Origin of the sequence: Vibrio sp. 10N.222.55.A1 (genome assembly GCF_041473835.1) — a bacterium.
In the GTDB taxonomy this organism is placed as follows: Bacteria; Pseudomonadota; Gammaproteobacteria; order Enterobacterales; family Vibrionaceae; genus Vibrio; species Vibrio crassostreae_C.
This window is the reverse complement of the sequence record NZ_JBFRSX010000034.1, coordinates 1-49107: the sequence shown is the minus strand read 5'-3', so window position 1 is coordinate 49107 and position 49107 is coordinate 1. Positions and strand designations below refer to the sequence as shown.

The 49107-nt window shown below is 45.6% G+C and carries 44 protein-coding genes, 5 tRNA genes and 1 other RNA gene; 11 read left to right on the top strand and 39 right to left on the bottom strand.

The annotated features are described in order from the left end of the window. Nucleotides 1-91: 91 nt before the first annotated feature. From AB4493_RS10820 to pncC, 10 genes are all read right to left on the bottom strand, one after another. Nucleotides 92-168: transfer RNA gene (locus AB4493_RS10820), tRNA-Arg, on the bottom strand. Nucleotides 169-235: 67 nt separating this feature from the next. After that, a tRNA-Arg gene (locus tag AB4493_RS10815) sits at nt 236-312 on the bottom strand. Nucleotides 313-401: 89 nt separating this feature from the next. Further along, nucleotides 402-494 (bottom strand) — tRNA-Ser (locus tag AB4493_RS10810). 44 nt (nt 495-538) lie between these two features. Further along, nucleotides 539-615 (bottom strand) — tRNA-Arg (locus AB4493_RS10805). Between the two features lie 43 nt (nt 616-658). After that, nucleotides 659-751 (bottom strand) — tRNA-Ser (locus tag AB4493_RS10800). Between the two features lie 474 nt (nt 752-1225). Beyond that, nucleotides 1226-1423, bottom strand: a complete 198-nt coding sequence (csrA, locus tag AB4493_RS10795; RefSeq protein ID WP_004415691.1) for a carbon storage regulator CsrA — start codon at nt 1421-1423, stop codon at nt 1226-1228. 92 nt (nt 1424-1515) lie between these two features. Next, on the bottom strand, nt 1516-2697 hold the full coding sequence (locus tag AB4493_RS10790) for an aspartate kinase (RefSeq protein ID WP_136973792.1): 1182 nt from the start codon (nt 2695-2697) through the stop codon (nt 1516-1518). 220 nt (nt 2698-2917) lie between these two features. Beyond that, a complete protein-coding gene (alaS, locus tag AB4493_RS10785) occupies nt 2918-5500 on the bottom strand; it encodes an alanine--tRNA ligase (protein ID WP_017063223.1) in 2583 nt (860 codons plus the stop codon). 332 nt (nt 5501-5832) lie between these two features. Further along, nucleotides 5833-6873: a recombinase RecA gene (recA, locus tag AB4493_RS10780; RefSeq protein ID WP_017056586.1), complete on the bottom strand. Its 1041-nt coding sequence runs from the start codon at nt 6871-6873 to the stop codon at nt 5833-5835. A 139-nt stretch (nt 6874-7012) separates the two neighbouring features. After that, nucleotides 7013-7507: a nicotinamide-nucleotide amidase gene (gene pncC / locus AB4493_RS10775; RefSeq protein ID WP_029235458.1), complete on the bottom strand. Its 495-nt coding sequence runs from the start codon at nt 7505-7507 to the stop codon at nt 7013-7015. A gap of 124 nt (nt 7508-7631) precedes the next feature. Here pncC and mutS point away from each other — a divergent pair, with 124 nt between their 5' ends. Continuing rightward, nucleotides 7632-10193 carry a DNA mismatch repair protein MutS gene (gene mutS / locus AB4493_RS10770; RefSeq protein ID WP_372154967.1) on the top strand — a complete coding sequence of 854 codons (2562 nt, stop codon included), beginning with the start codon at nt 7632-7634 and terminating at the stop codon, nt 10191-10193. Nucleotides 10194-10333: 140 nt separating this feature from the next. Here mutS and rpoS read toward each other — a convergent pair whose 3' ends face one another. The 13 genes from rpoS to rlmD all read right to left on the bottom strand — a co-directional run bounded on the left by rpoS (nt 10334) and on the right by rlmD (nt 24601). Continuing rightward, complete coding sequence (gene rpoS / locus AB4493_RS10765) at nt 10334-11314, bottom strand: RNA polymerase sigma factor RpoS (protein WP_017059027.1); 981 nt, start codon at nt 11312-11314, stop codon at nt 10334-10336. A gap of 98 nt (nt 11315-11412) precedes the next feature. Further along, nucleotides 11413-12327 carry a murein hydrolase activator NlpD gene (gene nlpD, locus AB4493_RS10760; protein ID WP_229648155.1) on the bottom strand — a complete coding sequence of 305 codons (915 nt, stop codon included), beginning with the start codon at nt 12325-12327 and terminating at the stop codon, nt 11413-11415. Between the two features lie 34 nt (nt 12328-12361). Continuing rightward, nucleotides 12362-12988 carry a protein-L-isoaspartate(D-aspartate) O-methyltransferase gene (locus tag AB4493_RS10755; protein ID WP_017059029.1) on the bottom strand — a complete coding sequence of 209 codons (627 nt, stop codon included), beginning with the start codon at nt 12986-12988 and terminating at the stop codon, nt 12362-12364. After that, entirely contained in the window at nt 12989-13732 is a 744-nt protein-coding gene (surE, locus tag AB4493_RS10750; RefSeq protein ID WP_372154965.1) for a 5'/3'-nucleotidase SurE, read from the bottom strand. 81 nt (nt 13733-13813) lie between these two features. After that, entirely contained in the window at nt 13814-14860 is a 1047-nt protein-coding gene (gene truD / locus AB4493_RS10745; RefSeq protein ID WP_372128440.1) for a tRNA pseudouridine(13) synthase TruD, read from the bottom strand. Nucleotides 14861-14882: 22 nt separating this feature from the next. Next, entirely contained in the window at nt 14883-15362 is a 480-nt protein-coding gene (gene ispF, locus AB4493_RS10740; protein ID WP_017067356.1) for a 2-C-methyl-D-erythritol 2,4-cyclodiphosphate synthase, read from the bottom strand. Between the two features lie 2 nt (nt 15363-15364). Further along, on the bottom strand, nt 15365-16066 hold the full coding sequence (gene ispD / locus AB4493_RS10735; protein ID WP_372128439.1) for a 2-C-methyl-D-erythritol 4-phosphate cytidylyltransferase: 702 nt from the start codon (nt 16064-16066) through the stop codon (nt 15365-15367). Beyond that, the gene (ftsB, locus tag AB4493_RS10730) at nt 16066-16347 is read right to left on the bottom strand and encodes a cell division protein FtsB (RefSeq protein ID WP_010435786.1); all 282 of its coding nucleotides are present in this window, start codon (nt 16345-16347) and stop codon (nt 16066-16068) included. Before ftsB ends, ispD begins: the two co-directional genes overlap by 1 nt. A 401-nt stretch (nt 16348-16748) precedes the next feature. Then, complete coding sequence (gene eno / locus AB4493_RS10725) at nt 16749-18047, bottom strand: phosphopyruvate hydratase (RefSeq protein WP_017059033.1); 1299 nt, start codon at nt 18045-18047, stop codon at nt 16749-16751. Nucleotides 18048-18128: 81 nt separating this feature from the next. Continuing rightward, entirely contained in the window at nt 18129-19769 is a 1641-nt protein-coding gene (locus AB4493_RS10720) for a CTP synthase (RefSeq protein WP_017063214.1), read from the bottom strand. A 150-nt stretch (nt 19770-19919) separates the two neighbouring features. Then, on the bottom strand, nt 19920-20717 hold the full coding sequence (gene mazG / locus AB4493_RS10715) for a nucleoside triphosphate pyrophosphohydrolase (protein ID WP_017063213.1): 798 nt from the start codon (nt 20715-20717) through the stop codon (nt 19920-19922). Between the two features lie 207 nt (nt 20718-20924). Then, nucleotides 20925-23147 carry a GTP diphosphokinase gene (relA, locus tag AB4493_RS10710; protein ID WP_017059036.1) on the bottom strand — a complete coding sequence of 741 codons (2223 nt, stop codon included), beginning with the start codon at nt 23145-23147 and terminating at the stop codon, nt 20925-20927. 134 nt (nt 23148-23281) lie between these two features. Continuing rightward, nucleotides 23282-24601, bottom strand: coding sequence for a 23S rRNA (uracil(1939)-C(5))-methyltransferase RlmD (rlmD, locus tag AB4493_RS10705; RefSeq protein WP_136978438.1), 1320 nt, complete (start codon nt 24599-24601; stop codon nt 23282-23284). A 165-nt stretch (nt 24602-24766) separates the two neighbouring features. On the opposite strand from rlmD, the gene barA reads away from it, so the two are divergent. After that, on the top strand, nt 24767-27580 hold the full coding sequence (gene barA, locus AB4493_RS10700) for a two-component sensor histidine kinase BarA (protein ID WP_017059038.1): 2814 nt from the start codon (nt 24767-24769) through the stop codon (nt 27578-27580). Between the two features lie 125 nt (nt 27581-27705). Here the strand turns inward: barA and acpS are convergent, their stop codons facing one another. From acpS to rpoE, 11 genes are all read right to left on the bottom strand, one after another. Further along, nucleotides 27706-28086, bottom strand: a complete 381-nt coding sequence (gene acpS / locus AB4493_RS10695; RefSeq protein ID WP_017059039.1) for a holo-ACP synthase — start codon at nt 28084-28086, stop codon at nt 27706-27708. Between the two features lie 69 nt (nt 28087-28155). Continuing rightward, nucleotides 28156-28893, bottom strand: coding sequence for a pyridoxine 5'-phosphate synthase (pdxJ, locus tag AB4493_RS10690; protein WP_017059040.1), 738 nt, complete (start codon nt 28891-28893; stop codon nt 28156-28158). Beyond that, nucleotides 28890-29618, bottom strand: coding sequence for a DNA repair protein RecO (recO, locus tag AB4493_RS10685; RefSeq protein ID WP_019826299.1), 729 nt, complete (start codon nt 29616-29618; stop codon nt 28890-28892). Before recO ends, pdxJ begins: the two co-directional genes overlap by 4 nt. Nucleotides 29619-29720: 102 nt before the next feature. Further along, nucleotides 29721-30692 carry a GTPase Era gene (gene era, locus AB4493_RS10680; RefSeq protein WP_017059042.1) on the bottom strand — a complete coding sequence of 324 codons (972 nt, stop codon included), beginning with the start codon at nt 30690-30692 and terminating at the stop codon, nt 29721-29723. Further along, complete coding sequence (gene rnc / locus AB4493_RS10675) at nt 30685-31362, bottom strand: ribonuclease III (RefSeq protein WP_017066012.1); 678 nt, start codon at nt 31360-31362, stop codon at nt 30685-30687. The genes era and rnc overlap by 8 nt, the downstream gene beginning before the upstream one ends. 26 nt (nt 31363-31388) lie before the next feature. Continuing rightward, on the bottom strand, nt 31389-32285 hold the full coding sequence (gene lepB, locus AB4493_RS10670) for a signal peptidase I (protein ID WP_017066013.1): 897 nt from the start codon (nt 32283-32285) through the stop codon (nt 31389-31391). Nucleotides 32286-32530: 245 nt separating this feature from the next. Continuing rightward, nucleotides 32531-34324: a translation elongation factor 4 gene (gene lepA, locus AB4493_RS10665; RefSeq protein WP_017059045.1), complete on the bottom strand. Its 1794-nt coding sequence runs from the start codon at nt 34322-34324 to the stop codon at nt 32531-32533. Nucleotides 34325-34461: 137 nt separating this feature from the next. Beyond that, nucleotides 34462-34932: a SoxR reducing system RseC family protein gene (locus tag AB4493_RS10660; protein WP_017059046.1), complete on the bottom strand. Its 471-nt coding sequence runs from the start codon at nt 34930-34932 to the stop codon at nt 34462-34464. Then, nucleotides 34929-35891: a sigma-E factor regulatory protein RseB gene (gene rseB / locus AB4493_RS10655; protein ID WP_017059047.1), complete on the bottom strand. Its 963-nt coding sequence runs from the start codon at nt 35889-35891 to the stop codon at nt 34929-34931. The genes AB4493_RS10660 and rseB overlap by 4 nt, the downstream gene beginning before the upstream one ends. Continuing rightward, a complete protein-coding gene (locus tag AB4493_RS10650; RefSeq protein ID WP_017063205.1) occupies nt 35888-36511 on the bottom strand; it encodes a sigma-E factor negative regulatory protein in 624 nt (207 codons plus the stop codon). Before AB4493_RS10650 ends, rseB begins: the two co-directional genes overlap by 4 nt. A 26-nt stretch (nt 36512-36537) precedes the next feature. Then, nucleotides 36538-37116 (bottom strand): RNA polymerase sigma factor RpoE, encoded by a 579-nt coding sequence (gene rpoE / locus AB4493_RS10645; RefSeq protein WP_008223963.1) that lies wholly within the window; start codon nt 37114-37116, stop codon nt 36538-36540. A 389-nt stretch (nt 37117-37505) separates the two neighbouring features. Between rpoE and nadB the strand changes: the two genes are divergently transcribed. Further along, nucleotides 37506-39122, top strand: a complete 1617-nt coding sequence (gene nadB, locus AB4493_RS10640; protein WP_017059049.1) for an L-aspartate oxidase — start codon at nt 37506-37508, stop codon at nt 39120-39122. 135 nt (nt 39123-39257) lie between these two features. Here nadB and AB4493_RS10635 read toward each other — a convergent pair whose 3' ends face one another. Both AB4493_RS10635 and AB4493_RS10630 read right to left on the bottom strand, forming a co-directional pair. Then, nucleotides 39258-39677 (bottom strand): protein YgfX, encoded by a 420-nt coding sequence (locus AB4493_RS10635; RefSeq protein ID WP_324295273.1) that lies wholly within the window; start codon nt 39675-39677, stop codon nt 39258-39260. Continuing rightward, nucleotides 39625-39885, bottom strand: a complete 261-nt coding sequence (locus AB4493_RS10630; RefSeq protein WP_004735374.1) for a succinate dehydrogenase assembly factor 2 — start codon at nt 39883-39885, stop codon at nt 39625-39627. Before AB4493_RS10630 ends, AB4493_RS10635 begins: the two co-directional genes overlap by 53 nt. 167 nt (nt 39886-40052) lie before the next feature. Between AB4493_RS10630 and ygfZ the strand changes: the two genes are divergently transcribed. The 3 genes from ygfZ (at nt 40053) to AB4493_RS10615 (ending at nt 42259) form a co-directional block, all read left to right on the top strand. Beyond that, on the top strand, nt 40053-41024 hold the full coding sequence (ygfZ, locus tag AB4493_RS10625; RefSeq protein WP_102398276.1) for a tRNA-modifying protein YgfZ: 972 nt from the start codon (nt 40053-40055) through the stop codon (nt 41022-41024). 4 nt (nt 41025-41028) lie between these two features. Next, complete coding sequence (locus AB4493_RS10620) at nt 41029-41490, top strand: aminoacyl-tRNA deacylase (protein ID WP_029235114.1); 462 nt, start codon at nt 41029-41031, stop codon at nt 41488-41490. 562 nt (nt 41491-42052) lie between these two features. After that, a complete protein-coding gene (locus AB4493_RS10615) occupies nt 42053-42259 on the top strand; it encodes a DUF1107 domain-containing protein (RefSeq protein ID WP_009847660.1) in 207 nt (68 codons plus the stop codon). A gap of 111 nt (nt 42260-42370) precedes the next feature. On the opposite strand, the gene AB4493_RS10610 is transcribed toward AB4493_RS10615, so the two are convergent. From AB4493_RS10610 to AB4493_RS10600, 3 genes are read right to left on the bottom strand one after another with little or no spacing between them, the layout of a single operon-like run. Beyond that, complete coding sequence (locus AB4493_RS10610) at nt 42371-43594, bottom strand: FAD-dependent 2-octaprenylphenol hydroxylase (protein ID WP_372154963.1); 1224 nt, start codon at nt 43592-43594, stop codon at nt 42371-42373. Between the two features lie 11 nt (nt 43595-43605). Next, a complete protein-coding gene (gene ubiH, locus AB4493_RS10605) occupies nt 43606-44784 on the bottom strand; it encodes a 2-octaprenyl-6-methoxyphenyl hydroxylase (RefSeq protein ID WP_372154987.1) in 1179 nt (392 codons plus the stop codon). A 24-nt stretch (nt 44785-44808) separates the two neighbouring features. Further along, on the bottom strand, nt 44809-45384 hold the full coding sequence (locus AB4493_RS10600) for a YecA family protein (protein WP_136973763.1): 576 nt from the start codon (nt 45382-45384) through the stop codon (nt 44809-44811). A 308-nt stretch (nt 45385-45692) separates the two neighbouring features. On the opposite strand from AB4493_RS10600, the gene zapA reads away from it, so the two are divergent. From zapA to serA, 5 genes are all read left to right on the top strand, one after another. Beyond that, on the top strand, nt 45693-46001 hold the full coding sequence (zapA, locus tag AB4493_RS10595) for a cell division protein ZapA (protein WP_004735366.1): 309 nt from the start codon (nt 45693-45695) through the stop codon (nt 45999-46001). 11 nt (nt 46002-46012) lie between these two features. Next, nucleotides 46013-46196: non-coding RNA, 6S RNA (gene ssrS / locus AB4493_RS10590), on the top strand. Between the two features lie 6 nt (nt 46197-46202). Further along, nucleotides 46203-46802, top strand: coding sequence for a 5-formyltetrahydrofolate cyclo-ligase (locus AB4493_RS10585; RefSeq protein ID WP_372051300.1), 600 nt, complete (start codon nt 46203-46205; stop codon nt 46800-46802). 124 nt (nt 46803-46926) lie between these two features. Beyond that, entirely contained in the window at nt 46927-47583 is a 657-nt protein-coding gene (rpiA, locus tag AB4493_RS10580; RefSeq protein ID WP_017059057.1) for a ribose-5-phosphate isomerase RpiA, read from the top strand. Between the two features lie 261 nt (nt 47584-47844). Further along, entirely contained in the window at nt 47845-49074 is a 1230-nt protein-coding gene (serA, locus tag AB4493_RS10575; protein ID WP_017059058.1) for a phosphoglycerate dehydrogenase, read from the top strand. The last annotated feature ends 33 nt before the right edge of the window (nt 49075-49107 follow it).

Sequence of the window (49107 nt, the reverse complement as noted above, 5' to 3'; positions counted from 1 at the left end):
GCTAAGGACGCACGGTTTTTGATATTAATTCTCGACGAACGATTTATCAATATCAGGATTCACATTCTTATAAGAACTAAACCCTAAATAGTGGCGCGCTCTGGAGGATTCGAACCTCCGACCGCCTGGTTCGTAGCCAGGTACTCTATCCAGCTGAGCTAAGAGCGCACGGTTTTAGTATCAACTTAGTCAATACAAGGACTTTCATTCTTAAAAGAAATAAACCCTTAAATAGTGGCGCGTCCTGGAGGATTCGAACCTCCGACCGCCTGGTTCGTAGCCAGGTACTCTATCCAGCTGAGCTAAGGACGCACGGTGTTCATTCATTAAGAATGAAGTTGTGAAATATATCACATTCTTCTTGCTGCGAAGAAAAAAAAAGGCCATCGGCCTGTAATGAATGGCGGTGAGGGAGGGATTCGAACCCTCGATGCAGCTACAAACCACATACTCCCTTAGCAGGGGAGCGCCTTCGGCCACTCGGCCACCTCACCTAATTCATTATTCTCAAATCACTTACAAGTAAGAGAAGAGAGAATGGCGCGTCCTGGAGGATTCGAACCTCCGACCGCCTGGTTCGTAGCCAGGTACTCTATCCAGCTGAGCTAAGGACGCACATTTACATTGTCTAAATTGCTAATTTTAGACTCGCAAGAAATGGCGGTGAGGGAGGGATTCGAACCCTCGATGCAGCTACAAACCACATACTCCCTTAGCAGGGGAGCGCCTTCGGCCTCTCGGCCACCTCACCGTCTTGCGGAGGCACATATTACGTTTTACCGAAAATATGTCAAACACTTTATTGAAAAAAATTGGACAAAAACACTCAACCGTTTGCTATTTAATCAAAGCGCTTGCAAATTGAACTTATAAGATTCAAATCGCGCTTTTTCCCTTAAAAATTAAGGTGAAAGATTGGCAATAATAAACAGCCGAAAACAATTATCTAATTTCTCCAGCAGCAAGTGCTACCGCTGATGGCACAATACTACGGGATGCGTATTTTCGCCATAGGGGAAGCGAATAAATCTTGAGTTTTGCCAAACAAAATACAGAGCAACAGTTCTGTTCAACCTTGTCTGTATCTCGCAGCATCACAAAGCATTCACTTCACCACTTTGAGACCGATCCGTTATCCAACCCATCTATGTCCCAATCAGTGTTTCGGTTCCCCAAGATCAAAAAAGGCTAGCAACAATGCTAGCCTCTTCTCTACGCAAAAGTATTAGTAGTTGCCAGATGCAACGTTACCATTACCTTTTTCAGCTTGAATGCGCATGTAGATCTCTTCACGGTGAACAGATACTTCTTTAGGTGCGTTAACACCAATACGTACTTGGTTACCTTTAACGCCTAGTACAGTAACTGTTACTTCATCACCAATCATCAGTGTTTCGCCAACACGGCGAGTCAAAATTAGCATTCTTTGCTCCTTGAGTAATCTCTAAATTTATCTAGCTACGAGAGCATTATCCAACAAAAGTTATATTTTCGTAAACTATCGATTGAGTTTATTTAACCAAAATGCACTTCTTTTTTAGGATAACCCTGTGTTTCACACGCTACGATGTATGCATTGTGTAATATGTTAGCAGCCATATCGACTTGCGTTGGTGATATCACCAAAGTTAAAGACTGCTGCTGCAATAAGTGATGCTGTACATCAATTTCGCCTTCAGACAACAATCCATGTGAACTGACCACAATTTCTTGTGTTCGGCTTCCTACCACAGTTAACAAACTAACCTGTTCACTATTACGGATTTTCTCAGCAAAAACTAGTTTTAATTTGGCACTTATGTCTTGTTTAATAATGAGTGCTGCCCGTTCTGTTTCCTCGATCACACTACAGACTTCGATCCCCAACAGTTGGCAATGTGAAATGAAAGACGGTAAATCTTCATTCAAACACTCGATACGCACCATATCTCTTTGGATGGCGATGCCAGCAATATCATTCAAACACTGATTACCCGCGATCAATGTGCCCTCGCCTTGTTCAAAGCTTGAAAGCACTCGCAATGACACGTTGTGCTGCCATGCATACTGAACACAAGGAAGGTGCAATACCTTAGCGCCTCGGCGAGCCATCTCTTCCATAGAAGGAAAGTCTAAAGTATCTAATTTCTGAGATTGTTTTACGACTCTAGGGTCACAAGAGTAAACACCATCTACATCAGTATAGATCTGGCATTCTTTCGCCTGCAAGGCACCTGCAAGCGCGACCGCTGTAGTATCTGAACCACCGCGGCCTAATGTCGTGATATCACCTTTCGCATTGAATCCTTGAAAGCCTGCAACAATAACAATCTGGTTGTCATCTAGCAGAGCTTGAATCGGAGCAGTATCAATACGCTCAATCGCCGCATTATTATGATTAGAATCCGTGTGTATCTTGGCTTGATAGCCAGTCATCGATGTCGCTTCATAACCTAACTTGTGTAACGTCATTGCTAACAAGGCCATGGAAACTTGCTCGCCAGCCGTTAACAACACATCCAGTTCTCTAGCGTTTGGTACGCTATCAACTTGCGTGGCTAAATTAACTAACCGATTTGTTTCACCAGACATAGCAGAAACGACAACCACGATCTGGTTCCCTTCATTTTTCGCTTCAATGATTTTTTCTGCTACATGATGGATTCGTTCAATTGAACCCACCGACGTTCCACCAAATTTCTGCACGATAAGAGGCATTTTCACCCGTCCTCACCTTCCCAAGACCAATGTCTATATATGACAAAAAAACACATACTCCGCGTCAGGGCGAAGCAATAAAAAATTAACCAAGGAGTCTAACGCCACCATTAGACTTCTTGGTTAATCTCAATCAAACCTTGTTTAAACACACTTCCAATAGGCAAAATAAAAGATGCCCAATCAACTGATTGGGCATCTTTGTATCAATTACTTAAGCTTAAAGACGCTCTTCTAGCCAAGTACGCACAGATTTAAGCGCTTCTGGCAGTGCTGCAACGTCTGTACCGCCCGCTTGAGCCATATCTGGACGACCGCCGCCTTTACCGCCAACTTGCTCAGCAACCATCTTGACGAGATCACCCGCTTTTACTTTGCCGATTAGGTCTTTGGTTACACCAGCAATCAAGCCAACTTTACCGTCTGCTACGTTCGCGATCAGGATGATGCCGCTACCTACTTGGTTTTTAGCGTTATCAACCATAGTACGTAGGTTCTTGTTGTCTGCGCCTTCAATTGCAGCAACCAAAACTTTAGTACCAGAGATGTCTTCTACTTTGCCCATGATGTTTGCGCTTTCTGCAGCAGCCATCTTTTCTTTAAGCAGTTGGATTTCTTTCTCTAGCGATTTCGCTTTCTTAGCTGACTCAGCCAGTTTCTCTTCGTAAGCGTTAGCTTGAGCTTCTACTGCATCTAGTGCAGCTTCACCTGTTACCGCTTCAATACGACGAATACCCGCAGCAATACCACCTTCAGAAGTGATCTTGAATAGGCCGATATCACCTGTGTTTGAAGCGTGGATACCACCACAAAGTTCAGTAGAGAAGTCGCCCATAGATAGAACGCGAACTTCATCATCGTACTTCTCGCCAAACAGTGCCATTGCACCTTTTTCTTTCGCTGACTCGATGTCCATGATGTTCGTTTCAATCACATGGTTCTTACGAACTTGTGCGTTAACTAGACGCTCTACTTCTTTAATCTGTGCTGGTGTTACCGCTTCAAGGTTAGAGAAGTCAAAACGTAGGTTGTCTGGCTTAACTAAAGAACCTTTCTGAGCAACGTGCTCACCTAGCACTTCGCGCAATGCAGAGTGAAGTAAGTGAGTGGCAGAGTGGTTTAGTGAGATAGCAGCTCGACGCTCAGCGTCAACCGTTGCTTCTACTTTATCGCCCTTAGCAAATACACCTTCAACTAGCTCACCGTGGTGCGCAAATGCGTTACCTAGCTTCTGAGTGTCTTGTACTTTGAAAAGACCCGACGCTGTTTTTAGTGTACCAGCATCACCACATTGACCGCCTGACTCAGCGTAGAATGGTGTCTCTTCAAGGATGATGATTGCTTTGTCGCCAGCCGATAGTGAAGCAACCTCTTCGCCGTCAACGAATAGCGCAGAGATTTCACCAGCACCTTCAGTTGCTGTGTAACCACAGAACTCAGTGTTGGTGTCTACTTTGATTGTCGCGTTGTAATCCGTGCCGAATTGGCCTGCTTCACGTGCACGCTTACGCTGTGCTTCCATCGCCTTCTCAAAGCCTTCTTCATCGATAGTAAAATCGCGTTCGCGAGCTACATCGTTAGTAAGGTCAGCTGGGAAGCCGTATGTATCGTAAAGTTTGAAAACTGTTTCGCCGTCAAGCTCTTTGCCTTCAAGTGCATCTAGTGCGTCATTAAGAATAACCATGCCGCGCTCTAGCGTACGACCAAAGTTCTCTTCCTCAATGCGAAGTACTTTTTCAACCAGCTCTTGCTGTTTCTTAAGTTCATCTGCCGCAGAGCCCATCACTTCAGCCAGTACGCCCACAAGTTTGTGGAAGAACACGCCTTGTGCGCCAAGCTTGTTACCGTGACGAACTGCACGACGGATGATACGACGTAGAACGTAGCCACGACCTTCGTTTGAAGGCATAACACCGTCAGCAATTAGGAATGAACAAGAACGGATGTGGTCAGCAATAACGCGTAGCGATTGGTTAGATAGATCGTCATGACCAACAACTTCCGCAGTCGCTTTGATTAGCTTTTGGAATACATCAATTTCGTAGTTAGAGTGAACGCCCTGCATGATTGCAGAAATACGCTCAATACCCATACCTGTATCTACAGCAGGCTTAGGTAGCGGTTCCATTGTGCCGTCAGCGTGACGGTTGAACTGCATGAATACGTTGTTCCAGATCTCGATGAAACGGTCACCATCTTCTTCAGGTGTACCAGGACGGCCGCCCCAGATGTGCTCACCGTGATCGTAGAAGATTTCAGTACATGGACCACAAGGACCTGTGTCACCCATCGTCCAGAAGTTATCAGACTCGAACTGTTTACCGCCTTCTTTGTCGCCAATGCGAACGATACGGTCAGCAGGAACACCTACTTTCTTGTTCCAGATATCGAATGCTTCATCATCTGTCTCGTATACCGTTACCAGTAGACGATCTTTTGGCAGTTGAAGAGTTTCAGTCAGGAATTCCCAAGCAAATCCAATCGCTTCTTCTTTGAAGTAGTCGCCAAAGCTGAAGTTGCCTAGCATTTCGAAGAACGTGTGGTGACGAGCCGTGAAACCTACGTTTTCAAGGTCATTGTGTTTACCACCCGCACGTACACAACGCTGAGCCGTAGTTGCTCGAGTGTAGGCACGCTTTTCGGCGCCTAAGAAGCAATCTTTGAATTGGTTCATACCTGCGTTAGTGAATAGCAGGGTTGGATCGTTATGTGGAACTAACGATGAACTGTCTACGATTTGGTGTTCTTTGCTCTCAAAGAACTTAAGGAACGCGTTGCGAACCTCATCAGTGCTCATGTACATGCAGCTCTTCCTGAAAATAGTCGAGTTAGAATTTTGCCGTATTGTAGATCATGGTTAAGGCTTCGACTAGTTTTCTTGTAGAAAAGACACCCTTGGGCAGGATTTTAGTGGGAATTCGATAAAATGAAGAATATTCCACTATATCTTGCCGTGGAAAAGCAGAACTAAATTGACGACCTAGTACCGAATAAACTCAGTCAACGAGAGAGATTTGACCAAAGACATGCTCGACGGAGCAGATCCAATAAAAAAGCCCCGCATAAAATATGCGAGGCTTTAAATTCTTTCAAAGCGGATGCTTCTTTCAAACATCCACTCTATAAAACGTGAGCTTATAGCTCTTCGTTTTCTTCTTCTTTCTCTACGTCTTTCTCTTCAAGAACAGCAGGAGTCAGTAGTAACTCACGAAGTTTAGTATCGATCTCTAGAGCAACTTCTGGGTTTTCACGTAGGTATTTACCAGCGTTAGCTTTACCTTGGCCGATCTTATCGCCTTTGTAGCTGTACCAAGCGCCTGCTTTTTCTACTAGCTTATTCTTAACACCTAAGTCGATAAGCTCACCTTCGCGGTTGAAGCCTTTACCGTAAAGGATTTGAGTCTCAGCTTGTTTGAATGGTGCAGCAATCTTGTTCTTAACGACCTTGATACGAGTTTCGTTACCAACAACTTCATCACCATCTTTAATCGCACCAGTACGGCGAATATCAAGACGAACAGATGCGTAGAACTTAAGTGCGTTACCACCTGTTGTTGTTTCTGGGTTACCGAACATCACACCAATTTTCATACGAATTTGGTTAATGAAGATAGCCATACAGTTAGACTGCTTAAGGTTACCCGTCAGCTTACGCATTGCTTGAGAAAGCATACGAGCCTGAAGACCCATGTGGCTGTCGCCCATTTCGCCTTCGATTTCTGCTTTTGGTGTTAGGGCTGCTACTGAGTCAATAACAAGAACGTCGATTGCACCTGAACGAGCCAGTGCATCACAGATTTCCAGCGCTTGCTCACCAGTATCTGGTTGAGAAACAAGAAGTGCATCGATATCAACACCAAGCTTTTGAGCGTAGATAGGGTCTAGTGCGTGCTCCGCATCAACGAATGCACACGTCTTTCCCACTTTCTGTGCTGCAGCAATAAGCTCAAGCGTTAGCGTTGTTTTACCTGATGATTCTGGACCGTAAACTTCTACGATACGTCCCATCGGTAGGCCACCAGCACCTAGTGCGATATCTAGAGATAGAGAACCTGTAGAAATAGTTTCTACGTCCATTGTGCGGTTATCACCAAGACGCATGATAGAACCTTTACCAAATTGCTTTTCAATCTGACCAAGGGCTGCGGCTAACGCTTTTTGTTTATTCTCGTCCATTTCTATCTCCACATAATCGGTTGTCTCAACAAGCGATCTAGAATCTATTTCTAACCCACATAGGGGTGACTAATTGGCTTTCATTATACTGTTGATTCATACAGTGTCTATACCTGTATGAAAATAATTTGTACAAATGTTACTTACCTTCCATTGATAGGTAATCATAAATAACTTGCAGGGCATGGTGCGTGGCTTGTTGGCGTACTTGTGATCTGTCGCCTGTAAATACATGCGTTTCTACTTTATCCCAGCCATTTAGCGCTTTCCACGCGAAGCATACTGTACCAACAGGCTTATCTTCGGTCGCGCCACCTGGGCCAGCGATGCCACTGATTGATACAGAGATCGTCCCGTTTGAATGTTGCAATGCCCCGCTAGCCATTTCTATTACGACAGGCTCACTCACGGCGCCGAACTCCATTAAGGTTTTAAGCTGTACACCGATCATCTCTTGTTTGGCTTCATTGCTGTACGTAACAAAAGCGCGATCAAACCATCCAGAGCTGCCCGCAATATCGGTGACTGCACTCGCGACACCTCCGCCAGTGCAAGATTCAGCCGTCACTAACACGTGTTTGTGTTTAGCGAGTAAATGTCCAAGCTGCTCACTAAGGTCTTGAGTCATCTGCATCATCTGCTTCCCTTTATTTACTGTCATATCATTTGGATTCGCATCTTTTCGCATCAGCCGCTTTTCGCACGAAACGCTTTCACGTATCCTAAGCCGCAATAGAAATAAACGAAAGAAGTTAACTGTGAAAGCCGATCAAAAACATACTCCCATGATGCAGCAGTATCTAAAACTGAAAGCAGAAAACCCAGAAATTCTGCTGTTCTACCGCATGGGCGATTTCTACGAGCTTTTCTACGATGACGCTAAAAAAGCCTCTCAACTCCTCGATATTTCACTGACTAAGCGTGGCTCATCAAATGGTGAACCGATTCCGATGGCAGGTGTTCCATACCATGCGGTTGAAGGATACCTTGCAAAGTTAGTGCAACTTGGTGAGTCCGTAGCAATTTGTGAACAGATTGGTAATCCAGCACTTTCAAAAGGCCCTGTTGAGCGCGCAGTAGTGCGTATCGTGACACCGGGTACCGTAACCGACGAAGCCTTGCTTTCTGAACGCGTTGATAACCTAATTGCAGCCATTTATCACCACAACGGTAAATTCGGTTATGCGACACTTGATATTACCTCTGGCCGATTCCAACTTTGCGAGCCAGAAACAGAAGAAGCGATGGCCGCTGAGCTACAAAGAACCTCTCCGCGTGAGCTGCTGTTCCCTGAAGATTTCGAACCCGTCGATTTAATGGCAAGCCGTAATGGCAACCGCCGCCGCCCTGTATGGGAATTTGAATTAGACACCGCTAAGCAGCAATTGAATAAGCAGTTTGGTACTCGCGATCTGGTTGGCTTTGGCGTAGAAAGCGCGAAACTGGGTCTATGTGCGGCTGGTTGTTTGATCCAATACGTGAAAGATACCCAACGTACTGCCCTCCCTCATATCCGTTCACTCACGATGGATAAACAAGATCACTCGGTGATCCTTGATGCTGCAACTCGTCGTAATTTGGAAATCACGCAAAATCTTGGGGGTGGTACTGATAACACCCTTGCCGAAGTACTTGATCACACTGCGACAGCAATGGGTAGCCGTATGCTTAAGCGTTGGTTACATCAACCAATGCGCAATATATCTGCACTCGATCAGCGCTTAGATGCAATTGGTGAAATGAAAGATTTGGCTCTATTCACAGAACTACAGCCAACCTTAAAACAGATTGGTGATATCGAACGTATTCTCGCTCGATTAGCACTTCGCTCTGCTCGCCCTCGCGATATGGCGCGTCTTCGCCAAGCAATGGAATATTTGCCAGAGCTTGCTGAAACACTGACGCAACTGAAGCACCCATACCTAACTCAACTTGCTCAATATGCTTCTCCTGTGGATGAGGTTTCTGAGCTGCTTGAACGTGCAATCAAAGAGAACCCACCGGTGGTTATCCGTGACGGTGGTGTGATTGCAGAAGGCTACAATGCCGAGTTAGACGAATGGCGCGACCTTGCAGCAGGCGCAACTGAATTTCTTGATAAGCTTGAGCAAGAAGAGCGTGAACGTCATGGCATCGACACGCTAAAAGTTGGCTACAACAACGTACATGGTTTCTTCATTCAAGTAAGCCGTGGGCAAAGCCATCTTGTGCCGCCACACTATGTTCGTCGTCAAACGCTGAAAAATGCTGAGCGTTACATCATTCCTGAGCTAAAAGAGCACGAAGACAAAGTACTTAACTCTAAGTCGAAAGCACTCGCTATCGAGAAACAGCTGTGGGAAGAGTTGTTTGACTTACTACTGCCGTATCTAGAGCGCCTACAAAATATCGCCTCTTCAGTATCTCAGCTTGATGTTCTACAGAACTTGGCTGAGCGTGCAGATACCCTTGATTACTGTCGTCCAACCATGACAGAGTCTGCTGGCGTACAAATTCAGGCCGGTCGTCACCCTGTTGTTGAACAAGTGATGGACGAACCTTTCATTGCTAACCCTATCGACCTGAATGATCAACGTAAGATGCTGATCATCACGGGTCCCAACATGGGTGGTAAATCGACCTACATGCGCCAAACGGCACTCATCGCATTGATGGCTCATATCGGTTGTTATGTTCCTGCAGAAAGAGCAACCATCGGCTCTATCGACCGTATCTTTACGCGTATTGGCGCATCCGATGATTTGGCTTCTGGCCGTTCAACCTTCATGGTTGAGATGACAGAAACCGCAAATATCCTGCACAATGCAACACCAAACAGCCTTGTGCTAATGGATGAAATCGGTCGTGGTACCAGTACTTACGATGGCCTGTCTCTGGCTTGGGCAAGTGCAGAGTGGCTAGCCAATCAAATCAATGCGATGACACTGTTTGCAACGCACTACTTTGAGCTAACTGAACTACCTAACCAACTTCCAACTTTAGCAAACGTACACTTAGATGCGGTTGAACATGGTGATAGCATTGCCTTTATGCACGCAGTTCAAGAAGGTGCTGCAAGTAAATCTTATGGTCTAGCGGTTGCAGGTTTAGCTGGCGTACCGAAAGCAGTGATCAAGAATGCTCGTGCGAAGCTGACTCAGTTAGAAGCGTTAAGTATGGAGTCGCCAACATCGAAGCCAAGCGGTGTCGATATCGCAAACCAGCTGAGCCTGATCCCAGAACCAAGTGAAGTGGAGCAAGCGCTAGCGAATGTTGATCCTGATGATCTAACTCCTCGCCAAGCATTAGAAGAACTTTACCGCTTGAAGAAGCTGCTTTAGTTTCTTACCAAGTAGCTTGTTATGGCCGTACTGCTATTTTGATTAGACGGCATGAAATACCAAAGCCACAAACAAAAAAACGCTGACTTAAAGTCAGCGTTTTTATTTGTCTTCTATTTAGAGAAGCATCATCCGTTCAATTAGTCGTTTTCTACGTTGAACAGGTTTTCCATATTCAGACCTTGCTTGATAAGAATCTCACGTAGACGGCGAAGACCTTCAACTTGGATTTGACGAACACGTTCACGAGTCAGGCTGATTTCGCGGCCCACTTCTTCTAATGTTGACGGTTCATAACCCAGTAGTCCAAAGCGACGCGCAAGCACCTCTTTCTGCTTAGGATTCAGCTCATCAAGCCAGAAAATCAACGAGTTCTTGATATCGCTATCTTGAGTTGAAACCTCAGGATCTGAATTATTGATGTCTGGAATAATATCCAACAGCGCTTTCTCACCGTCACCACCAATTGGCGTATCAACAGAGCTCACTCTTTCGTTTAGACGAAGCATCTTGCTCACATCACCAACCGGCTTATCTAACTTAGAAGCAATTTCTTCTGCCGTTGGTTCATGGTCAAGCTTTTGTGATAGCTCTCTTGCAGTACGTAGGTAGATGTTCAGCTCTTTCACAACATGGATTGGCAAACGGATAGTGCGAGTCTGATTCATTAACGCACGTTCAATGGTTTGACGAATCCACCATGTCGCGTAAGTTGAGAAGCGGAAGCCACGCTCTGGATCAAACTTCTCTACGGCGCGAATCAAACCTAGGTTGCCTTCTTCGATTAGATCGAGAAGTGCAAGGCCGCGGTTGCTATAACGACGTGAAATTTTTACCACTAAACGCAGGTTACTTTCGATCATGCGTTTACGTGCTGCTTCATCACCGCGTAGAGCTCGACGTGCATATAGCACTTCTTCTTCAGCGGTTAGTAGTGGTGAGAAACCAATTTCGCCTAAGTAGAGTTGAGTGGCATCTAAACTTTTAGACGTAACTTCAACTTCTTCTTTCGCTTCGGTTTTCTTAGTGACTGTTCGTTTTGCTTTTCCAAGAGCTTCCGGTTCCGTGGTTGCTTGGTCAAGATCGAACTCTTCTTTGGTTACTGCATTGCTTATACTCATAACGCCTCCCCCTGGCGAAATTAGCATGACATTACAACTTCATATGTCGCTAAATGACTATGTCACTCCATACAATACGTAATTTTTGCATATTGTATTTAAGGTAAATATCGTTTTGGATTAACGGACTTACCTTGGTAACGAATCTCAAAGTGCAGCCTAACACTGCTGGCTCCAGAGCTTCCCATTGTTGCAATCTTCTGCCCTGGTTTCACACTTTGCCCTTCAGATACTAATAGTCGGTCGTTGTGCGCGTATGCACTTAAGTAATTATCATTGTGCTTCACAATCACTAGATTGCCGTAGCCTCGTAGTGCATTACCCGAATAAACAACCGTTCCCCCTGCAGTAGATACTATTGGCTGACCTCGCTGTCCTGCTATGTCTATGCCTTTATTTCCTTGTTCGCCTACAGAGAAACTCTTGATTACTCTCCCTTTAGTTGGCCATAACCATTTGGATACTTTATCACTTGTTGGTTTGGTGGGCGGTGTAACATTCTGTTTACCTTTAGAACCAACATACTCCTTTGATTTGGATTGTTCAACCTTCTTTGGTGGATCTTTTTTCACCACTTTGGTGGTAGTTTGAGCTGGAGCCGGTTTAGAGTTTTTGCTCGGTTGCGATGTGGTTTTAGGTTTACTTGCCGCAGATGACGTTGTCGATGCCGCGACAGGCGCAGCAACTGCTGCTGCCGCTACCGTTGATTTACCATACGCTGGCGCATTGTAGCTAGGACGCCACAACTTAAGCTTCTGCCCGGGGTGGATAGTATAAGGCGCAGACAATTTGTTGTAGCTGACGAGGTCATTGACGTCTTTATTGGTCACATAAGCGATGAAATAAAGCGTATCGCCTTTTTTCACTTCATAGTAACTGCCGCGATAACTACCACGATCAATCGATGAGTATTTCTTGTTAAGGCTTGAAACCGGCGCAGGCGAATTCGCTGCACACCCAACAAGGGCACAGCTAAGCAGTAAAGTACTTCCTTTAAACAACTTCGAACGCATCGACTCTCTATCCACCTACACCATTAGTCTTTTATTAAGCTAGCTCACCAGGAACAAGAGGTACAAATCTCACCATCTCGATAACACTCGATAAAAACTCATCGCCGTGTCGAACGATCTTCAATAGTTGCTGTTCGTCATCACCGACAGGAATCAGTAAACGACCGCCATCTTTCAGCTGTTGCAGAAGCGCTTGAGGAATCGACTCTGCAGCGGCGGTGACAATAATCGCATCAAAAGGGGCTTTTGAAGACCAACCTTGCCAACCATCACCGTGCTTAGTTGAGATATTGTAGAAATCGAGTTGCTTCAACCTACGCTTGGCATCCCATTGTAGCGACTTTATTCTTTCAACCGAATACACATGATCAACAAGTTGAGCCAATACCGCAGTTTGGTAACCAGAACCCGTTCCGATCTCCAAGACACGGCTATCTTGTTGTAATTCAAGTAGCTCTGTCATTTTAGCAACAATGTATGGCTGTGAGATTGTCTGACCCTGACCGATAGGCAGCGCATTATTATCATAGGCTTGGTGATACATCGCCTGTGATAAAAAGCTCTCTCTCGGCAGTTGGTAAATCGCATCAAGAACCTTTTGATCCTGAATACCATTTTCAATCAGGAAAGTAATTAAACGCTCAGCTTGCGGATTACTCACTTACTTCTCCCCTAACCATGTTGCCATCGCACCCAACGACTCATGCGCCGTCAGATCAACCTGCAACGGTGTTACCGACACAAAGCCATGCTCAATCGCGTAAAAATCGGTACCTTCACCGGCATCTTGCTCTTGACCCGGAGGGCCAAGCCAATAGATATCGTGACCACGCGGGTCTTTTTGCTTGATCATATCTTCAGCGTGATGACGAGCACCTAAGCGCGTCACCTGAGTACCAGACAATTGTTCTAAGGCTAAATCAGGAACGTTTACGTTCAACAAGCGGTTGGTCGGGATTGGGTTTGCTAAATGTTGTTCGACAATACGACGAGCAATCGCTGCCGCTGTCTTAAAATGTTTTTTTCCCACCAGAGAAAACGCTACCGATTGAACGCCTAGAAAATGCCCTTCCATTGCTGCAGCCACCGTGCCGGAATAAAGCACGTCATCACCCAGGTTAGCACCGTGATTAATGCCCGTTAATACCAGATCAGGCATGTCATTCTTTAGCAGTTCGTTTAACGCAAAATGCACACAGTCGGTCGGTGTTCCTTGTACCGAATAGGTATTTTCAGTAATCTCTTGAACACGCAGAGGCTGTTCTAAAGTTAATGAATTTGACGCACCCGAGCGATTACGGTCAGGGGCAACAATGATAACGTCAGCAAGATCACGTAGCTCATTTGCCAGCTCATGAATACCTTGAGCGTGCACACCATCATCATTGCTGAGTAAAATCTTCATCTTGTATCCTTTCTTTTGTTCCCATGCTAAGCCAAGTCACTTAAATTCCAATATCAAGTGACTCAGCTCCAAGCAGAATCGTTATTGCTCGTAGGTTCTCTCTACGTGTACTTCTTCAACCAATTCGCGAACGATCGCTGTTGCGAAACAACCCGCATCAAGAGAGAACTTAAGCGTGACATTATCTTCGTTCACTTCCCAAGTTAAGTCTGTTGGTTTCAGTGACGCTTCACGGCGATCATGACGCATACGGTTACCACGAATCAGAGCCATTAGATCCGGTTCAGCATCAAGGTGTTTCTGTTCTAGAGCTTGAGACTCATCAATCGTTGGTAAGGCATTATCGCCAGCCAAAGCAACAGTTATCAAAGCAGAACCGTTCGCAATGTCTTGGTTTACAGCTTCAATGTTGTCTGCTGTTACTGCCAGTTGAGCACCGTCTTTCACCACGATATCGCCAACCAATGCTGATACAAACGCATCTTGCTCAATACGGTCTGAAAGGATCAGGTTGTAAATCCACGAACGAGCAGCAGAAAGGTACAAGCTGCGCTTATTCTGGTTACGAGTACGAACGTTATCGCGGCCCCAACGACGAGCTTCAGATAGGTTGTTACCTTCATTGCCAAAACGCTGAGCACCAAAGTAATTTGGCACACCGACTTGAGCGACTTTTTCCAAACGTTTTACGACATCATCACAGTCTGTTACTTCAGACAAAGTCAGCTCGAATTGGTTGCCAACTAAATCACCCGGACGTAACTTTTTGTTGTGTCGTGCTGTCGCCAAGATCTCAATGCTTGGGTACTGTGCTAAGAACCCTGAAAAGTCAGGCTCACCTTTCGGTAGGTGAACGCTCAACCACTGCTCTGTCACAGCGTGGCGGTCTTTCAAACCCGCCCAGCTCACGTCTTTCGACTTAACACCGCAAGCTTTAGCCAGCTCATTGGCTACGAAGCTCGTGTTTTCACCAGTTTTACGAATACGAACCATTAGGTGCTCGCCTTCACCAGCAAACTCAAAACCCAAGTCTTCATTAACGACAAAGTGTTCGGCTTTTGCTTTTAGTTTTGCTTTCGCAGTTGGTTTACCGTTTAGATAAGCCAATGAAGATAAAATATCTGACATGCTGTTCTTTTCGTGTTGGTGCTTACGCACTTTTAGTAATTAGGACCACCGCTTCACATGCGATGCCCTCTTTGCGACCTGTAAAACCTAAACGCTCAGTGGTCGTCGCTTTTACATTCACATTGCTAATGCTGGTTTCTAGGTCTTGAGCAATAGCTTGGCACATAGAGTCTATATGAGGCGCCATCTTTGGAGCTTGCGCCATGATAGTAATATCGGCATTACCAATCACGTAACCTTGTTCTTTTACTCGACGGTAAACATCTTTCAGTAGCTCACGGCTATCCGCACCTTTCCATTCGTCATCGGTATCAGGGAAATGACGACCAATATCACCCGCAGCAATCGCACCCAATAGAGCGTCACACAACGCATGAAGGGCAACATCACCGTCTGAGTGTGCAATAAGACCTTGTTCATAAGGGACGCTCACGCCACCAATAATTACCGGGCCTTCACCACCAAACTTATGTACATCAAAGCCATGGCCAATACGAATCATCATTATTCCTTATTCTGACTTAAATAGAACTCAGCGAGCGCTAAATCTTCTGGCTGAGTAATCTTAAAATTATCTGAACGCCCAGCGATTAATGCGGGCGATAAACCTTTCCACTCAAAGGCTGAGGCTTCATCAGTAATTGAAGCGCCTTGTTGCAACGCCTCACTTAATGCCTTCCACAGAGGCTTTGCTCTGAACATTTGCGGCGTAAGTGCATGCCATAAATCGGCACGCTCAACGGTATGCTCGATCTGCCCTTGGGCACCGCGCTTCATCGTGTCACGAACTGGAGCCGCTAAAATAGCGCCCACATCATGGCTCATCGCGCCGGAAATTAGCTTGTCGATATCACTTAGCTGAACACACGGCCTTGCCGCATCGTGAACCATTACCCAATCACTAAGCTGCTGCTCAGCGATATAGTTTAGCGCAGAGAGTACAGAGTCCGCTCGCTCGCTTCCGCCTGACACTCTGATCACTTGCGGGTTCAGGTTGAGTGCTAGATCAGGGTAGTATGGGTCATCATCGCTGATCGCAACGACAATTTGAGCGACTTGTGGGTGAGACAGTAATTTCTCAATGGTGTGCTCTAAAATTGTTTTGTCGTGAATCTTGAGATATTGCTTAGGGCGGTCTGCCTTCATTCGGCTACCGACGCCCGCCGCAGGTACAACGGCAATCACGCTTTGAAGTTGAGTCGACATTAATGGGATTCCTCACCAATGATGCGATAAAACGTTTCACCTTCTTTGACCATTCCAAGTTCATGACGTGCGCGTTCTTCTATCGCGTCTAAGCCTTGGCGTAGATCGTCAATTTCAGCAAACATTTCTGCATTTCGAATATGCAGCTTTTCATTTACTTGCTGTTGAACTTGGATTTCGTTGTTCACACCGTAGTAATCAGAGATACCATTTTTACCGAGCCACAGTGTGTGTTGTAGCCAGCCAAACACTATGAGCAGTACTAAAGCAAAAATTCGCATAACACCTTTCGCCGGTTGAAAAAGAAGGAACTAGAATAAGGCACATATATACCATAATGAGCTTATTGGTGCGAGATATGTGGTGTCAGGGAATCAATAAGTCGGGGAGTCATTGTCAGGAAAACAATGAGATTCCCTACTCCTTCCTTCGTCAGTCTAGGGAATGACGAACTTTATATGTGACAAGGAGGAGCTTTAGAGCCTAGAGCTTCTTTCATTCAGTTTTCTACAGACAAAAAAATGCCCCGCATAAGCGAGGCATTCAAAAGTATTAGTGCATAATTCTAACTAGTTGGTGCTGTAGCAAGGCAACAAAGAAGATTCAGCTATGGAGCATAGTTTCCTATGTGACTTAGTGAATCTTCTGCAGTTAACGCAGCTACAGTGCCAAATAGGACGAATTATTGACCTTTAACTTCTTTAAGACCGTTGTAAGGAGCTTTAGAACCTAGAGCTTCTTCGATACGGATAAGTTGGTTGTACTTAGCAACACGGTCAGAACGGCTCATAGAACCAGTTTTGATTTGACCTGCAGCTGTACCTACCGCTAGATCAGCGATAGTTGCATCTTCAGTTTCGCCAGAACGGTGAGAGATTACTGCAGTGTAGCCAGCGTCTTTAGCCATCTTGATAGCAGCTAGAGTCTCTGTTAGAGAACCGATTTGGTTGAACTTGATAAGGATAGAGTTAGCTACGCCTTTCTCGATACCTTCAGCAAGAATCTTAGTGTTTGTAACGAACAGATCGTCACCAACGATTTGAAGCTTGTCGCCTAGAAGTTCAGTTTGGTGCTTGAAGCCATCCCAATCTGACTCGTCAAGACCGTCTTCGATAGAAACGATTGGGAAGTTGTTCGCTAGCTCAGCTAGGTAGTGGTTGAACTCTTCAGAAGTGAAAGTTTTACCTTCGCCCTTCATGTTGTAGATACCAGCTTCTTTGTCGAAGAACTCAGATGCTGCACAGTCCATAGCAAGAGTAACGTCTTTACCTAGTTCGTAACCAGCAGCTGCAACAGCTTCTGCGATAACTTCTAGAGCTTCAGCGTTAGACTTAAGGTTAGGAGCGAAACCACCTTCATCACCAACTGCAGTGCTGTAGCCTTTAGACTTAAGAACTTTAGCTAGGTTGTGGAATACTTCAGCGCCGATACGTAGACCTTCTTTAAGAGTTTTAGCGCCAACTGGTTGGATCATGAACTCTTGGATGTCAACGTTGTTATCTGCGTGCTCACCACCGTTGATGATGTTCATCATTGGTAGAGGCATAGAGAACTGACCAGCAGTACCGTTTAGCTCAGCGATGTGCTCGTATAGAGGCATGCCTTTCGCAGCAGCAGCAGCTTTTGCGTTAGCTAGAGATACAGCTAGGATAGCGTTCGCGCCGAACTTAGACTTGTTATCAGTACCGTCTAGGTCAAGCATGATTTGGTCAACGTCAGCTTGTGCTTTAGCGTCAGTACCAACTAGAGCTTCAGCGATTGGGCCGTTTACAGCTTCAATAGCTTTAAGAACACCTTTACCTAGGAAACGTGATTTGTCGCCGTCACGTAGCTCAAGAGCTTCGCGAGAACCAGTAGATGCGCCAGATGGAGCAGCAGCCATACCTACGAAACCGCCTTCTAGGTGTACTTCAGCTTCTACAGTTGGGTTACCACGTGAATCGATGATTTCACGACCTAGAACTTTAACGATCTTAGACATTGAATGTTTCCTTCTCGTTGAATATATAAATGTCAAATTTAAAGGTAGCAGCACAACTTACGCAGCTACCTGTATTCCTTTTTACTTCTCTAACTCGCCGCGCTGGAACTCACCAGCCGCTTTAACGAAACCTGCAAACAATGGGTGACCATCGCGAGGTGTTGAAGTGAACTCTGGGTGGAATTGAGCAGCAACGAACCATGGGTGGTTCGGGTTCTCAATAACTTCAACCAGTTTCTTGTCCGCAGATAGACCCGATACTTTTAGGCCCGCTTTTTCGATTTGTGGACGAAGATTGTTGTTCACTTCGTAACGGTGACGGTGACGTTCATGGATCGTCGCGCTACCGTATAATTCGTAAGCTTTCGTCCCTTTCGCTAGGTGACAAAGCTGTGAACCAAGACGCATTGTGCCGCCAAGGTCAGATGTTTCTGTACGCTCTTCAACTTTACCTTCGCCATCAGTCCACTCAGTGATAAGACCAACAACTGGGTACTTAGTTTCAGTACAGAATTCAGAAGAGTGTGCCCCTTCCATTTTCGCAACGTTACGAGCGTACTCGATAAGTGCTACTTGCATACCTAGACAGATACCTAAGTACGGTACTTTGTTTTCACGAGCGTATTGAGCAGCAAGAATCTTACCTTCAACACCACGGTCACCAAAGCCACCAGGAACTAGGATTGCATCTAGGCCTTCTAAAACTTCTACGCCACGAGACTCAACGTCTTGTGAATCTACATATTTAATATTAACGCTTAGGCGATTTTTCAAGCCCGCGTGTTTTAGCGCTTCATTTACTGATTTGTATGCGTCTGGTAGTTCAATGTACTTACCAACCATACCAATCGTCACTTCACCCGTTGGGTTAGCTTCTTCGTAAATTACTTGTTCCCATTCAGACAGGTCTGCTTCTGGAGCTGTGATGCCGAAACGCTTACATACAAGTTCATCAGTACCTTGAGCTTTAATAAGCTGAGGGATCTTGTAGATAGAGTCAACATCGCGCATAGAAATAACTGCATTTTCTTGCACATTACAGAACAGAGCAATTTTCTTACGCTCGTTCGAAGGAATGTTGCGGTCTGAACGACAAACTAGGATGTCTGGCTGAATACCAATAGACAGTAGCTCTTTTACAGAGTGTTGCGTTGGCTTAGTTTTCACTTCGCCCGCAGCTGCTAGGTATGGCACTAGAGTAAGGTGCATGAACATTGCGCGTTCACGGCCTAGTTCTACTGCTAGCTGACGAATCGCTTCCATGAATGGTAGAGATTCGATATCACCAACCGTACCACCAACTTCAACGATCGCAATATCGTGGCCAGCTGCGCCAGAAATTACACGCTCTTTGATAGAGTTAGTGATGTGTGGGATAACCTGAATAGTTGCACCTAGGTAATCACCGCGACGCTCTTTAGCGAGTACGTCTGAGTAAACACGACCTGCAGTGAAGTTGTTACGCTTAGTCATCTTGGTGCGAATGAATCGCTCATAGTGACCAAGGTCAAGGTCTGTTTCAGCGCCATCTTCCGTAACGAACACTTCACCGTGCTGAGTCGGGCTCATAGTGCCTGGATCAACGTTGATGTAAGGGTCAAGCTTCATCATAGTCACTTTAAGACCACGAGCTTCTAAAATAGCCGCAAGAGATGCTGCAGCAATACCTTTACCTAGAGAGGATACAACCCCGCCAGTAACAAAAATGTAATTTGTCGTCATGTTTAACCTGAAATTGGTTGAATGAGGGAAATGGACTACTTCTGGACGGGATGAAAATATACCAGAAGCCCCTTATCGCCACAACGTGAAATCTATCACACTGCTATTTTTTATTTTTTGCTTCAAATCAATTCATGATAAAAGCTTTGGTTATCTTTTCTCCGCCACTTTGACTTCACCCCACATGGAATCAAGCTGTTGTAGTGAAAAATCGGTCAAATTTTTACCTTGCTGACGAACTTTTTGTTCCACCCCTTTAAAGCGACGCGAAAACTTGAGATTGGCTTTATTGAGTGCCGATTCTGGGTTTTTACCTAAATGTCGTACCAAGTTAACGGTCGCGAACAGTAAATCCCCCAGCTCTTCTTCAACCAATTCTTCGTTTGGCGTCACTTGAAGTGCTTCTTCTAGCACCTCGTCCACTTCCTCTAATACCTTATTGGCGACTGGGCCAATTGAGTCCCAATCAAAGCCATATTTCGCGACCTGCTTTTGAATTTTTGTAGCACGCGAAAGTGCAGGTAGAGAGTTTGGTATTGAGTCTAGAATACTTTCTTGAGTTTTGCCTGCTTGTGCTTTTTCTTTGGCTTTTTCCGCTTCCCAATTGGCATTGATTTCTTCATCACTGGCAAACTCAGTATCAGAGAACACATGCGGGTGACGGCGTGTTAGCTTTTCGTTAATGCCATCAACCACATCAGAGAACTCAAACAACCCCTGTTCTTTCGCTAACTGGCTATAGAAGATCACCTGAAACAACAAGTCACCCAACTCTTCTTGTAGGTTCGGCCAATCTTTGTTGTGAATCGCATCCACCACTTCGTACGTCTCTTCGATAGTATGCGGGACAATTGTTTCAAAATTTTGTTTTAAATCCCAAGGACAGCCACCTTCTGGATCGCGCAGCTTAGTCATAATTTGTTCTAGTTGTTCAATCGGGTGGCTCATGGTGCTTTCCTATTATTCTGTTTGATTGTTTTAATCTAATTCTTTTCTTAAAACTAAAAAGGTGAGCAGCCAAAACCACTCACCTTTCTATTTTTCGTCATCTCCAAGAGTGAAGTATGAGCGAGTTGGGGATCTCAAACCGCTTGGCGAGATTCCCTATCACGTTCGTCCCTCACTGTAGGGAATGACATAAATGACACAAAAGGATCATCCAAGTCTCTTAACGCTCATTACATCTTTGATCTGTTCTACTCGACTTGTCACTCGGCTCAGAATCTCAATATTGGTCACTTCCAAATCGAAATCCATTACCGATAGCTGACGCTTGTAGTCGATGCGGCTCTTCATTGTCGTCACACTGATCTTCTCGTTCGAGAACAGTGAGGTGATGTCTTTCAACAAGCCATTACGTTCTAGCGCTTCAACACGCAGCGTTAGGATGTATGAGCCGACAAAGCCATTACCCCAAACGGTATCAATGATACGTTCTGGCGCATGCACGCTTAGCTCGCCTAGCTGTTCACAGTCAGCGCGGTGCACTGAGATACCACGACCTTGAGTGATGTAACCTTTAATCACATCACCTGGGATTGGCTGACAGCAACGCGCTAGGTGCGTCATTAGGTTATCAACGCCCTCAACCACTACCGCATCTTTCTTCGGACGACTCTGTTGTGCCGGCTTGTTTTCCGACTCAAGCAGTTTCTCTAGCGCTTTCTTGTCTTCTTCTTCCGCCGTTGGCTTATTCACTAGCGCATTGATGTGATTAACCACTTGGTTAATACGCAAGTCGCCACTACCAATACCTGCATAGAGTTCGTCTGGCGTATTCACGTTAAAGCGTTTTAGTGCGTATTGATCAGCATCTTTTAGGGTTGCGCCTACTTTCGCTAGCTCAACTTCCAGGATATCACGACCCGCTTCTAGGTTTTTCTCACGGCTTTGTGCGCGGAACCAAGCGTTGATTTTCGCTCGAGCTCGACCAGAATGAACAAAACCTGTGGTTGGATTTAACCAGTCACGAGATGGGTTCGGCTCTTTCTGCGTGATGATCTCAACTTGATCGCCCATCGATAGTTTATGAGTGAACGGTACGATACGCCCCGCTACTTTGGCACCGATACAGCGGTGTCCGACCATCGAGTGGATGTGGTAGGCGAAATCCAACGGGGTTGCGCCCATTGGTAAGTCGACCACGTCACCACGTGGAGTAAATGCGTATACACGGTCATCGAAGACTTGGCTACGTACCTCATCCAGCATCTCGCCAGAGTCCGACATCTCTTCTTGCCAGTCGATAAGTTTACGCAACCAAGTGATTTTCTCATCGTAGCCACTACGGCCGCTTGAAGCTCCTTCTTTGTACTTCCAGTGCGCCGCCACACCAAGCTCAGAGTCTTCGTGCATTTGCTTAGTACGGATCTGAATCTCAATGGTCTTGCCTTCAGGGCCAAGTACTACGGTATGAATCGACTGGTAACCATTTGGCTTAGGGTTCGCCACATAATCATCAAATTCGCTCGGGAGGTGCTTGTATTTAGTGTGTACCACCCCAAGGCCGGCGTAACAGTCTTGCAGCTGGTCAGCGATAATACGTACTGCTCGTACGTCAAAAAGCTCATCGAAGGCTAAGCCTTTCTTCTGCATTTTGCGCCAGATACTGTAGATGTGTTTTGGTCGGCCACTCACTTCAGCATTGATGTTTGAACGCTGCATTTCTGCGGTTAAATCATCAACGAAATCTGTGATGTATTGTTCACGAACGATACGACGCTCAGACAGCTGTTTTGCAATCTGCTTGTAGGTATCTGGTTGTTGGTAGCGGAATGCGTAATCTTCGATTTCCCACTTAAGTTGGCCGATACCTAAACGGTTTGCCAGTGGGGCATAGATGTTAGAACACTCTTTTGCGGCCGCGCGACGCACAGCATCAGGCGCTTTTTTTACCTCGATAAGGTTACAGATTCGTTCAGCGAGTTTGATGACTACGCAGCGGAAATCATCGACCATAGCCAGTAGCATGCGTCGAACGTTATCAACTTGACCCGAGGCAGCACTGCCTTCAAGGGTCACGTTTAACTGGCCTAAGGCCGCCATTTCTTCAACGCCATCGATCAACTTTACGGTTTCTTTACCGTAGCTTTCTTCAAACGCTTCGCGCTCAAAAACGCCGCTTGAGACGACGGGGAAAAGTTGTGCAGCAATTAAAGTGGCACGGTCCATGGACAAGGTGACCAAGATTTCGATCATCTCACGGCCACGCCAAAGCAAGAGCGATGCTTGCTCGTGATCTTTTAAAAGTTCTTCACAGTGACGATAAACTTTAATCAGTTTATTCGAGGTTTTTGCGTCTTGATTCAATGACGCAATCCAACTTTCTAGCTCAAACTGTTCGCTTGGGTTTAAATGTGCGCTTCGTACCGCAACCATCATGCCTTCCTAGTTATTATGTTTTATACCCAATTCAATATGACTAACTGGTTCCAAGTTAGTTCGACCATATTGATATCAGCGCAGGCTTCCCTGCGCCTTTGTGATTCATTTGAAGCCTTGTTTAAGGGCCTCTAAGCCTTGATAAAGAGAGCCATCGATTCTAGATGACTGGTGTGTGGGAACATGTCCAACATACCCAGTTTGGCTAATTGATAGCCTTGTTTTTCTAAGCTCTCAGAATCTCTAGCTAGAGTAGCAGGATTACACGAAACATAAACCACACGCTTCGCTCCTAACGCTGAAATTTGATCAACGATCCCACTCGCTCCCGCACGTGCCGGGTCAAGCAATACTTTATCGAATTTCTCTTTTGCCCAAGGCTGTGAAGATAAGTCTTCTTCAAGGTTAGCTTGGTAAAATTCCGTATTGCTTAACTGGTTTAACGCTGCATTAGATGCGGCTTGCTGAACCATTTCATCAACGCCTTCTACACCAACCACAAACGCCGATTGTTGCGCGATAGGCAGACTAAAGTTACCGAGACCACAAAACAGGTCTAGCACTCGCTCATCCGCTTGAGGTTCTAGCCACTCAATCGCTTGAGCCACCATCTGCTGATTCACTTTCTGGTTTACTTGGATAAAGTGGTTTGGCTCAAACGGTAACGTCACGCCAGTTTCGCTGTAGCTAGGCGCATCACCAACCAGACGGGCCAACTTATCGGTTTCAGGCATCGAGTACAGCGTAGCGCCTTCTTCTTTTGCTAACGCAATCAGCGCTTGCTCATCTTTTTCAACTAAAGGCTTAAGGTGACGTAGAACCATAACAGGGCCAGTATCGCCCAACACCAATTCAACGTGTCCTAAAGACGTAAGGCTGTTGAAAGTGTTCAGTAAATTTTTCAGTTTTGGCAGCAACACATTAAGGCGAGGATCAAGCACGGCACAGTCGGTGATGTTTTCAATCTGCTTACTCTGCTTCTTACGGAAACCGAATTGAAGCTGTTGTGTCTTCTTATCAACAAATAGGCTGATACGTGCGCGACGTCGATAACCGGTTTCATCACCGACAATAGGTTGTGCAACTTCAGTGTTCGCCGTTTGGTATTGGCTCATCAGGTGCGTCAGAGATTGCGATTTATGCTCAACCTGAGAAGAGTAACCTAGGTGTTGAAGGTGACAGCCACCACACTGATTAAAGTGCTTACAAAACGGCTTTAAACGCTGCTCGCTCGGCTTCAATAACTTGATGAGTTTAGCTCGCGAAAACTTACTTTTGCTCTCAGTAAGTTGAATAACCACCTGCTCACCGGGCAATGCGCCATCAATGAAAACCGGTTTATTCTTTTGATAAGCGATGCCAGCGCCATTGTGATCCATTCGTTCAACCAAAACCGATTGATGCTTGGTCTCGAGTTGAGTTTTCTTTTTTGGTTGGAAAAAACGTGCCATTGCTTGTGCCTAATGTATCTTTTAATAAGTAATTGGTATCCAGGACTCACTATTATGTCTTGGAATCATTGTCGAACGTCACGGCTTTGATTAAGCTTACCGTTCACTTAACCGCCATTGTGTGCGTTATTTTCCCATATCCAGACCTCGATGTAATTAAAGAACATGACCAGATATGGCTTAAGAGCCCGTGTAATTACCTTAACTCTAGCTCCAACCCTGATTATTGGGTTGCTATTGAGTGCATTTTTCTCATTTAACCGCTATCAAGACCTTGAAGGTCAAGTGGTTAACACTGGTACTAGCATCATTGAGCCACTTGCGATTACGAGTGAATCAGGCATGAAGCTCGAAAGTCGAGAGTCTGTTCGTCAGCTTATTAGCTATGCGCATCGAAAGAATTCTAAGCTAGTGCGCAGTATCGCGGTGTTTGATGAGCGTCATGAGTTGTTTGTAACCTCAAACTTCCACCCCGATTTTGAAAGCCTGACCTACCCCAAAGATAAACCGATCCCGCATTTAAGCTCATCGAACCTTCTCGATAATACGCTGATTCTGCGGACACCTATCATCGCCGAAGGCCAGTACATCAATTCAGCCAACGGTCAGTCTCAAGCTAATCAAGCGATCGGCTACATTGCGATTGAATTAGATCTTTCATCACTTCGATTGCAGCAATATCAAGAAGTGTTCTCTGCATTCTTAGTGTTGATTCTCGGGCTTGGTTTATCGGGCGTGTTTGCGTTCCGCTTAATGCACGATGTCACTCAACCGATCACACACATGAAAAACATGGTCGACCGAATTCGTCGAGGTCACCTAGATGTGCGTATCGAAGGTAAGATGCATGGTGAGCTAGACTCGCTGAAAAACGGTATCAATGCGATGGCGGTATCGCTATCAGAGTATCACGTCGAGATGCAGCACAGTATCGACCAGGCCACATCAGATTTGCGTGAAACTCTTGAACAGCTAGAGATTCAAAACGTTGAGTTAGACATCGCGAAGAAACGCGCTCAAGAAGCGGCTCGTGTTAAGTCTGAGTTCTTAGCGAATATGTCTCACGAATTGAGAACGCCGCTGAACGGTGTGATTGGCTTTACTCGTCAAATGCTCAAGACTCACCTATCGAACAGTCAAACCGATTACCTGCAAACCATTGAACGCTCGGCAAACAACCTGCTTAGCATCATCAACGATATCTTGGACTTCTCGAAACTTGAAGCCGGTAAATTAGCCCTAGAGAACATCCCATTTGAATTCCAAGCCAGCCTTGAAGAGGTAGTAAACCTTCAAGCAACCAACGCTCATGAGAAAGGCCTAGAACTGACACTGAAGATCGACCCTAAAGTACCGCCAGGTGTGGTGGGCGATCCACTGCGTATTCAGCAGATCCTAACCAACCTTGTTGGTAACTCAATCAAGTTTACCGAACGCGGCAACATTGATATCAGCGTTGAGCTTCGCTCACAAAGTGAAGACAACATCGAGCTGCAATTCATGGTTCGCGATACGGGTATTGGTATTTCTGAGCGTCAACAAGCTCAGCTTTTCCAAGCTTTCAGCCAAGCCGATGCAAGTATCTCTCGTCGTTACGGCGGTACAGGCTTAGGTCTGGTTATCACCCAAAAACTGGTCAGCCAAATGGGCGGAGAGATCAGCCTAACCAGTCGTCTTCACCAAGGCTCTACCTTCTGGTTCACCTTGAGACTATCAACGACTGATATGCCGATGACAGAGCTGATTGAGACGCAGTGTCTGCAAGACAAACAACTGCTGCTTATCGAGCCAAACATGCAAGCGGCATCGATTACTCAGCAAATCCTAACCCAAGAAGGCTTAGTGGTAACGTATCGTTCGGTGATGCCAGATGAGACGACCTCGTATGACTACGTTCTGCTTAACCTAGCCGCCAACCAAGAGTATCAATTTGATACTGTGAGTGGTTGGGCGATCGGTGCGAAGAAGATTGCTCAAAACGTGATTATTGGTACACCAAGTACCGAGCTAGCGTTGGGTGAGCAACTAATGAAAGAGGTCGATGTTCAGTGCATCACCAAGCCTCTTTCTCGTAAGAAGTTGCTGCAAACTCTGGTATCGAATCAGGCACCTACCTTGATTGCACCAGCGATTGAAACGCATTCTGAAGAGAAGTTACCGCTTACTGTGATGGCAGTAGACGACAACCCAGCCAACCTTAAGTTGATTACCGCGCTGCTTAAAGAGCGTGTAGAAACCGTCATCAGTTGTACCAGTGGTCAGCAGGCGATAGACAAAGCGACAGAGACGCCATTTGATATCATCTTCATGGATATTCAAATGCCACAGATGGACGGTGTAACCGCTTGTCAGAACATCAAAAAACTGGCGAACAATGCGAATACACCTGTAATTGCCGTGACCGCACATGCAATGATTGGCGAACGAGATCGACTGCTTGAAGCGGGCATGGATGACTACCTAACCAAACCTATTGAAGAGCATGTTTTACAGCAGGTTCTGATTCATTGGAGCTCGACCTCTGAGGTTGAGCTCATCGAAAAAATAGATCCAGACCACCCAGCGGTCTCTGCTGAAGTCGACAACGGTCCGGTGTCAGAAACTGAAGCCAGCGTGCACACAAACATCATCATTGATTGGCAAGCTGCGATGAAACAAGCCGCCAATAAAGAAGACCTCGCACGCGATATGCTGCAAATGCTCGTCGACTTTATTCCAGAGGTGTATGAGGCAGCAGACAAAGCGATAGAAGACAGTGACTATCCAGTTGAAGAGCTGATACACATCATTCACAAGATGCATGGCAGCAGCTCGTACAGCGGCGTACCAAGGCTAAAATCGGTATGTGCGACAATAGAGAAAGAGCTGCGTTCAGGTACTTCTGTTGAAGACATTGAACCTGAGCTTTTCGAGCTTCAGGATGAATTAGATAAGGTTCAAGCAACCGCGATTCACTACTTGAAACAGGCGAAGGCCTAGCGGGTACTTGTTACTCACTAGTATTCTTTAGAGGGTTTACCCGCCAATAAAAAAGCAGAGCTCATGAGCTCTGCTTTTTTCTGTCTAGAGCCAAGAGCACTAGATATAAAGTCGCGATAATCTGTTTACGATTCGAGTAACACCGTTGCCACAGCGTAGTGACGCTCATCCGAGATAGTCAGATGAATCGATGTTGTGCCATTCGCCTCTGCGATTTCACGCGCTTTCTTGTGTAAGCTCAATACTGGCTTACCATGCTCATCGTTTGAAATCTCAAAGTCGTGGAAGGTAACACCCAGCGCAATCCCCGTACCTAACGCCTTAGATGCAGCTTCTTTAGCAGCAAAACGTTTTGCAAGGTAACGGCCTTTTTGCTTCAACTGTTGGAATACTTCAAACTCAGAATCCGTCAAAATACGCTGAGCAAAAGCGTCGCCACTTCGCGACAGCGCCTTCTCGACACGTTCGATTTCTGCGATATCTGTACCTAATCCAACAACTGCCATGTTTCCTCTACTACTTAACTTCTGTCTAATGATTAACTGTACATCGCTTAGTGCCGACGACTTGCCGAACTAAGCGTTGTTACGTGCTGTTTCCATGATTGCTTTCATGTCTGCAACGGCTTTGTTTAAGCCATCAAACACTGCACGTCCCATGATCGAGTGACCGATGTTCAGCTCGTAGATCTCTGGAAGTGCCGCAATCGGTGCTACGTTGTGGTAAGTCAGACCATGACCCGCATTGACTGTGATACCTAAGTCATCTGCATAGCTTGCGCCTGCTGCGATCTTCTTAAGCTCGTCTTGTTGATCTTCTTCTGTCTTAGCATCAGCATAGTGACCCGTGTGCAGTTCAATGAACGGTGCGCCACACGCTTTTGCAGCATCGATTTGCTCACGGTCAGCATCGATAAACAGAGATACCTTGATACCTGCTGCAGACAGTTTTTGTGTCGCCGCTTTGATCTTCTCTAGTTGACCAACTACGTCCAAGCCACCTTCAGTGGTTAGCTCTTCACGTTTTTCAGGAACCAGACAAACAAACTCAGGATTAGTATCGAGTGCAATTTGAACCATCTCGTCCGTTACGGCCATCTCCAAGTTCATGCGAGTTTGAAGTGTTTCAGCCAGAATACGCACATCGCGATCAACGATGTGACGACGGTCTTCACGCAGGTGAATAGTAATGCCATCTGCACCAGCACGTTCAGCGATTTCAGCTGCGTGTACTGGATCTGGGTATTTAGTACCACGTGCATTACGTAGTGTTGCAATATGGTCGATATTAACGCCTAAAAGGATTGAGCTCATTTTCCAATACTCCGTGCTCTGGAGAGGGCTATTGTTGGCATAAATAGCTCTCTACTTTTTAATGGTTTGCCGCCAAGATACGGCTTTAAGGCTATGCGTGTAAAGCGTTTTGCCGCTTTTAACTGCTCTTTAGTGATAAACCTACGTTCGCTGATTGCAATAAGTTCATCGCCCATAAAAGTCAGGTTATCTCGACGTACTGAAGCGATGAAACCTTTCTGCTCTCGATAGCGATAAGTCATGCTCGGATCAATCGCTTCGCCAGTGCCCGCGCAGTGTAAAAAGTCGACGCCGTAACCCATAGCAGATAATAGAGCCAGCTCAAAGCGACGCAGTGCTGGCTCAGGATTATCATTATGCGCCAGCTCTGTTAAAGCATGAAGATAGTCGTGAAAAAGTGCAGGCATCGGTACTTCCGCCATCAATACCCGACCGATAAGCTCGTTCACGTACATGCCTGAATACAGATTAATACCGGCGAGAGGGAGCCCCAAGCTGATGGGTTCAGCTTGGCGTAAGGTTTTCATCGAACCATTACCAGACCACTTAAGCAATAGCGGCGTAAAAGGTTGTAATGCACCTTTCAAATTGGAACGCTTGCTGCGAGCGCCTTTAGACATCAACGTCACCCGACCGAACTCTTCGCTGAAGACGTCCAAGATCAGGCTCGACTCACTGTATGGTCGACGGTGCAACACAAAGCATCGCTGTAACCCTTCGCTCAATCACTTACCCTTATTACAGATACAAAAAGAGAGAGTTCGCACTCTCTCTTGGATTTATCTTCAGTTCAACTTTCTTAATCTCAGAAAGTGACGTTCAATATATTATAGATCGTCGATGTAGCCTAACGAGCGAAGTGCACGCTCATCATCAGCCCAGCCAGATTTAACCTTGACCCAAGTCTCTAGGTAAACCTTACGGCCGAATAGCTCTTCCATATCGATACGTGCTTCACGACCAATCGTTTTGATCTTCTCGCCCGCTTTACCAATCACCATTTTCTTCTGGCCTGTACGCTCAACAAGAATCAGTGCATTGATGTGGAAGCCATCGTTATCTGGGTTGTAATCGAAACGTTCGATTTCAACCGTTACCGAGTAAGGTAGCTCGTCACCCGTAAAGCGCATCAGCTTTTCACGGATAATTTCAGAGGCCATAAAACGTTGCGAGCGATCAGTCACGTATTCTTCAGGGAAGTGGTGTGTCGCTTTAGGTAAATGTTCACGTACGTGCTTACGCAGTACATCAATATTTTTACCTTGCTTCGCTGAGATTGGCACTACATCAATGAAGTCCATCTTCTTAGAGACTTCCATCATGTGCTGCATCACGTTAGTACGGTCTTGAACGTTATCTACTTTGTTGATGCAAAGTACAACTGGGAAGTCAGTCTTCTTCAGTTTGTTCAGAACCATCTCATCGTCGTCAGTCCAGTGAGTACCATCGACAAGGAAGAATACTAGGTTTACATCACTCAATGAGCTGTTCGCCGCACGGTTCATCAAGCGGTTGATGGCACGCTTTTCTTCAATATGAAGTCCAGGAGTATCAACAAAGATCGCTTGGTAATCACCCTCAGTTTCAACGCCCATAATACGGTGACGTGTCGTCTGTGGTTTACGTGATGTAATAGAAATCTTCTGACCCAGAATATGGTTCAGAAGCGTCGACTTACCTACATTTGGGCGACCGACAATAGCGATGAAGCCACAGTGTTGGTTTTCCGGTAGGCCTGTTTTTTTGCTATCAGATGAAAAGAATGCATCGATATCGAAATCTTGGTTGTTATCAGACATTGCTTAGTTGCTCTAATGCTGTTTCAGCAGCCGCTTGTTCTGCCTTGCGGCGGCTAGTGCCTTTACCGATAACAGGTTTATCCACACCTGCCACTTCACACTCAACCGTAAACTCTTGATTGTGTGCTTCACCTTTAATATTAGTCACTGTGTAGACAGGTAGAGGATTTCTTCGACCTTGCAAAAACTCTTGTAGGCGAGTTTTCGGATCTTTTTGAGATACTCCAGGCTGAATAGCATCTAGGCGAGATTGGTACCAGCTTAAAATAATGCCGCGAACCGTCTCGGTATCACTATCTAAATAGACAGCGCCGATGACCGCTTCAACCGCATCCGCTAGAATAGAATCACGACGGAAACCGCCACTCTTCAACTCACCTGGACCTAATTTTAAGTAATCTCCTAGTTCGAATTCACGACCTAGTTCTGCCAATGTATGACCACGTACTAATGTTGCGCGCATGCGGCTCATATCACCTTCGTTTACCTTAGGAAAACGGTGGTAAAGATCATCAGCGATAACAAAACTTAAAATTGAATCGCCCAGAAACTCAAGACGTTCGTTATGTTTACCTGCGGCGCTGCGGTGAGTCAGCGCCAAGTGGATAAGATCGGCATCATTAAACTGATAGCCAATCTTTCTCTCTAGTTTATCAATTGGAGAATTCATGCTCTCTCGATGTGTTATGTGATCGATTAATGAATCCCACCGATGCGATTAAAACGCACACCAGTAGGAATCCATGTTGGAAGTACACTGTCTGAACCGCGTTCGAATTCGAAGCTGATCCAAATAGCAACGGCCTTACCAACAAGGTTTGCTTCAGGGACAAAGCCCCAGTAACGGCTATCGGCACTGTTGTCACGGTTATCACCCATCACAAAGTACTGGCCTTCTGGAACGACCCATTCGTTAACACCATTGCGAGGCTGATATGCTTGCACACGATCGCGGCGCAATGGGTTAACTAAAATCTGGTGTTCTACGTCTCCAAGCTGTTCGTTCAGCTGAATCAGAGGCACACCATCTTGAATAAATTGGCTCTCTTCAACATTACTTAGTTTCACTGGTTCACAGCTACTTGTACCCTTCGCCTGAATGCAGATCTCTTTACGACTGCTGTAGCGAATGGTGTCACCTGGCATACCAACAACACGCTTGATGTAGTCGATGTTAGGCTGAGGTGGGTACTTAAATACGATTGAATCACCACGCTCTGGCTTGCCCGTTTCTACCAGTTGAGTGCGCCATACTGGGTCTTTTAGACCGTACGCGTACTTCTCTACCAAGATGAAATCACCAACCAAAAGGGTTGGCATCATCGAGCCAGAAGGGATTTGAAACGGTTCATAGATGAATGAACGCAAGATCAAAACAAATGCAATTACCGGGAAAATGGACACACTGTTCTCAACCCACCAAGGTTGAGCCGTAACTTTTGCGCTGGTTTCAGCGTCTAGGCCATTCGATTGTGCTTCAACGTCAGCAAGCTTTTGCTGGCGCTTCTTCGCCCACACAAACTTTTCCAACGCCCATACAATGCCGGTCACTAGAGTTACGATCACTAAGATAAGCGAAAATGTATTAGCCATTGATATCCCTTAAATTTCATTTCTTTAAAAATAACGAAAGTGAAAGAGTATAACCCTTTCACTCTGCTTAATATTTCTAATCTGTATCAATCATGCTGACTAAATGCTGGGGAGATTACGCAGGAAAAATCGTTTAGTTCGAGGCGCAAAGTGCAGTGACTAGTGGGCCTAATTGCAATCTTTGCAACAAAGAAATAAACGATTTTAACCAGTAATGTTCAGCAGATAGTTAGTGCGATTGATACCTAGTCTTTGCCAACATGAAGGATTGCAAGGAAAGCTTCTTGAGGCAGTTCAACGTTACCGATCTGCTTCATACGCTTCTTACCTTCTTTTTGTTTCTTAAGAAGTTTCTTCTTACGACTGATATCACCACCGTAACATTTTGCGATTACGTTCTTACGCAGTTGTTTCACTGTAGAACGAGCAATGATGTGGTTACCAATCGCTGCTTGAATCGCGATATCGAACATCTGACGAGGGATGAATTCTTTCATCTTCTCTACCAGTAGACGACCACGAGACTGAGCAATATCTTTGTGCGTAATGATAGCTAGTGCATCAACTGTTTCGCCATTCAGCAGTACGTCTACACGTACCATGTTTGATGGCTCGTAACGTTGGAAGTTGTAATCCAATGATGCATAGCCGCGAGACGTTGACTTCAGACGGTCGAAGAAGTCTAGAACTACTTCTGCCATAGGAAGATCGTACGTCACAGCAACTTGGTTACCGTGGTAGACCATGTCTACTTGTACGCCACGCTTCTCAACACACAGTGTGATTACGTTACCTAGGTAATCCGAAGGTACCAGAATATTACAGCGTGCAATTGGCTCACGAATTTCTTCTAGGTCATTAACCGCTGGCAGTTTAGCCGGGCTATCAACGTAAAGAACCGTTTTATCTGTTTTTACAACTTCATACACTACTGTTGGAGCAGTTGTGATTAGGTCTAGGTCGTATTCACGCTCTAGACGCTCTTGGATGATCTCCATGTGAAGCATTCCTAAGAAGCCACAACGGAAACCAAAACCAAGTGCTGCTGAACTTTCTGGTTCAAAGAACAGTGATGCATCGTTCAGGCTTAATTTGCCTAACGCGTCACGGAAGTTTTCGTAGTCATCAGATGATACAGGGAATAGACCAGCGTATACCTGAGGCTTCACTTTTTGGAAACCAGGTAGACGTTCAGTGCTGCCGCCTTTTGCAAGCGTCAACGTATCACCAACCGGTGCACCTAGGATGTCTTTAATACCACAAACAACCCAACCTACTTCGCCAGTATTTAGCTCTGTAGTATCGATTTGCTTAGGCGTGAAGATACCTAGACGGTCAACACCCCATACTTGGTCTGTCGACATTACTTTGATCTTATCGTTCTTCTTCAGCTTACCGTTTTTGATACGAACCAAAGAAACTACGCCAAGGTAGTTATCGAACCAAGAGTCAATGATCAACGCTTGTAGAGGCGCTTCAGGATCACCTTCCGGTGGCGGGATTGCCGTCACGATGTTTTCTAGAACATCATCAACACCCAAACCTGTTTTCGCAGAACAGCGAGTCGCTTCCATCGCATCGATGCCAACGATCTCTTCGATTTCTTCAGCAACACGTTCTGGTTCAGCAGCTGGTAGGTCAATCTTGTTCAAGATTGGCACTACTTCCAGTTCCATTTCGATTGCTGTGTAACAGTTTGCTAGAGTTTGTGCTTCAACACCTTGGCCAGCATCCACTACAAGTAGTGCGCCTTCACAAGCCGCTAGAGAACGAGATACTTCGTAAGAGAAGTCTACGTGTCCAGGAGTGTCGATAAAGTTAAGTTGGTAAGTTTCACCATCTTTAGCTTTGTAATCTAAAGTCACACTCTGCGCTTTAATTGTAATACCACGCTCGCGTTCTATATCCATAGAATCGAGGACTTGAGCTGCCATCTCACGTTCACTTAATCCTCCACAAACTTGGATTAAGCGGTCAGAAAGGGTCGACTTACCGTGGTCGATGTGGGCGATAATCGAAAAATTACGAATGTGCTTCATAGGCTTGGTGTGACTAAACTCTTTGAATAGGGATAATAAGAAAGCCGCGACGCGTCCAATCTACAGTCAGCATTGGTGGCGGCATTTCAATCAAGTTGGCAGATTCTACCCAATTTAAGGGCAAGAAGCATCATAAATTAGACGAGAGACTCACCTAGGATTCGAATCAAGACGACTTCTTGCTTGGATTTGTCTTCCATGGGTTTGGCTAACCGCTTCGCTAAGGCAATCCCACCAGCAGTAAACAGTGCTGCACTTAAGATAACAATGCCCTCGCCCCCCTGGAGTAAGGGTTGTAACAAGAGTTGCCCAAAACCAGCACCAATCATCAACATGAAAAGTGGGATGAGATAAACAATCGCCGCCGACTGAAGTAGGCTTTTTTCTGGAAAGCCAATTTCTACGATTTGTCCAGCTTTGACTAAGCTTTTGGTTTTAAGCTGCCAAAACAAAGATTTATTGCCAACAGCCTTGGTCACAATACCCGTACCGCAGTTTTTTTGAGAAGAACAGCTGCTACAACTGGTTTGTTGTTCGCAGCTCAATTGAACAAAGTATTGCTTACCTTTTTGTTCAACCGAGCTAACGGTCGCCAGCGCGGTCATCATTGCGCTTGTACCGATTTATTAAATGTAACTGACTGAGCAATACGTTTTGCAGTTGCCGGCGGAATGTCACCAACCACAGAGATCTCTTTATCGCCAATCACTAAGCTGTGCAAGGTTCTACGCCCTTGACGCACCAGCTGCCCTTTCAATGAATGCTCATCTTTTTCCGCGATATAAACCGAAAAGTTAAACAGTCCATCACTGAAAAGCTGACTTTCAACCATTTTATCGGTCGCAGCCATTTGATAGCGGCTAAGCTCTTTTGATTTAAACCCTTCAGGAATCCACGACGCTTGCCAGTTAGTTTCACTCACTAAGCCTTCCGGTAATGATAAAACTTTCGGCAATTGAGCTTGGCTCAAGCCACCCATAGCCTCAGCAATCTTATCGTTCACCACGTAAGAGATAGTGCGGTACTGTTCAAGCACTTCGCCATCACGATCCAAAAGGTCGGCACGCAAAGGAAGATTCGTTTTTTCGTCTACCCAAACCACGTAAGAGTAGCGAAGGCCATCTTTCGGCACGACACGCAGCACTTGAGTGGTGCTACCTGCTTCACGAGAGCGACCAACTTTCACAAAGTCGTAGTACTGATTCAGAGATTCGATATCTCGATTAATCATCGGAATAACAGGCGCAACCATGCTGCCTGACTGAATCGTAAATGGCTCTGTACCCGGCTCGATGTAGCTAACTTCGTTGCCACGTCGAATGACTTCACGAACAGGGCCGCTTAGATAAACAAGGTGTGCAAGTTGTTGGTCGTCGTTAACCGCATGGCGATAAACAAGAGGCTCAATACTGCTCTTCTTTATCAAAATGTAGGAGAGTTCGTAATTTAGATGCTGACTGGCCTCGTTCATTTGATGCAACAAGGCCTTTGCAGTGGTTTCCTCTGCAAAGGCTGTTGGAGACATCAAGCTGAACAGTGTCAGTGCACTGACCAGGATTTTCTTCATTCAATGTCCGATTCTAGATGTGCATCTTGCATTGGCGATGCATCACTGTTTAATCTTAGCTGCAGCTCATAATCTTCTAACAATGCATGAACGCGTTTGCGCTGCTCTTGCAAGTTAGCTTCAGATGCTGGTTTCTCAACAGAGTCACGCGTTAAACTTACTGGTTCCGCAGAACCGGCAAATGGAATCGTCTGGAGTACAGGCAACTGCTCTGGTGCTGCAGGGTCGCTACCACCATATTGTTGAACACCTAATACAACGGCTAATGAAACACACGCTGCCACGGCAACTTGTCCAAACTGTTGTAACCACGCCGGAAGCTGACGCTTCGCTTGCTGAGGTTTAGGTTGCTCTTCAATTGGAGCAACAGTAGGTTCAACATTCACTTGGTGCAGGTTCGACATTGAACCATGTGCAGGCTCGTTCTCAAGCGCTGCCGCTACACTATTAGCAATGTTCCACTCTGGAGTTTCTGGCGAATCCCCACGCATAACATCACCAATTAAATGGTAACTCTGCCAAGTATCCATGCTTTCTTGATCAGATTCTAGATCTACAATGAGAGCTTTATCGATCGTTTCACCATCCATTAGTGCCGAAAGCTTTTCTTTATCAGCCATTATTTTCACCATAATTATTACAAGTTCTAGCGTTGCAAAAGAGGTTTGATTTTCTTTTCCACCGCTTCACGAGCTCGGAAAATACGCGAACGTACGGTTCCTACAGGGCAATCCATTACTTCTGCAATCTCTTCGTAGCTCAAACCTTCGAGCTCTCGCAACGTCATTGCAGTTTTTAAGTCTTCTGGTAGCGCTTCAATCGCTCCAAAAACAACTTGTTTCAATTCTTTAGACAGCGTTAAGTTCTCAGGGTTCGATATTTCTTTTAACGCGCTGCCTGTTTCGTAATATTCTGCATCTTCTGCATCTACATCGGTTGCTGGCGGCCTACGGCTTTGGGCAACGATATGATTTTTAGCGGTGTTCACGGCAATTCGGTATAACCATGTATAGAAGGCACTCTCGCCACGAAAGTTAGGTATCGCGCGGTAAGCTTTAATAAAAGCTTCTTGTGCTACATCAGGTACATCACCGGAATTATTCACGTATCGAGAGATAAGATTACAAACTTTGTTTTGATACTTAACCACTAGTAAGTTAAATGCCTGCTTATCTCCACTCTGAACTCGCTCAATCAACACTTGATCGGTTAGCTGCTCGTTCATTCGAGCGGGTACTCCTATTGTTATAACCCTCACCTTCACAGATATGGGTACTAATTATACGAAATGTAGTATTGACACCACCGTCTACAAGAGCACTATTGTGACTAAGCCAAATACCGAAAGTTCCAACTTTCTTAAAATTATTTGCCATTATTGTTTCACAATGTGATGTAATAAAAATAGCTACCCCTATCAATTTGGGGAAACTTGAGCAAAAGCAATGGTATTGAGCAATTAAATATTTCTAGATAGCTGTCTATATATTGATTTTGCATAGCGTTTAAGGATGACTCTGGAGAGATTATAACAGTCTTAGCCAAACTCCTAAAACAAGACAAAGTCAATTGAGAGTGGACAACTCGACTATAGCCCGGGATTTAATAAGTTTTATGAACGCAAACCGTGAACATCAGTGTGATGTATTAGTGGTAGGAAGTGGTGCGGCAGGCTTGTCATTAGCCTTACGCGTAGCAGAACATGCAAAAGTAATTGTATTAAGCAAAGGACCACGCAGCGAAGGATCGACGTATTACGCACAAGGTGGTATCGCCGCGGTGTTCGATGAGTCGGACAGTATTGAGTCTCATGTAGAGGATACTCAAATCGCTGGGGCTGGGTTATGCGAAGAAGATACAGTTCAATTCATTGCTGAAAATGCGAAAGAGTGTGTGCAATGGCTGATTGATGGTGGTGTTCCATTTGATAAAGATGAGAACAGCACAGAAGGCCAACCAAAATATCACCTCACTCGTGAGGGTGGCCACAGTCACCGCAGAATTCTGCACGCTGCCGATGCAACTGGCATGGCGATGCAAACCTCACTACAAGATAACGTCAACAACCACCCAAATATCGAGATCTTCGAGCGCCACAATGCGCTGGATTTGATCACGGAAGATAAGATTGGTGGTTCAAAAGACAAGGTGATCGGTGCCTACATTTGGAACCGTAACCAAGAACATGTTGAAACCGTGCGCGCTAAGTTTGTTGTATTAGCAACAGGCGGCGCTTCAAAGGTTTACCAATACACCTCTAACCCAGATGTTTCTTCAGGTGATGGTATTGCTATCGCTTGGCGTGCGGGTTGTCGTGTGGCAAACCTTGAGTTCAACCAGTTCCACCCAACTTGTTTATTCCACCCAGAAGCGCGTAACTTCCTACTAACGGAAGCACTGCGTGGTGAAGGTGCTTACTTGCGTCGTCCAGATGGTTCTCGCTTTATGAAGGACTTCGATGAGCGCGGTGAACTGGCGCCACGTGATGTGGTTGCTCGTGCAATTGACTTCGAAATGAAGCGCTTAGGTGCCGACTGTATGTATGTTGATATCAGCCACAAGCCTGAAGAATTCATCACAGCGCACTTCCCGATGATCCATACTCGCTTGATGGACTTGGGCATCGACATGACCAAAGAGCCGATCCCTATCGTACCAGCCGCTCACTACACGTGTGGTGGTGTCATGGTGAATAAGCAGGGTCAAACCGACCTAACGAACTTGTATGCGATTGGCGAAGTGAGCTACACCGGCTTACACGGTGCAAACCGAATGGCTTCTAACTCACTGCTTGAGTGTGTGGTTTACGCATGGGCAGCAGCAAAAGATATCGTTGAGAACATCGACCAATCTCAACTGTGCGCTGAACTGCCAGCATGGGATGAAAGCCAGGTCACCAACAGTGATGAAGAAGTTATCATTCAACACAACTGGCACGAACTGCGCCTATTCATGTGGGATTACATGGGCATTGTTCGAACGGATAAACGACTAGAGCGAGCATTGCGTCGCATTCAGATGCTGCAACAAGAAACTCATGAGTACTACAGCTACTTCAAGGTTTCGAATAACCTATTAGAACTGCGTAACTTGCTACAAGTGGCAGAGCTAATGGTTCGTTGTGCAATGCAACGTAAAGAGAGCCGCGGCCTCCACTACACGTTGGATTACCCTGAACTTGCAGAAGACAGTGGCCCAACGATTCTGACGCCAGAGAAACGCCAATCATAATAATTGGTTAAACGTGCTTAGCGAATTAGCCGTCAGCGGAAAATGATTAAACGAAAGGGAGCCGAGTGCTCCCTTTTCTTTTGTCTAACGCTTTCTTTTATCTAATACTTTCTTTCATCGAATAGTTTGGCTTCTCTAGCGCGCTCGTTGTAAGTTCGCCAGAAAATGGCGATATTCTCGCTCGCAACAGCTGTCCCGCCAAAGCAGTACCGAGTGCCCACATTCAAACTGCAATTTAACGAAGAACTGCGCCCAGATCTTATCAACGGACTTGAGTCGGTAAGTTCGGTCATTGAGTCGAATATCACCATCCTCTCTGTAATCAAAACGCCCATAGACACTATTTAGAATCACATGATTGTTTCTGAACAAGCGGATCATTAAAGCTAAGCAATAAAGGCTGGCGGCAAGTGGAATAGAAGACAGGACAATGAAAAACAAAAGGCACCCAAAAATAGTGCCTTTTGCAAATAATGCGGAATACGAAGGGTTAAGCTGAAGCTTAACGAACCTTGCTGAGGTTGTGTGCGACAATTTTATCAACCATTGATGCATGGCCTAGGTTTTCACTGCGTCCGTGGCCCATTACCCAAGTAAACAAATCTGGATCATCACACTCTAATAGAGAAACAAACTCGCGCTGTTCCTGCTCTTGCAATGAATCAAAACACTCTTCGAAAAATGGCATGATGACTACATCAAGTTCTAACATGCCGCGACGGCAACCCCATTTAATTCGTGCTTTCTGCTCTGCAGTGTACATTGGCTATCCTCACCTATAATTTTTCTTTCTCGGAGTGTAACAAGTCATACGCCTTGCAACTACTATGTGAGTCACAGTCCCTATCTAAGCTCACAAAAAAACCTAGGCTGACAAAGAAACAGAACCGGATTAACATAGAGCCAAATAAAATTCTTAGGAAAGATAAAATGGATTGGAAAAACATATTTCAGCCACTCGCTCATACGCAAAATGAATCGCTTCCAGAACTGATGATGACACACGTATCAGACTGGAGTGCAATTACCATGATAGGCGATGACAAAAAGTCGTACCTACAGGGTCAAGTAACGTGCGATGTCGTCACTCTTCCTAATGATGAATCCACATTAGGCGCGCACTGTGATGCAAAAGGAAAGGTATGGAGTATCTTTCGTTTGTTCCACCACAACGGTGGCTACGCACTCATGCAACCTAAATCAGCGATTGAAGTCGAGCTCGTTGAAATCAAGAAGTACGCGGTGTTCTCTAAGGTCGATATCGAGCAAACGTCTGACGTTGTTATCGGTGTGATGGGTTCGTCAGCTAATCAATACATTGATTCTATTTCAGAAAGCCAAGGTAATGTGCGTGCTATCTCTGGTGGTACAGCGGTTCAAGTTGCAGATAACCGCTGGGCTCTACTTGTGACAGAAGAAGCCGCTGAAGCCTTGGTATCAAACAGCGCTGCGGAGAAAGTATCAGAAACACTTTGGCAATATCATGAAATTCTTGATGCTCAGCCTAACCTATCGAAAGCAGAGCAAAACGAGCACATCCCTCAAGCGCTTAACCTGCAAGCGATTGGCGGTATCAGCTTTTCAAAAGGCTGTTACACAGGTCAAGAAACGGTTGCTCGTGCTAAGTACCGTGGCATGAACAAGCGTGAGATGCGCATTGTGTCGGGCACAACTGCGGACGTGCTGTCGTTAGAAAACCCTATTGAACTGGAACGTAGTGTGGGTGAGAACTGGCGTGGCGCAGGCCGACTATTAAACGTCTATCAATTTGCTGATAACCGAGCGATTGGTTTGATGGTACTGCCAAACAACCTTGATGACGATGTTCAGCTGCGACTGACCGCGCAGCCTGATCAAACATGGAATATCCTGCCACTGCCGTACAGCCTTGACGACGAGTAACCACGTGGAAACGCAGATTACACAATGGCTGGATCAACAGCAGGTGAATTATCGCCTGCTGATGCAAAGCAAGCCAACCACCAGCATTGAAGAAACCGCACAAGAGCGAGGCATCGACGCCTCTCAAATGGTGAAGTGCATCCTGCTCAAGGATATGGGCAACCAGTATGCGTTAGCCTGTACTGCTGGCGATCGCTCTGTCGACCCCAAGAAAGTACGCTCGGTACTGAATTGCCGTCGAATGACCTGCGTGTCGCTCGCTGATGTTGAAGCGATCACCGGTTTTAAAGTGGGTTGTGTTGGTCCGCTCGCTCTCAAGAGACACATGCCGATCATTTTTGATCCTTCCATTCAAAACAACTCGACCGTAACCATTAGCTCCGGCGACCGAATGGCTGGCGTTGCGTTGGATCTCAATGATCTTATGGCGCTATGTGCACCGACCGTCGCGGACATCAGTCGATGATCGTTTCGATCAGATCATGCTTCGCAAACTTCATTTGAATATTTCATTGAGTACATTTTTAATGTGAACTTCGTCATAAGAAGAACACACCATTAATAAATAGTTACTCAAAATAAAAGCATAAGTAGTCACAAAGTTAAATTTGCGTTATTGTAAATTTACTGACTAGCTATTAAGCAAATCAGTGCAAGTGAATCCACTGAGTAACATCAGTATCCACTTTTGTGTAATGCATCTGTGACTATTCGCCCGTTTTAGACGGGCTTTTTTTTGTCCGAAATTTACAATTTGATTACACAAACAAAAAAATCCCGCCTATTCTTATACTTGTAACATTATCACTGCTTAATACTGAACAGAAAAGTTCACGGCAGTTCACCACTCAGTATTATTTTGGGGAGGAGCTCACGTAAAAATAGATATTTACTGAAGAAAGTGCTTAGAACAGCACAAATATCTAATTAACGTCAACGCTACTGCATATAACTCCATGCTTATCACAATTATTATCTCGGAGTTTTTCTATAATATGCAGGCTAGGTAAATATAAGGATAATTAAGAATGAGACTGTTTAAGCGCTATACACCGAGTATGATTGCTAAACATGTAAGTCGACTTTTCAAAGGACGAATCTACATTTACGGCGTAGGAAAATTTGAGTTTGATAACGGTAAGCTAGTGCTACCAGACCGAGCAGAAAAACGTCACTTTCAAACAGTGAAAGAAATAAATAGTGAAATCATGAAACTGCGCTGCGCGTACGCATGACCTGATTATCTACAGAATTAAAAACAAAAAGGGTTGGCATTATGCCAACCCTTTTTTCGTACCAATTTTCGTATCAATGATGATTCGATATACCACCAGAACACTATGTCATTATCGATGAGTCACTGGACGCTTAGCTAAGTCAGGAAGATTGCCAGACAAACCCAGTGCGCGCTTCATGATCTCATCTTTCGCACCCGGTAATTGGCCCGCAAGCTTCATACCAATGCCACGAATCAGCTTCTTAGCTGGGTTATCGCCTTCAAACAGATCTTTAAAGCCCTGCATTGAAGCAATCATTTTCGCCGCCTCTGCTTTTCTCCAGCGCTCGTAGCCGCGAAGATTACGCTTGGTGCCAATGTCTTCACCCGCAGACCATAGCTTTAACAGCTCTTGCGCTAGGCTTGCTGCGTCTAATAGGCCAAGGTTCACGCCCTGCCCTGCTAATGGGTGAATGGTATGAGCAGCATCACCAACCAAAGCCACACGCTCTACCGCAAAGTCACGCGCATAACGCATGCGCAGTGGGAAGGCAAAACGGTCACCAACCACTTCACATAAGCCCAGCTTTGCATCGAACTCAGCTGTTAACTGCTTGTTGAATTCAGCATCCGACATTGATACGAGGTTCTCGGCACGATTTGGTTCCGTAGACCAAACAATCGAGCTCATGTTGCTTGGTTGCATTGGTAGGAATGCCAATGGGCCTTGAGGCGTGAAGATTTGACGAGCAACGCTGTGGTGCGGCTCTGTGGTTTTGATGTTCGCGACAATCGCACTGTGTCCGTAATCCCAATGTGTTAATGGGATATCTTGCTGCTTACGAACCCAAGAGTTTGCGCCGTCTGCTCCAACAACTAACTTAGCTGTCAGTGCTTGACCATTGTCCAATGTTAACCAAGCTTCACTTTCACCAATCGCCATCGTTTTACACGTTGCGGGCATATACAGGCTGACGTTGTCTTGTTTCTTAACCTGATCAAGCAGCGCTAATTGAATCACACGGTTTTCAACGATATGACCAAGATTAGGCTGAGCCAAGCGTGTCAAGTCAAACTCAATACGAGCGAAACTGTCTTGTTCCCACACTTCCATCGCTTGATACGGTGCAGCGCGTCTTTGTTCGATACCTTGCCATGCACCTAGGTTACGAAGAATCACTTCACTAGAACGACTCAACGCGGATACACGCACATCAGGCAGCTCACTCAGCCCTTCACTAGGCGCTCTGCCTTCAATGACAGCGATTCTTAGGTCACTGTCTTTTAGGGCAGCAGCAAGCGCTAGGCCAACCATGCCACCACCAACAATCGCGATATCAACACTTTGCATCATTATTTATTACCTTATCTTTCTACTAGGCCAAGCGTATGACGCAAAAGTGGACCTTTAAGTGGTGGAAGGTTATCTATTACGGCTAACCCAAGATTACGCCCAATGCGAGCGGTCATATAATCGTTTGAGAACAGGTGAACTAGGCTTGAAGTCAACGTGATCGTTGCGTCTCGGTCTTGTTCTCTACGCTTTCTAAAGTTAACAAGACCACGGTAACGACCTACATCATCTAACTGGGTACACAACTCTTCTGCCAAGGAAGCCACATCTCGGATGCCTAGGTTAAAGCCTTGCCCCGCAATTGGGTGAAGCGTTTGAGCAGCATTACCAACAATGGCAAATCGATGAGAGATATTTTGCTGTCGGTGACGAAGAATCAGAGGGTAACTCGCGCGCTTGCCGACCTTCTCTAATCGGCCAAGTCGCCAGCCAAAGTCATTCTGCAATTGCTCAAGAAATTCATTGTCGTTTAGCGTCATCACTTTTTGTGCTTGCTCTGGTGTTAAACACCAAACCAGCGATAAACGGTTGTCACTCATCGGTAATAGAGCAACTGGCCCATGATGGGTAAAACGCTCAAATGCGCGACCTTGGTGAGGTTCACTCGCCACAATATTGGCAATCACAGCGACTTGCTCAAAGTCATGCTCACTCAATGAGATATTGAGCTGTTGGCAACAGGTTGAGATTGCACCGTCAGCAGCAACCAGTAACTTAGTGGTTACTGTTTGCCTACTTGTCAGTTCAATCGTCGTCAACGCTTCTTCACGTTCAACTTTACTAACAGACTCAGGACAAAGCATGGTAATTGCCGCTTCTGATTCAAGTTTCTGCTGATAGATTCGACCCACATCTGCTAACTCGACCACGTAGCCAAGCGCATCTACAGCAAGCTCTTCACTGTAGATGTCTGTCATTCCGGCATGCCCGCGATCCGAAACATGGATATCTTTAATCGGGGTCGCGACCGGAGCGATAGATTGCCATAAGCGCAAAGAATCCAGGATCTGCACTGTGCCATAGGACAAAGCAATCGAACGAGAATCAAACCCAGGGTGAGCTTGATGATCAACCTGATAAGGCTCCACTACCGCAATCGACAGTGAACCTTGGCTTAGGTGATTCAAAGCAAGGGCTAAGGTTGCCCCTGCCATTGCGCCACCAGCAATTACAACATCATACTGAGCCATCATAACCTCAAACCGGCCAACGAATTAATGAATGGTAGGCGCCGCATCTTCAGATGGGCGAGCACCAAATTCAGCATGAATCGTTAGTGCACACGCTTTTACGTGCTCAATAACGTGCTCTAGAAGCTGCGCTTGCTCTTCCAGATCATCATCTTCGTCAATGCCTAGCTTGGCCATCTCTTCTAGATCAACTAATGCTTCTTTTGTACTGTCAGACGCTTTGTTCAATTGAGCGCCAACCAAGCCTAGACCAGAAATGAAATGGTTAATCCAATCAGACACACCATCAGCCAAGTCAAATAGGCTTGCGCTTGCGTCTTCGTCCGGCAGCAGCATAGACAGTTCCATGCCTGAGCCTGTGATTTCACTGGTTGTGACTTTCAGTGTTGCTTCCGCAAGCGTTAGCGCGCGATCTGGCCAGCCCATACCTTCATTGGTGTAATCGAAGATCAGTGGTTGCCAGCTTTTATCTGCAAGGTTTAAGCCTCCGCTTAACATACCCGTTAATAAACCATGCATCTCAGCAGGGGTTACGGCTAGACTTGCCGATTGAAGTTCAGTCGCAACCGTTAGGTAGTCAGGTAAAGTAGTTTCGCTCATCAGATAGCTCGCTCAGTTATTCTTTATATCGATAGTATAATCGTACCACTTCACCCCAATTCTGGTAAGCATCGATCCCCAGCAATTGAAGGATGACTGACTACCAATTGTTCAATTTGCTGAATTACTGTGTGCTCAAGCTCTCATTTACAAACAGTCACTCTGAAAAGCTTGAATCTTAATAGCGGTTTACCTATAGTTTCTCCCTCAGAGGAGATTGCTTCCTCATCGGTACTTGCACTTTTTCTTTCTCAAAAAATGGCGAAGGGCAACAGCCTTAAAATAGCGCGTTAAAGAGTTCATCCATCATGAGTAATCAAGCGGTAGACGTTGAAATATTAGGAAAACTGACTCGAGTGAATTGTCCACCAGGGCAAGAAGAGTCATTGATTGCAGCGGCGGCCGATCTTGATAATCGATTGAAAGAGATGGCTGAACGTACTAAGGTAACCAATGAAGTGAAGCTGCTGACTATCGCAGCTCTGAATATTTGCTACGAATTACAAACCAAGAAGTTTGAAGCAAATGATGAACAAAACGCACTGACCGAGCGAATGGAACAGCTCACGACATCACTTTCAGATGTCCTCAGTAAAGTTAAGCACGGACAGCAATAGCGTACACAAAATTTACCCTGGAGTGTTTGTCAGAGGATTCACGTCCCCGAGCCGATAAGCAATCCCTAAGGGTTAGTACTTGAGTGCTATTGAGCATGCTCGGCCCGACCGAGAAGCCTACGGTAATCATTGCTGATCCGCCTTGAACTCGCTGGTTCAAGGGCCATCTATTCTCAACGGCACTTTGGGGTATCCCTTCTTATGAAGACGCTCACACGCAGCGAATTTCGCAAACAGATCCGTATCAAACGCAATGCCTTATCTGGCGACCAACAAACTCAATCCGGTATCGACTTAGTTAAGCAGTGCATGCAGCTTGATGAAATTCAGTCTGCTCAGCATATTGCCCTCTATATCTCTATCGATGGCGAACTCGATACTCAGCCTTTAATCGAATGGTTATGGGCGCAAGGTAAGCACACTTATTTACCAGTATTGCACCCCTTCTCTGCCGGGCACCTGCTGTTTTTACACTACTCGCCAACCACACCGACGGTCTTGAATAAGTACGGTATTGTCGAACCTCAGCTCAATCAAATGCTGGTTAAACCTTGTCAGCAACTCGACCTTATTCTTACGCCCCTTGTCGGCTTTGACTCCCATGGCCATCGTTTAGGTATGGGCGGCGGATATTACGATCGCACCTTGGCAAAGTGGTTCGAGACGGGCGAAGGTGCAGCTCCTATTGGTTTGGCTCATGATTGCCAACATGTTGATACGCTACCGATTGAAGAATGGGACATTCCGTTACCTAAAATCGTGACTCCGAGTAAAACTTGGCAATGGGAAAACAACCATTAAAGCGCTATAATCGCGCCGCAAACGTTAACCTCGATATAGAAACGTTAACTCAATATCTAAACGTTAACTTCATCATTACGCAAACGATCAATTCAAAGCGCAAGACCTTATTCAGGAGAATGGCATGACTCAAGATGAAATGAAAAAAGCAGCTGGCTGGGCAGCACTTCAATATGTTGAAGAAGGCAGCATTGTAGGTGTAGGTACTGGCTCTACAGTAAATCACTTCATCGACGCACTTGGCACAATGAAAGACAAAATCAAAGGTGCGGTTTCAAGCTCTGTTGCTTCAACGCAGCGACTAGAAGAGCTAGAGATCAAAGTGTATGAGTGTAACGATGTCGCTAAGCTAGACATCTATGTTGATGGCGCAGATGAAATCAACCCAACTCGCGATATGATCAAAGGCGGCGGCGCTGCTTTGACTCGTGAAAAAATCGTAGCGGCTATCTCTGATAAGTTTGTGTGTATTGTTGACGGTACTAAAGCAGTTGATGTGTTGGGTAAATTCCCACTGCCTGTTGAAGTAATCCCAATGGCACGTTCATACGTGGCACGTGAGTTGGTTAAGCTTGGTGGTGACCCAGTTTACCGCGAAGGCTGCACAACCGATAACGGCAACGTGATCCTAGATGTGTACGGCATGGCGATCGAAAACCCGAAACAACTAGAAGATATCATCAATGGTATAGCTGGTGTGGTGACGGTTGGTCTGTTCGCTCACCGTGGTGCTGATGTGGTTATCACCGGCACGCCTGAAGGTGCAAAAATCGAAGAATAAATAATAGAAGATTGAGTTTTTCTGTTACTTCATTACATACGGTGCCCTAGGGCGCCGTTTTTTTTGCTTTATTGCTGTAAAATTATGTCTTATTCCGTAATTTTCTTACCCAAAACATTTTTTTTTTGTTACTTTATTGTTCAGAAGACGCACAGGGAAAACGTTTGTCTCCTAACAAAGTGGTGAATTTGTTCCCCTTTCAGCCATTTTGTAGCACGTGCGCCGCATTTGCCCAACCTTTCCATTTTAAGGACGAGAACAATGGCCAAAGTTTCACTGGAAAAAGAAAAAATTAAAATTCTACTTCTAGAAGGTCTTCACCCTTCTTCTGTAGAAGTACTGCAAGCCGCTGGTTACACAAACATTGAGTACCACAAAGGCTCGCTACCGGAAGATGAACTTCTTGAAGCAGTAAAAGATGCTCATTTCATTGGTATTCGTTCTCGCACTAATATCTCCCAAGAAGTTATTGATGCAGCTGAAAAGCTGGTTGCCGTCGGTTGTTTCTGTATTGGTACTAACCAAGTCAACCTTCAAGCAGCAGCAAAACGCGGTATCCCTGTGTTCAACGCACCGTTCTCAAACACTCGAAGCGTTGCTGAGCTCGTTCTTGGTCAGGTTCTATTGCTACTACGTGGCATTCCAGAAAAGAACGCGCTTGCACACCGTGGCATCTGGAAAAAGAGTGCCGACAACTCTTACGAAGCCCGTGGTAAGCGTTTAGGTATTATTGGCTACGGTCACATCGGTACTCAACTGGGTATTATTGCTGAAAACCTTGGCATGCGTGTTTACTTCTACGACATTGAAAACAAACTGTCTCTGGGTAACGCAACGCAAGTTCATACCATGACGGAATTACTGAACAAGTGTGACGTAATCTCTTTGCATGTACCTGAAACCAACGAAACAAAAGACATGATGGGTAAAGAAGAGTTCGAGCGCATGAAGCCTGGTTCTATCTTTATCAACGCAGCTCGTGGCACGGTAGTCGATATTCCTGCTCTGTGTGGCGCTCTGGAGTCTGGACACCTTGCAGGTGCGGCTATTGATGTTTTCCCAACAGAACCAAAAACCAATGCAGACCCGTTTGAGTCTCCATTAATGCAGTTCGATAACGTGATCCTAACGCCTCACGTGGGTGGTTCAACTCAAGAAGCACAAGAGAACATTGGTGTTGAAGTTGCTGGTAAGCTAGCGAAATACTCTGATAACGGCTCTACGCTATCAAGTGTTAACTTCCCTGAGGTATCACTACCACTGCATACTGGAACGTCTCGTTTATTACACATTCACGAAAACCGCCCAGGCATCCTAACTCAGATCAACACCATCTTCGCTGAGGAAGGGATCAACATCGCGGGTCAATACCTACAGACTGCGGCTGATATGGGTTATGTCGTTATCGATGTAGAAGCCGATCGCTCTGAAGAAGCACTGCTTAAACTGAAAGAGATCGAAGGCACAATCCGTGCTCGTCTTCTTCACTAATCATCGCACTCAAAATGTCTCGTCCTAAAATAC

Excerpts from the sequence above, each read along its gene's own strand:
- csrA (WP_004415691.1), bottom strand. The coding sequence starts at position 1,423 with ATGCTAATTTTGACTCGCCGTGTTGGCGAAACACTGATGATTGGTGAT.
- AB4493_RS10790 (WP_136973792.1), bottom strand. The coding sequence starts at position 2,697 with ATGCCTCTTATCGTGCAGAAATTTGGTGGAACGTCGGTGGGTTCAATT.
- alaS (WP_017063223.1), bottom strand. The coding sequence starts at position 5,500 with ATGTACATGAGCACTGATGAGGTTCGCAACGCGTTCCTTAAGTTCTTT.
- recA (WP_017056586.1), bottom strand. The coding sequence starts at position 6,873 with ATGGACGAGAATAAACAAAAAGCGTTAGCCGCAGCCCTTGGTCAGATT.
- pncC (WP_029235458.1), bottom strand. The coding sequence starts at position 7,507 with ATGCAGATGACTCAAGACCTTAGTGAGCAGCTTGGACATTTACTCGCT.
- rpoS (WP_017059027.1), bottom strand. The coding sequence starts at position 11,314 with ATGAGTATAAGCAATGCAGTAACCAAAGAAGAGTTCGATCTTGACCAA.
- nlpD (WP_229648155.1), bottom strand. The coding sequence starts at position 12,327 with ATGCGTTCGAAGTTGTTTAAAGGAAGTACTTTACTGCTTAGCTGTGCC.
- surE (WP_372154965.1), bottom strand. The coding sequence starts at position 13,732 with ATGAAGATTTTACTCAGCAATGATGATGGTGTGCACGCTCAAGGTATT.
- truD (WP_372128440.1), bottom strand. The coding sequence starts at position 14,860 with ATGTCAGATATTTTATCTTCATTGGCTTATCTAAACGGTAAACCAACT.
- ispF (WP_017067356.1), bottom strand. The coding sequence starts at position 15,362 with ATGATTCGTATTGGCCATGGCTTTGATGTACATAAGTTTGGTGGTGAA.
- ispD (WP_372128439.1), bottom strand. The coding sequence starts at position 16,066 with ATGTCGACTCAACTTCAAAGCGTGATTGCCGTTGTACCTGCGGCGGGC.
- ftsB (WP_010435786.1), bottom strand. The coding sequence starts at position 16,347 with ATGCGAATTTTTGCTTTAGTACTGCTCATAGTGTTTGGCTGGCTACAA.
- eno (WP_017059033.1), bottom strand. The coding sequence starts at position 18,047 with ATGTCTAAGATCGTTAAAGTTCTAGGTCGTGAAATCATCGATTCACGT.
- AB4493_RS10720 (WP_017063214.1), bottom strand. The coding sequence starts at position 19,769 with ATGACGACAAATTACATTTTTGTTACTGGCGGGGTTGTATCCTCTCTA.
- mazG (WP_017063213.1), bottom strand. The coding sequence starts at position 20,717 with ATGAGCCACCCGATTGAACAACTAGAACAAATTATGACTAAGCTGCGC.
- relA (WP_017059036.1), bottom strand. The coding sequence starts at position 23,147 with ATGGTTGCGGTACGAAGCGCACATTTAAACCCAAGCGAACAGTTTGAG.
- rlmD (WP_136978438.1), bottom strand. The coding sequence starts at position 24,601 with ATGGCACGTTTTTTCCAACCAAAAAAGAAAACTCAACTCGAGACCAAG.
- barA (WP_017059038.1), top strand. The coding sequence starts at position 24,767 with ATGACCAGATATGGCTTAAGAGCCCGTGTAATTACCTTAACTCTAGCT.
- acpS (WP_017059039.1), bottom strand. The coding sequence starts at position 28,086 with ATGGCAGTTGTTGGATTAGGTACAGATATCGCAGAAATCGAACGTGTC.
- pdxJ (WP_017059040.1), bottom strand. The coding sequence starts at position 28,893 with ATGAGCTCAATCCTTTTAGGCGTTAATATCGACCATATTGCAACACTA.
- era (WP_017059042.1), bottom strand. The coding sequence starts at position 30,692 with ATGTCTGATAACAACCAAGATTTCGATATCGATGCATTCTTTTCATCT.
- rnc (WP_017066012.1), bottom strand. The coding sequence starts at position 31,362 with ATGAATTCTCCAATTGATAAACTAGAGAGAAAGATTGGCTATCAGTTT.
- lepB (WP_017066013.1), bottom strand. The coding sequence starts at position 32,285 with ATGGCTAATACATTTTCGCTTATCTTAGTGATCGTAACTCTAGTGACC.
- lepA (WP_017059045.1), bottom strand. The coding sequence starts at position 34,324 with ATGAAGCACATTCGTAATTTTTCGATTATCGCCCACATCGACCACGGT.
- AB4493_RS10660 (WP_017059046.1), bottom strand. The coding sequence starts at position 34,932 with ATGATGACCGCGCTGGCGACCGTTAGCTCGGTTGAACAAAAAGGTAAG.
- rseB (WP_017059047.1), bottom strand. The coding sequence starts at position 35,891 with ATGAAGAAAATCCTGGTCAGTGCACTGACACTGTTCAGCTTGATGTCT.
- AB4493_RS10650 (WP_017063205.1), bottom strand. The coding sequence starts at position 36,511 with ATGGCTGATAAAGAAAAGCTTTCGGCACTAATGGATGGTGAAACGATC.
- rpoE (WP_008223963.1), bottom strand. The coding sequence starts at position 37,116 with ATGAACGAGCAGCTAACCGATCAAGTGTTGATTGAGCGAGTTCAGAGT.
- nadB (WP_017059049.1), top strand. The coding sequence starts at position 37,506 with ATGAACGCAAACCGTGAACATCAGTGTGATGTATTAGTGGTAGGAAGT.
- AB4493_RS10635 (WP_324295273.1), bottom strand. The coding sequence starts at position 39,677 with ATGCATCAATGGTTGATAAAATTGTCGCACACAACCTCAGCAAGGTTC.
- AB4493_RS10630 (WP_004735374.1), bottom strand. The coding sequence starts at position 39,885 with ATGTACACTGCAGAGCAGAAAGCACGAATTAAATGGGGTTGCCGTCGC.
- ygfZ (WP_102398276.1), top strand. The coding sequence starts at position 40,053 with ATGGATTGGAAAAACATATTTCAGCCACTCGCTCATACGCAAAATGAA.
- AB4493_RS10615 (WP_009847660.1), top strand. The coding sequence starts at position 42,053 with ATGAGACTGTTTAAGCGCTATACACCGAGTATGATTGCTAAACATGTA.
- AB4493_RS10610 (WP_372154963.1), bottom strand. The coding sequence starts at position 43,594 with ATGATGCAAAGTGTTGATATCGCGATTGTTGGTGGTGGCATGGTTGGC.
- ubiH (WP_372154987.1), bottom strand. The coding sequence starts at position 44,784 with ATGGCTCAGTATGATGTTGTAATTGCTGGTGGCGCAATGGCAGGGGCA.
- AB4493_RS10600 (WP_136973763.1), bottom strand. The coding sequence starts at position 45,384 with ATGAGCGAAACTACTTTACCTGACTACCTAACGGTTGCGACTGAACTT.
- zapA (WP_004735366.1), top strand. The coding sequence starts at position 45,693 with ATGAGTAATCAAGCGGTAGACGTTGAAATATTAGGAAAACTGACTCGA.
- AB4493_RS10585 (WP_372051300.1), top strand. The coding sequence starts at position 46,203 with ATGAAGACGCTCACACGCAGCGAATTTCGCAAACAGATCCGTATCAAA.
- rpiA (WP_017059057.1), top strand. The coding sequence starts at position 46,927 with ATGACTCAAGATGAAATGAAAAAAGCAGCTGGCTGGGCAGCACTTCAA.
- serA (WP_017059058.1), top strand. The coding sequence starts at position 47,845 with ATGGCCAAAGTTTCACTGGAAAAAGAAAAAATTAAAATTCTACTTCTA.